General features: G+C 32.6%; 46 protein-coding genes, 2 pseudogenes and 1 other annotated feature (1 of these 49 running past the window's edge). Of the genes and pseudogenes, 43 read left to right on the forward strand and 5 right to left on the reverse strand.

Annotation, left to right across the window (positions count from 1 at the left end):
* Window positions 1–19: 19 nt before the first annotated feature.
* From WY13_RS21395 to WY13_RS15610, 5 genes are all read left to right on the forward strand, one after another.
* Window positions 20–3676: a beta strand repeat-containing protein gene (locus WY13_RS21395; protein WP_204377971.1), complete on the forward strand. Its 3657-nt coding sequence runs from the start codon at window positions 20–22 to the stop codon at window positions 3674–3676.
* Between the two features lie 198 nt (window positions 3677–3874).
* Window positions 3875–4729 carry a molybdate ABC transporter substrate-binding protein gene (modA, locus tag WY13_RS15595; RefSeq protein ID WP_063556520.1) on the forward strand — a complete coding sequence of 285 codons (855 nt, stop codon included), beginning with the start codon at window positions 3875–3877 and terminating at the stop codon, window positions 4727–4729.
* Between the two features lie 237 nt (window positions 4730–4966).
* Window positions 4967–5668 carry a MotA/TolQ/ExbB proton channel family protein gene (locus tag WY13_RS15600; protein WP_063556521.1) on the forward strand — a complete coding sequence of 234 codons (702 nt, stop codon included), beginning with the start codon at window positions 4967–4969 and terminating at the stop codon, window positions 5666–5668.
* Window positions 5643–5936, forward strand: a complete 294-nt coding sequence (locus WY13_RS15605) for a DUF2149 domain-containing protein (RefSeq protein ID WP_082848537.1) — start codon at window positions 5643–5645, stop codon at window positions 5934–5936. Before WY13_RS15600 ends, WY13_RS15605 begins: the two co-directional genes overlap by 26 nt.
* 24 nt (window positions 5937–5960) lie before the next feature.
* Window positions 5961–6275 carry a DUF2149 domain-containing protein gene (locus WY13_RS15610; protein ID WP_063556523.1) on the forward strand — a complete coding sequence of 105 codons (315 nt, stop codon included), beginning with the start codon at window positions 5961–5963 and terminating at the stop codon, window positions 6273–6275.
* Window positions 6276–6599: 324 nt separating this feature from the next.
* On the opposite strand, the gene WY13_RS21180 is transcribed toward WY13_RS15610, so the two are convergent.
* Window positions 6600–6938: a hypothetical protein gene (locus WY13_RS21180; RefSeq protein WP_063556524.1), complete on the reverse strand. Its 339-nt coding sequence runs from the start codon at window positions 6936–6938 to the stop codon at window positions 6600–6602.
* 196 nt (window positions 6939–7134) lie between these two features.
* On the opposite strand from WY13_RS21180, the gene WY13_RS15620 reads away from it, so the two are divergent.
* Window positions 7135–8166 (forward strand): fused DSP-PTPase phosphatase/NAD kinase-like protein, encoded by a 1032-nt coding sequence (locus tag WY13_RS15620; RefSeq protein WP_063556525.1) that lies wholly within the window; start codon window positions 7135–7137, stop codon window positions 8164–8166.
* A 164-nt stretch (window positions 8167–8330) separates the two neighbouring features.
* Here WY13_RS15620 and WY13_RS15625 read toward each other — a convergent pair whose 3' ends face one another.
* Window positions 8331–11372, reverse strand: a complete 3042-nt coding sequence (locus WY13_RS15625; RefSeq protein ID WP_063556526.1) for a vitamin B12-dependent ribonucleotide reductase — start codon at window positions 11370–11372, stop codon at window positions 8331–8333.
* A 316-nt stretch (window positions 11373–11688) separates the two neighbouring features.
* Between WY13_RS15625 and WY13_RS15630 the strand changes: the two genes are divergently transcribed.
* Window positions 11689–12195 (forward strand): gamma carbonic anhydrase family protein, encoded by a 507-nt coding sequence (locus WY13_RS15630; protein WP_063556527.1) that lies wholly within the window; start codon window positions 11689–11691, stop codon window positions 12193–12195.
* A 91-nt stretch (window positions 12196–12286) separates the two neighbouring features.
* A pseudogene (locus WY13_RS20710) lies at window positions 12287–12667 on the forward strand (M14 family zinc carboxypeptidase); the annotation flags it as partial.
* Between the two features lie 4 nt (window positions 12668–12671).
* Here the strand turns inward: WY13_RS20710 and WY13_RS15640 are convergent.
* Complete coding sequence (locus WY13_RS15640) at window positions 12672–13094, reverse strand: YaaR family protein (protein ID WP_063556529.1); 423 nt, start codon at window positions 13092–13094, stop codon at window positions 12672–12674.
* A gap of 270 nt (window positions 13095–13364) precedes the next feature.
* Between WY13_RS15640 and WY13_RS15645 the strand changes: the two are divergent.
* Window positions 13365–15991 (forward strand): annotated as a pseudogene (locus tag WY13_RS15645) (calcium-translocating P-type ATPase, PMCA-type).
* Between the two features lie 358 nt (window positions 15992–16349).
* On the opposite strand, the gene WY13_RS15650 reads toward WY13_RS15645, so the two are convergent.
* Window positions 16350–17222 (reverse strand): CvfB family protein, encoded by an 873-nt coding sequence (locus tag WY13_RS15650; RefSeq protein ID WP_063556530.1) that lies wholly within the window; start codon window positions 17220–17222, stop codon window positions 16350–16352.
* A gap of 300 nt (window positions 17223–17522) precedes the next feature.
* Window positions 17523–18659, reverse strand: a complete 1137-nt coding sequence (locus tag WY13_RS15655) for an acyltransferase (RefSeq protein ID WP_063556531.1) — start codon at window positions 18657–18659, stop codon at window positions 17523–17525.
* A 173-nt stretch (window positions 18660–18832) separates the two neighbouring features.
* Between WY13_RS15655 and WY13_RS15660 the strand changes: the two genes are divergently transcribed.
* The 34 genes from WY13_RS15660 to WY13_RS15830 form a co-directional block, all read left to right on the forward strand.
* Window positions 18833–20752 carry an NAD(+) synthase gene (locus WY13_RS15660; protein ID WP_063556532.1) on the forward strand — a complete coding sequence of 640 codons (1920 nt, stop codon included), beginning with the start codon at window positions 18833–18835 and terminating at the stop codon, window positions 20750–20752.
* A gap of 93 nt (window positions 20753–20845) precedes the next feature.
* Window positions 20846–21271 (forward strand): NfeD family protein, encoded by a 426-nt coding sequence (locus WY13_RS15665; RefSeq protein ID WP_063556533.1) that lies wholly within the window; start codon window positions 20846–20848, stop codon window positions 21269–21271.
* 4 nt (window positions 21272–21275) lie between these two features.
* Complete coding sequence (locus tag WY13_RS15670; RefSeq protein WP_063556534.1) at window positions 21276–22214, forward strand: SPFH domain-containing protein; 939 nt, start codon at window positions 21276–21278, stop codon at window positions 22212–22214.
* A gap of 524 nt (window positions 22215–22738) precedes the next feature.
* Complete coding sequence (locus WY13_RS15675) at window positions 22739–23425, forward strand: response regulator transcription factor (RefSeq protein WP_192845049.1); 687 nt, start codon at window positions 22739–22741, stop codon at window positions 23423–23425.
* Between the two features lies 1 nt (window position 23426).
* A complete protein-coding gene (locus WY13_RS22230; RefSeq protein ID WP_347459444.1) occupies window positions 23427–23630 on the forward strand; it encodes a hypothetical protein in 204 nt (67 codons plus the stop codon).
* 74 nt (window positions 23631–23704) lie between these two features.
* On the forward strand, window positions 23705–24820 hold the full coding sequence (locus WY13_RS15680; RefSeq protein ID WP_347459445.1) for a sensor histidine kinase: 1116 nt from the start codon (window positions 23705–23707) through the stop codon (window positions 24818–24820).
* A 13-nt stretch (window positions 24821–24833) separates the two neighbouring features.
* Window positions 24834–26288, forward strand: coding sequence for a hypothetical protein (locus tag WY13_RS15685; RefSeq protein ID WP_242866530.1), 1455 nt, complete (start codon window positions 24834–24836; stop codon window positions 26286–26288).
* Between the two features lie 21 nt (window positions 26289–26309).
* Complete coding sequence (gene addB, locus WY13_RS15690; RefSeq protein WP_063556537.1) at window positions 26310–29762, forward strand: helicase-exonuclease AddAB subunit AddB; 3453 nt, start codon at window positions 26310–26312, stop codon at window positions 29760–29762.
* A gap of 688 nt (window positions 29763–30450) precedes the next feature.
* A complete protein-coding gene (gene fdhF / locus WY13_RS15705) occupies window positions 30451–32580 on the forward strand; it encodes a formate dehydrogenase subunit alpha (protein ID WP_082848538.1) in 2130 nt (709 codons plus the stop codon).
* An 84-nt stretch (window positions 32581–32664) separates the two neighbouring features.
* A complete protein-coding gene (locus tag WY13_RS15710) occupies window positions 32665–33864 on the forward strand; it encodes a molybdopterin molybdotransferase MoeA (RefSeq protein WP_063556540.1) in 1200 nt (399 codons plus the stop codon).
* Window positions 33842–34411: a molybdopterin-guanine dinucleotide biosynthesis protein B gene (gene mobB, locus WY13_RS15715; RefSeq protein WP_063556541.1), complete on the forward strand. Its 570-nt coding sequence runs from the start codon at window positions 33842–33844 to the stop codon at window positions 34409–34411. The genes WY13_RS15710 and mobB overlap by 23 nt, the downstream gene beginning before the upstream one ends.
* A complete protein-coding gene (gene fdhD, locus WY13_RS15720) occupies window positions 34374–35162 on the forward strand; it encodes a formate dehydrogenase accessory sulfurtransferase FdhD (RefSeq protein WP_063556542.1) in 789 nt (262 codons plus the stop codon). Before mobB ends, fdhD begins: the two co-directional genes overlap by 38 nt.
* Window positions 35163–35457: 295 nt before the next feature.
* A complete protein-coding gene (nuoE, locus tag WY13_RS15725; protein ID WP_013237373.1) occupies window positions 35458–35943 on the forward strand; it encodes an NADH-quinone oxidoreductase subunit NuoE in 486 nt (161 codons plus the stop codon).
* Complete coding sequence (locus tag WY13_RS15730) at window positions 35936–37735, forward strand: NADH-ubiquinone oxidoreductase-F iron-sulfur binding region domain-containing protein (protein WP_063556543.1); 1800 nt, start codon at window positions 35936–35938, stop codon at window positions 37733–37735. The genes nuoE and WY13_RS15730 overlap by 8 nt, the downstream gene beginning before the upstream one ends.
* 16 nt (window positions 37736–37751) lie before the next feature.
* Window positions 37752–38507: a 2Fe-2S iron-sulfur cluster-binding protein gene (locus tag WY13_RS15735; protein ID WP_063556544.1), complete on the forward strand. Its 756-nt coding sequence runs from the start codon at window positions 37752–37754 to the stop codon at window positions 38505–38507.
* A 26-nt stretch (window positions 38508–38533) separates the two neighbouring features.
* Complete coding sequence (locus WY13_RS15740) at window positions 38534–39088, forward strand: 4Fe-4S dicluster domain-containing protein (protein WP_063556545.1); 555 nt, start codon at window positions 38534–38536, stop codon at window positions 39086–39088.
* 42 nt (window positions 39089–39130) lie between these two features.
* Entirely contained in the window at window positions 39131–40519 is a 1389-nt protein-coding gene (locus WY13_RS15745; RefSeq protein WP_082848539.1) for a [FeFe] hydrogenase, group A, read from the forward strand.
* Between the two features lie 4 nt (window positions 40520–40523).
* Window positions 40524–41090 carry a 4Fe-4S dicluster domain-containing protein gene (locus WY13_RS15750; protein ID WP_063556736.1) on the forward strand — a complete coding sequence of 189 codons (567 nt, stop codon included), beginning with the start codon at window positions 40524–40526 and terminating at the stop codon, window positions 41088–41090.
* Window positions 41091–41827: 737 nt separating this feature from the next.
* Window positions 41828–43243: a sigma-54 interaction domain-containing protein gene (locus WY13_RS15755; RefSeq protein WP_156499066.1), complete on the forward strand. Its 1416-nt coding sequence runs from the start codon at window positions 41828–41830 to the stop codon at window positions 43241–43243.
* A gap of 144 nt (window positions 43244–43387) precedes the next feature.
* Entirely contained in the window at window positions 43388–43663 is a 276-nt protein-coding gene (locus WY13_RS15760) for a EutN/CcmL family microcompartment protein (RefSeq protein ID WP_063556546.1), read from the forward strand.
* 470 nt (window positions 43664–44133) lie between these two features.
* Window positions 44134–45174 (forward strand): PocR ligand-binding domain-containing protein, encoded by a 1041-nt coding sequence (locus WY13_RS22135; RefSeq protein WP_063556547.1) that lies wholly within the window; start codon window positions 44134–44136, stop codon window positions 45172–45174.
* A 378-nt stretch (window positions 45175–45552) separates the two neighbouring features.
* Entirely contained in the window at window positions 45553–47394 is a 1842-nt protein-coding gene (locus WY13_RS15770) for an APC family permease (RefSeq protein ID WP_063556548.1), read from the forward strand.
* A gap of 796 nt (window positions 47395–48190) precedes the next feature.
* Window positions 48191–48628, forward strand: a complete 438-nt coding sequence (locus WY13_RS15775) for an ACT domain-containing protein (protein WP_063556549.1) — start codon at window positions 48191–48193, stop codon at window positions 48626–48628.
* Between the two features lie 23 nt (window positions 48629–48651).
* Window positions 48652–48936, forward strand: a binding site (T-box leader).
* Window positions 48937–49038: 102 nt separating this feature from the next.
* A complete protein-coding gene (locus tag WY13_RS15780; protein ID WP_063556550.1) occupies window positions 49039–50283 on the forward strand; it encodes a homoserine dehydrogenase in 1245 nt (414 codons plus the stop codon).
* Between the two features lie 51 nt (window positions 50284–50334).
* A complete protein-coding gene (gene thrB / locus WY13_RS15785) occupies window positions 50335–51234 on the forward strand; it encodes a homoserine kinase (protein ID WP_063556551.1) in 900 nt (299 codons plus the stop codon).
* A gap of 168 nt (window positions 51235–51402) precedes the next feature.
* Window positions 51403–51900 (forward strand): GNAT family N-acetyltransferase, encoded by a 498-nt coding sequence (locus WY13_RS15790; protein ID WP_063556552.1) that lies wholly within the window; start codon window positions 51403–51405, stop codon window positions 51898–51900.
* A 72-nt stretch (window positions 51901–51972) separates the two neighbouring features.
* Window positions 51973–52695, forward strand: coding sequence for a hypothetical protein (locus WY13_RS15795; protein ID WP_063556553.1), 723 nt, complete (start codon window positions 51973–51975; stop codon window positions 52693–52695).
* Window positions 52696–52873: 178 nt separating this feature from the next.
* Window positions 52874–53134: a DUF4321 domain-containing protein gene (locus WY13_RS15800; RefSeq protein WP_063556554.1), complete on the forward strand. Its 261-nt coding sequence runs from the start codon at window positions 52874–52876 to the stop codon at window positions 53132–53134.
* 11 nt (window positions 53135–53145) lie between these two features.
* The gene (locus WY13_RS15805) at window positions 53146–53724 is read left to right on the forward strand and encodes a Maf-like protein (RefSeq protein WP_063556555.1); all 579 of its coding nucleotides are present in this window, start codon (window positions 53146–53148) and stop codon (window positions 53722–53724) included.
* Between the two features lie 14 nt (window positions 53725–53738).
* Window positions 53739–54431 carry a RadC family protein gene (radC, locus tag WY13_RS15810; RefSeq protein ID WP_063556556.1) on the forward strand — a complete coding sequence of 231 codons (693 nt, stop codon included), beginning with the start codon at window positions 53739–53741 and terminating at the stop codon, window positions 54429–54431.
* A 14-nt stretch (window positions 54432–54445) separates the two neighbouring features.
* Complete coding sequence (locus WY13_RS15815; RefSeq protein WP_063556557.1) at window positions 54446–55456, forward strand: rod shape-determining protein; 1011 nt, start codon at window positions 54446–54448, stop codon at window positions 55454–55456.
* A gap of 9 nt (window positions 55457–55465) precedes the next feature.
* A complete protein-coding gene (mreC, locus tag WY13_RS15820; RefSeq protein ID WP_063556558.1) occupies window positions 55466–56329 on the forward strand; it encodes a rod shape-determining protein MreC in 864 nt (287 codons plus the stop codon).
* 12 nt (window positions 56330–56341) lie between these two features.
* Window positions 56342–56833 (forward strand): rod shape-determining protein MreD, encoded by a 492-nt coding sequence (gene mreD / locus WY13_RS15825; RefSeq protein ID WP_063556559.1) that lies wholly within the window; start codon window positions 56342–56344, stop codon window positions 56831–56833.
* Between the two features lie 18 nt (window positions 56834–56851).
* Window positions 56852–57671, forward strand: the start of a protein-coding gene (locus tag WY13_RS15830; protein WP_063556560.1) for a penicillin-binding transpeptidase domain-containing protein. Its footprint extends 1865 nt past the window's final position; the window shows 820 of its 2685 coding nt (coding positions 1–820); the start codon lies at window positions 56852–56854; the stop codon falls past the right edge of the window.

The following is a 57671-nucleotide window of genomic DNA, read 5'->3' on the forward strand; positions in this document are numbered from 1 at the left end:
TACTTTATTTTACGCCAGCGTGGTGTTTGACACGCCTACCGCCAATGTTGGCGGCAACGAACAGCCCACTACGGTCACTGCAAAGATTACGGCACCCACCGATAAGGACGTGTACGGATTTGAAGCAGCGATCATGTATGGTGGCAATGATAACTTTGCATCGGATTTACAATTGGATCCTGACGCGACTAAAGCGGCCAACGCCGGAATTTTGGCGGGAAAGTTGAATGTTCAAAGTATGGCGCCCCAAAATGAACCAAGTTATAGCCAGGATATATGGGTCGAATCGGACGGAGTGACCCCTGTTATTAAAAAGGGTGAGATGCTTGATCTCAAGCTGGTGTTCAAAATACTGCCTTTCAACAGCGAGGGTACGCGTAAGGTCAGCGTCTCACCCTATAATCCAATGGTGTTGTTCACCGACCCGTCTATACGCGCGAACACCACGGGCGATGGCTTGACGTCGATGAACTTTCCTAAATCTAGCATGAAAATGATACCGACTCAGGAAAGCCTCGGGACCATCACTATCGCTGGACCTACGGAAGGAAGTATAACGCTGACGAGAACAATCACCAGCCTTACCATGTCTTCCGTCGATTCTTACGTCTCCATGGGCTGCAAAGTCGGTTCTTACAACTTATACACTCCGGCCGATGTGCTGGCGTTTGCGAACGCGGTCAATACTTTGGGCTATACCGCTATTAACGCTACTATACAAAACGATATTGACATGACAGGAACGACTTTCGCCGGTATCGGCACCAAGGACCATCCGTTTGTAGGAACGATTTCAGGCGCGAATTACCAGAATCACACGATCAAAATCGCCCGCGTGGTAACGGACGGAAGCTCAGACGTCGGCGGTTTGGTCAACTACTTGGGTAGTGGAGGTGTTCTTGCTAATGTATCGGTGGCAGGTACTATTACTGGCGCCTTCGGCGGCGCGAACGTCGGAGGTCTTGTGGGCGTATCCACCGGTAGTTACATCTACCCGACAATCATAAGCAGCGTGTCGATATCCGGCACAGCCTCTGACGGAGCGAATATCGGCGGCATCGTCGGAGTCTCGAACTACGGTAGTAGCCGTTATGGCAAAAAAATATACAATGGCAGTATTTCCGTCACGGCGGCACAAGGCAGTAACGTCAACGTCGGCGGTATCGCGGGCACGTTTGACGGGATGGGTAAGACGACCGACTCGGACCGGATGATGTACTTTTGCTTCAATAATGGCAATATCAGCGGTGGAACCAACACAGGAAGTATCGTCGGTTCGATTAAAAACGGCATTATCAAGCAGAGCGGTAACGGCGTCTACGATGCAGCCCATAAACTATGGAGCGGCGGCGGTGCAGTCAGCGGTGGCGGCAATACCGGCGGCGTTGCCGGGCAAGCTACCGGAACGACATTCAACAATGTATTCAACACCGGCGCGGTCAGCAGTACCGGCGGCAGTACCGGCGGCATCGTCGGTTCCATTTACGGCACTGGCACAAGTGTTTTGCAATCGTACAATAAGGCCGCGGTCACCGGTTCGGATGCTTCTGTCGGCGGAATTGTGGGCAAAAACGACTCCTCCGACTCGAAAATCACAGCTAACTTCAATCTCGGCAACGTCACCGCAACGGACTCCAAGCTGAATGCAGGAGGGATTGTCGGCAAGGCCACAGCGGCTCCGGCGGTTTATACGGGCAACTACTATATTAAGACCGGCTCGATCAATTCGGACATTGGCGACGGGCTAGACAATACGACGTTTACGGATGATAGCGGGAATTCGAACGCAAACAGTGCCTCTAACCCTGATAGCTTCTCTCTTACGCAAATATTTCCAGGGGTTCCCGGTATATACATCTACAATTCGCAGCCGCCTCTTACCGACGCGGACGGGACTTATTTGCTGTCAACGGTGAGCGACATCCTCTGGTTCTACCAGACCGTAAACAATAATGTCGAATCAGGCACGCAAAACAAGATTAACGGCCGGCTTGTGAACAACATTGATATGTCCAAAGTGCCGTTGACGCAATTCTCGGGAATAGGAATAGGAACAATCAGCGGCAGAATTTATGATTGTTATGCTGGCACGTTCGATGGCGCGGGATTTACAGTGACTATCAAAAATTCCCCGCTCTTCGGCGGCTGCGTTGGCGCTACGATTAAAAACCTGACCGTTGATGGCTCGCTTAACTTTATTGAGACTGCCGGCGGCGGAGGTATCGCCAATACGATCACTAACGGCCTCATCGAAAATTGCCACAACAAAGCGGATATTAACTCAACCAACGGCTATATCGGCGGTATTGCGTATAGTGCGATGAACAGTACCATTTCGAACTGCACGAACAGCGGCAATATCACGGGAGGCACAGGTGGTCAAATCGGCGGCATTGTCGGCGATGTCGGCGGATTAGAATTCGCACCGCCGATCAATTCGGTTAGTACTGACACAGTGCCGACGCATTCGGTTATTATTAACTGCGTAAACTCAGGCAATATCACCGGGGAAAAAACAATCGGCGGCATCGCCGGGGTAACCTCAGGCAAGGATTGCACCGCCGACTTTATTAACTGCAGCAACACAGGAAAAGTAATCTCAATAGCTCAGACATCGTCCGATTATGTGGGAGGATTCGACAATCCGGCTTATACCAACGCCGCTGGCGGAATACTCGGTGGTGCAATTGACATCGCCGTGAACGTCAAAGGTTGTCAAAACTCCGGTGACGTTACGGGCACGGCGAATAACCTAGGGGGTATCGTCGGCGTTGCATCCCCAGCATGGGGCACCGAAGGCGACACGAGCATAAAGATTACGGACTCCACCAACTCTGGAAATGTAATCTGCACGGTTGACCCCAATGCCGTGAAGACGACTCCGATTAATCCAGATTATATCTACGTCGGCGGCATTATAGGCAATGCCATAGAGCGCGATCACCTAAAGGGGATTGACATCTCAGGCAACAACAGTTTCGGCAAGGTCGATAAGGGCATCGCCACAAACGGAGACCCAATTATCGCCTCGGGCAGCAAGACCGGTATCGGCGACAACAATACTAATCCACCTGGTGGTAATACTCAACCTGGTGGTAATACTCAACCTGGTGGTAACAATTCAACTGGTGGTAACAATTCAACTGGTGGTAACAATTCAACTGGTGGTAACAATCCAACTGGAAATGATAATCCAACTGGTGGTAACAATCCAACGGGTAATAGCAATCCAACAGGTAATAATAATCCAACGGGTAATAACAATCCAGCGGGTAATAACAATCCAAAGGGCAATAGCAATCCAGCGGGTAATAATAATCCATCTGTTTCTGGTACACCTGGCAGCACCGCACTTGCTGCTCAAGCGACTAAATTAGTAGCATCGAACAGCCCTAATACTACACCGATAACAAACAAATCGGTTACAGCGTCGAAACCAGAACCCGTGCAAACAAACACGGTAAAAAAACCAGGACCTGTAAAAGATGCCAGCAATACCTCGGGCAAATCGACAGCAAAAGCAACGAAACCAGTTTCAAAAAGTGCGAACGTTTATGAGATTGTCCATGATGCAATCCAAAATAATCCGATCATCATTAGAGTATTGCTTCTATTTATTGTTGCCCTAGCGGGTCTAGGAGGATTTAGGCGATACAGAAAAAGCCGCGAGCAGTAAACGCTCCGAAAATTGATAAAAATAAGAGAAAATGTGCTTAACTTAGCTTTCAACGTGCACCGCTGTTAAACGGTACACGTTGAAAAGATATATATTTCTTAGTCCAGATTAGCGCAATGATAGAGTGCCTTAAGCCTTCATAACAAATGCCTTGATTCATGGCACATTTACAAAAAAATTATTAAGGAGTGATAAATAATGAAATCCAATAAACTTTTAAAGTTCATTTCATCCTTTGCGCTGAGCATAGTACTAATGCTGGGCCTCGCGACTCCTTCATTTGCGGCGTCCACCGGCACCAATTCAACAACAACGCTTAATTTAATGGCAGCAGCCAGCACGCGTTATACCCTTGGCGAGAGGCAGAATGGAGTGTATCCCAGCGGCACCCTGCTAAGAACGTTTGAGGACCAGAATCCCAACACAAAGGTTAATGTGACCTATGACAGCTCCGGAAATCTGCTCAATCAGATGGAAGCGGATCCCAATCATACCGCCGATATTTTCATCTCTGCGGACTTGGCGCGAATGAATTCTGCGGTTACTGCAAATATCATACAATCTAGCACTGTATACAATTTGCTTAATAACCAATTGGTGCTTATCGCAAAATCAAACAGTGGTATTACCAACCTTCAATATTCAGGCGTTTTAAATTGGTTGAATGGTGATGCCAACAGGACAATTGCCGTTGGAGACCCAGCTGTTGTACCAGCAGGAACCTACACACAGCAGGTATTCGGCACTCAATGGAATGACATTTTAACTCATGCAACGGAATATAGCAACGTTACCGCTGTGTTGACCGCTGTTGTTAATGGTGTGAACCAACTCGGTTCTGTCTATGCAACTGACGCTAAAACTCAAGGTAGTAATCTTACCGTGTTAGATAGCCAAGATGTTAATATCATCTATCCTATCGGCATCACGAATGCTGCCATGAATGATACTGTCAGAAAACCAGCAGCCCAGGCACTTGTTGATTTGCTAAAAGCAGATATCGTTAACCCAGACGGTGTTTTCCAAACCGCTGGATTTAGCCCTGCGCAGTAATAGTTAAGAATAGTTAAGAATAGTTAAGAAGGCATTTGTTATAAGGCAATAGGGCATTCTATCATTGTGCTAATCAAACGACAGCGTTTGCCTTACAATAATAAACAAACGCTATCGTTCGCTATCGTTCGTGAATTGATAGAAATAAAAGTTTTACATTTAAGAAAAAAAGGATAGTCGGTTAGCTCTCAAATTGAAACTAACCAACTACCTTATCACGAAAATTTGGAGGTTATTATGATAGGAAATTTTTTAAGAAATATTCTTCACACTTTTGGCCAGGGCATTCTCAACCCTTGTATGGTTGTCTTGCTTATTATGATTGTCATCACAATCTGGCAAATTGGGGATCTCCTGATGGAGTACATCATAGAACGTAGAAAAATGAAAGAAGACATTCCGGAACTATTAAAGAAGATCAACCGCATGGGGAAAGAAAGTGCCCTACAAATCATCAAGGACAGCAAACTGCTTAAGCGTCAGAAACAGCTCGCCGTAAAACTAACTGAGGCCGAAAATATGCCAGAAAATTCTCTGGCAGCCTATGCGCAAAAACTAATAAGCATAGAAGACGCTTATTATCGGAAAATTATGGCGCCTACTGATCTGATCGCCAAACTGGGGCCAATGATCGGCCTGATGGGCACCTTGATTCCATTGGGTCCCGGAATCGTAGCCTTGGGGAAGGGCGATATCAAGACTCTTTCCAGCTCTATCGGCGTCGGTTTTGATACGACCATATCCGGAGTATTCGTCGCAGCGATTTGTTTCTCAATTTCCTATTTGAGAGGTCACTGGTATGAAGGTTATATCAGCACCAATGAAGCTATCCTAGAAAGTTTGATGGATAAAATCATTGATGTTCCTGATAAGCTAATCGGCTTAATTGATGAGAAAGGAATGAAAAAAAGCTATGAGAAGAAGATTAATCAAGTCTAGAAGAAAAAATAACCGGCAGGCAATTAACCCGATGGAAAGTGTGGTCAATTTAATTGACATCATGCTGATTTTCGCCTGCGGCTTAATGGTTTCAATTGCTTCTCTCTGGAATATTAAAATGAATCCGAGTGACCAGATTAACAAGACAAAGAGTAATAGTTATCAAGATATGGGACAGGTTTATGAAGATCCGGTGACAAAAAAAATGTATATTATTAAAACCGACGAGAGTAAAAGCAAAGATACTTCTAAAACCGGGGCGAAATAATTTATACAGCAAAAGGAGAAGATTATGTTGAACAGAGGACGACTTCAATCCAAAAGAGCCAGTTACAGGGAAGAGATAAGTCCCATGGAAAGCGTGGTAAATCTGGTTGATGTTATGCTTGTTTTTATCTGCGGACTTTTACTTTCAATTATGATTTTCTGGAATATAAACATGAAAAACTTGGTGGTCATTTTAAACCAAAAACAGCTTATAAAGATCAATAATCCGAAAGAATTAACCACGCAGATGAAAGATAAAAGTTCAAGTGGCAATGTAGGATCTGCCGTTTTGGACCCCAAGACAGGAAAAATTTATATTGTGAAGCCACAGAAAAAATAACATTGTGAAAAAATGAATAGGTTTGGATTCAGAAGTTGAGCCGATAAAAACTATCATATTTAAGTATAAACTCACATGATGATAGTCATTAAAATTGCTCAATTTCTGAAACAAGCTATAGTTATGGAACAGAGTGTGTTTAAAAATACATATCTGTTCTTTTTTTACATAATAAATTTATCAAAATCTTCAAAAAGACTTGATAAATAGTAGAAAAAATGTGGACTACATCATACAAGAGATATTTGCACGACTCACCATGTATAATTTTTGTGAAATAATCACAACACACGTAATCATACAACAGAAAAATATAAAATACAGCTATTCTCCGCCAGTAACGCTTTCAAATAAAATATTTGAAGTTTGTAATCTTGAATTGCTGTCATTTATATAATTGTAAATTAACTCTATACTGTCATTTGATAAACGGTTTATACTAATAATTTTGAATTTAAATCCCTTATAGTTAACTATTTTGTTTAAAATGCTTTTGCCTGATTTGGGAATATCTAATTCTAGGTTAAAATTAGAATTTTTTAGTTTAAAAGTTGCTTTAGTAAACTTTTTATCATTATCTACAATACTTAAAGTATAACTATTAGCTTTTTTTACTTTACCATTGTATTCTGCCCGGTATGAACCTATGTGATTATCTGGCATCAGAGCAAGATTGTCACTAAAGAATGGGCAAATTAAAAAGGCAATGAAGCCTTTTTAATTGATAAATATGCCTTTATACACAGTAGTAAAAAATATTAATTCCATAATAAAATTATAAAATTGGTAGAAATAATTAAGAACAATATGAGTTAATATCATACAATATAATGTGAAAAACTTTTATGGAGAATTATATATGAAACAAAATAAAATAATTTCAAATAACTCCACAAATTACAATTTAGTTGAGGATAGTTTTAAACATAACCATTATGGCTGGTATGCTTATCTGTATAAATATTCGCATCTTTGTTATTATTTACACCGTTGTCCATATAAAGTACCTGCTTATTGGCATCCACTTTTTTATAAATATGGCTTGCATATGAATGATGGAATGATACAAGAACGCTATTATGAACCTCAAAATAATAATATGCACCTTGTTATAAATTCTAATAATACAAAAAAGTTATCTAAACACTTTCGCAAAACTACTGATTTAACTAATTTTAAAGGTAATAAAGTTATAAACTTAAATGGATTAGCTAATTTAAATATATCTGGTAGTTCTCAATTTTCTGAAAATAGTCTTATATTAATTAAACAATCCCTAGGCGATGCTATGCCAATAATTATAGTTGACTTAAGACAAGAATCACATGGATTTATTAACGGTATAGCGATAAGTTGGTCAGGTAACAGAAACAAAGCTAATAAAGGCTTGACTAAAGAAGAAGTTTTATTTGATGAAAATACGAGATTACAACGTATCTTATTAAACAAACCATTACCTATTGGCGATAAAATATTAATACCGAAGAAGGTTGAGGCTGAAGAAAAATTAGTTCAAAGCTATGGTATGTCATATATGCGTATACCAGTAACAGACAAAGAAAAGCCTACTAATGACATGGTTGATTATTTTATAAAATTTGTTAAGTCATTGCCCAAAAATACTTGGCTGCATTTTCATTGTAAAGGTGGAGTAGGAAGAACAGGTACTTTTATGGTGATGTATGATATGATGAAAAACGCTAAAAATGTTAGTCTCCAAAATATAATGAATAGACAGGTCTTACTAGGAGGAAAGAACTTACTTAGAAATGAACTATACCTAATGAACCGCTCCAAACAAAGAGCTAAATTAATAGAAAGATTTTATATATATTGTGTTGAAAATGATGACAACTTTAAAACTACATGGTCACAATGGATTAGAACTTAGATAGACTAGATTTATTATTATATATTGTATAAATGAGTAATCTACTACATTTTTAAGTAATCTTAAACCTATACTTTGGCTAAATTGATGGTATATTCTAAAAACAGGCAGTCCAAATTTAAGATAAAATTAGACTGCCTGCTTGATGATAGACAAAATAAGAATTAGCTGCATCCTGTAGTAGAACCACAGTCAAGACATACCATACAAGTGCCGTTTCTTACCATCCTAGTGCTTGAACAAGTAGGGCATACTGCGCCATAAACTTTTTCGCCATCTATTTTTTTTATTTTTGTTTCATTTACATTAGTTTTTATAGTGTTTAATTCAGGTGAAGAATTGCCTAAAACTAAGCTGTCCTTATCATAATTTTCAGGTTTAACTTGACACCTTGAATAATCTCCCAGCTCTATATCAATTACCTTACTTATAAGGTCTGAAATTGAGGATACATATTTTATGTAGGGATGCTTCTGAACAAATCCATAAGGCTCATATTTTTGTCCCCTGAGCATTCGTGATATATCCTGAGGTGGAACATGGTATTGCAGCATAACGGATATTGCTTTAGATAGGGAATTTAGAAGTCCCATTATTATGGTACCCTCTCTATCTGTAGTTATATATATTTCAGATATTTCATCATTAGAATTTCTGTTTACTGTAGTGTATATCTTGACGTCATCTATTTGAGCAGGGTGTGTAGTTCCTGTGCGAATTCCAATAATTTTATCTCGCTTTGAATATTTTATTCCCTTTTGCAGTTCCTTTACCTTTGATAAAAGTTGGTTATAGGTAAAATCTTCGATATTTATATCATTGGAATCTGACAAAGTGGTATTTAAAGGCTGAGCAGCTTTAGAAGAATCCCTATAAAGGGTAATGCCTTTAACTCCCAGTTTCCAAGAGGTAAGGACAACATCTTTAAAATCTTGTACTGAAGCAGTTTTGGGTAAATTTACAGTTTTAGAAACGGAACCTGATATAAGAGGGGTCAAAGAGGCTACCATCTTTACATGTCCCATAGGATCAATATATCTTTCACCGCTGCCGCATTTATTTGAAGTATCAAATATACTTAGGTGTTCATCTTTTAAATGAGGCGCACCTTCTATTTTGCCATCCAGTATTTTTTCATAAGTATAGTCATTTTCACATACATTTTCCTTTTCGAGTACATAGGACAGTATGTTTTCTATTTGTTCAGAGGTATAACCTAGGTTTTTAAGGGCAATGGTTATTACAGGATTTATAATAGTCATAAATCCTCCTCCAGATAATTTCTTATAAACAATGTGACTGAAAAATGGTTCTATTGAAGTAGCTCCACAGTCCATGGCAAAGGATATGGTTCCTGTAGGGGCTATAACTGAAACTTGGGCATTTCTGTATCCAAATTTGATACCACTTTTAAGCGCATTTATCCAGCAATCTTTTAAAGTCTTTCCTATGTAAGAAAGTCCTTCCTTTTTTAGAACGCTGTGGTTTACTTTTAACGGAACATAATTTAGATCTTCAAATTCATTTGAAAAGTTATTCCCTAGAATTGCTCGGAGAGACTCCATATCTACGGAGGCCGCTCTAGCATGATTCCTCAAAACTCTCATCATATAGGGCTTATTTATTTCAAATTTTTTAAAGGCACCTATCTCTTTTGCCATAAGAGAAGACACATAATAAGACTCACCTGTAAGTATCCCAACAAGTGATGCAGCTAAAGTTCTAGCTTCATCCGAATCGTAAGGATAACCCATAACCATAAATAGCGAAGCTATATTTGATATACCAAGTCCTGTAGTTCTAAAAAGATAAGTTTTTCTGGCTATATCTTCTGTAGGAAATTGTCCCCAGTGTATTGAAGATTCAAGAATAAGCTGAACAAGATCTATTATGTGCAAATAGCCCTCTATGTCAAAAGTGTTATTAGTTATATTGTAGAACTTGTATATATTTATAGAAGCAAGGTTACAGGAAGTATCATCCAAAAAAGCATATTCTCCGCAGGGGTTTGTAGAATTTATCCTGTTATAAGGAGCATTTAGTCTTCCATCTTCACCTGCAGGACAGGTATGCCAGGCGTTAAATGTAGTACTGAACTGAGGTGCAGGATCAGCACATTTCCAGGCAGAATTATTAAAGGCATCCCATATGCTTTTTACTTTTTCTATCTTATTAAGTCTTGGGTCAGTTCTACCAGTAAGCTCAATGGTATCATCTGGATTTTCTTCTAATTTGTTTACTTTATTCATAAATTCATCGGAAAATCTTACTGAATTATTACTGTTTTGGCCAGATACAGTTTCGTAAGCTTCACCATCGATATCTGTATCATAGCCCATTTTACCAAGAGCTCTTACTTTGTCTTCTTCTTTGGATTTCCAGTTTATAAAGTCCATTATTTCTGGATGATTTACATCAAGGCATACCATTTTTGCAGCTCTTCTTGTAGTACCACCAGATTTAATAGCTCCTGCATTTTTATCCAATGCTTTTAAAAAACTCATAAGTCCGGAAGAAGAACCTCCACCAGATAATTTTTCACCTTTTGCTCTTATAGTAGAAAAATTAGTGCCAGTTCCAGAACCTCCCTTAAATAATTTTGTCTCTGTGACAAATTGATTTGATATGGAATGTGATCCTAAAAGTTTATCTTCAATAGAAAGTATAAAGCAAGCAGAAGCCTGGGTTCTTGTATAATTATCTTTAGACTCTACTACTTTATTGAGGTTTTCATCGAAGTAGTAATTTCCCTGTTTAGCACCGCATATGTCATAAGATAGTTTAAGACCTGTATTAAACCATTGAGGAGAATTAGGAGCACACATCTGATTTAAGAGAGCATATGCACATTCATCATAAAAAATAGAAGACTCCTCTTCTGTATTTATAAGTCCTTCATCTTTTAGTGATTCACACCAGAAGTTTACCATCCTGTGAGTTACAGATTTCATACTATTTTCATAACCATTTTCTCCGGGAACTCCAGCTTTTCTAAAGTATTTAGAAGCTATTATATCGCAAGCATTTTGAGAATAATTTTCAGGAAACTCTAGATTTTTCATATCAACTAACACTTTTCCTGTTTTATGATCTTTTAAGAACACGTCAACTTTTTTCCATTTAAATAGATCATATACTGTTTTATTATTGTTGTGTTTAAGAGATTTTGTAAAGTATCTTTTAAACAAATCTTTAATGCAGTCCAATTGGCCTACCTCCTAATAATATTTAAGGATTTTTTTAATTAAAGCCTTATATGAAATTGCTAGTTTTCATAAGTATAATTAAATAAAAATACTATATATAGTATAGTAAAAAAATATGCTGTACTATATATAGTGATTTTATATTCATATTATATGATATATTCTAGAAAAACTCAATTCATAATATATATTATATTTTAGCATATGAAGAAAATAACATAGTTTTTTTCTTCATATGCTTTTATTTTGCAATTATAATGATTTATAATTTAAATATATGTTTTTAAATATTAAATTTTTAAGGAGAGCAAATTATATGATAAGAAAATTTGAACGTTACATACCAGATATAGATAAAAGCTGTTTTGTAGTAGATAATGCAGAAGTTATAGGAAAAGTTAAACTTTGTAAAAATGTAAATATATGGTTTGGGGCTGTGCTTAGAGGTGATGTAAGTAATATATATGTAGGAAAAGGAAGTAATATACAGGATAATTGCACTGTTCATACTGGTGAAAAAAGTCCAGCAGAGATAGGAGAATATGTTACTGTTGGTCATAATGCAGTGATACATGGAGCCAAAATTGGAGATAATTCCTTAATTGGTATGGGCTCTATAATTTTAGATAATGCGGAAATTGGTTCGGAGAGCATCATAGGGGCAGGAAGTTTGGTAACTAAAAATAAAAAAATACCGTCAGGGGTGTTATGCATGGGTTCACCTGCAAAGGTAATTAGAAAACTTACTTTGGAAGAAAAGAAGTCTCTTAGGCGGTCAGCAGAAGACTATATTGAGAGGGCTAAAAATTATAGTGAATATTAAAAAACAGTATATTAATCACATATTTATAAAGCTTGCATAAAAATAATATAGTAATAATATTTAGGGGAATTTATATGCCAATATTTAAACTGGACTCCAGAGGCACTCAGGGCCTTATCCTGAATCAGAACCTGAAACTAGGTCTATGGTAGTATTTATAAATAGTCATAATTTTAGACTAGTTTCGGCATATCACAGTCAGGGTGAGGTTATTTACTGGCAGTACAATGCACTTACACCTCCAGAATCAAGGAGGATAGGAGAATTGTTTGCTAGGGTAAGTGGATATAGATTAGAGCAGACTTCAGGGATAACATCTTATTCAGGATATAAGGATTGGTTCATAAAAAGCCATGGCAGACCTGGGTTTACTATAGAAGTTGGAAAAGGTACTAATCCACTTCCAATAACCCAATTTCCAAAAATATATAATAACAATGAAGAAATTCTTTTGTTAGCCTCAGTTATATAAGTGCTTATTTATATATATCTACTAAAAGACCACTTATATCATCTATAGTAGCTGCTACGCTTAAGTTATCTTTTTGTTCACTCATGAGCATATTAGTTAGCTCCTCCAATTTACTATCTATAGTATCTACAGTTATGAAATATTGAGTTTGCCAGAAGCTTATATCCTTTTTTATGCTATACATGTAACTTAAGACGGATTCAAGGTATTCTTTTATCATTTTTTTATAAGATCTTACATCTGAATAGCATTTTGTTATAGCAAGTCTGTTTCCTTTCTTTTTTATACTATCAAACATATTTTTAAGTTCCTGCTCTGACTTTTTCTCCATTTGTGAATTAAAACTCTGGGAAAAGTCCTTTTTAACAGATATATTTTTATTGCTTGAAGAAGGTTTAGAAGTTACACCAATTCTAGAAATTTCCATAATAGTCCTCCGCATTTTTATTTATAGGGATTCTAGTTTAGTAATTAATTAGAATCTATATAAAAAAATATTATATACTTATTATATATAATATTTTGTGAAAAATATAGTTAATTGCATTTAAAATTAAATTAAAATATATATTTTTTGATTTTAAAAATATATCAACATATATTATCCTGTAGAGTATCATTTTGTAACAACAATAATTATTTAATGTGTATAAGATTGAGGTGAATTCAAAAAATAGAATGAAAGGCAGGGGATTTTATGTGGTACAAAAAAAGTATTGAAGAAATAACAAGAGAATTGGGTACAGATGTGATAAATGGCTTAACATCTGAGGAAGCTTCAGTTAGAATAAAAAAATATGGAGAAAATAAGCTAATTGAAAAAAAGAAGAAATCAATTTTAAAGCTTTTATTTGAACAAATAAATGATGTACTTATATATATATTACTTGCAGCGGCAGTGGTTTCAGCGGCACTTGGTGAAATAAGTGATGCAATCATAATAATGGTTGTAGTTGTATTAAATGCAGTAATAGGCTTAATTCAAGAATCAAAAGCTGAAAAAGCATTGGATTCTCTAAAAAACTTTCAGTGCCTAAAGCATTGGTTAAAAGAAATGGAGAAGTTATAGAGATTTCTTCTGAAAACATAGTCGTGGGAGATATAATCATATTAGATGCGGGTAAGTACGTTCCTTGTGATTTAAGACTGGTTGAAATCGGAAATTTAAAAATAGAGGAATCTGCATTAACGGGGGAATCTGTGCCTTCTGATAAGTATGTAGAAGATATTTTAGAAGATCAAGATATAGCTCTTGGAGATCAAAAAAATATGGCATTTATGTCCACACTAGTTACTTATGGAAGAGGGGTAGGTGTGGCTGTGGCAACCGGGATGAATACTGAAATAGGTAAAATAGCCAAAATGTTAGATAATGATGAAAAAAATTTAACTCCACTTCAGAAAAAATTAAGCCAGCTTGGAAAAATGCTAGGCTTTGTAGTTATTATTATATGCGTACTTATGTTTATAACATCATTGATTCAAAAGAGAGATTTATTTGAGATGTTTTTAACAGCTATAAGTTTAGCTGTGGCTGCTATTCCTGAAGGTCTGCCAGCTATGGTTACTATAGTGCTTGCAGTAGGAGTACAGAGGATGATAGGTAAAAATGCAATAATTAGAAAACTCCCAGCTATAGAAACACTCGGTTCTGTAAATATAATATGTTCAGATAAGACAGGGACTTTGACTCAGAATAAGATGACTGTTACAGAGTTTTATGCAGACAATATTTTAAATAACATTTCAGCTGTTGATTTAAAAAATAATATACATAAAGAACTTGTAGAAAATATGGTACTTTGTAATGATGCTACTTATTCGGAAAGTTCTAAGACTGGAGATCCTACTGAGATTGCACTTTTGGAAATGGGGGCTAAATTCAATGTATTTAAATCTGATGAAAGTAAAGAACATAGTAGGGTAAATGAAATACCTTTTGATTCAGATAGAAAACTTATGACTACTTTAAATAAATATGGGAATAAGTATCGTATAATTACGAAAGGTGCAGTAGATAATTTAATCAAAATTTGTAATCATATATATTTAAAGGGAGAAGTCGTTTCTTTCACAGAAGAATTAAAGTCAAATGTAATTAATGCTGTAAATTCTATGTCAAACGAAGCACTTAGAGTTTTGGCAGTTGCTTTTAAAGCTGTAGATTCACCTAAAATTGAAATTAACTCTATGGAAGGTGACTTGACATTTGTGGGCCTTGTGGGAATGATAGATCCGCCTAGAGAAAATGTAAAAAAATCTATAGACGAGTGTAAAAAATCTGGCATAGGGGTAGTCATGATAACTGGAGACCATAAAAATACCGCTTTTGCCATAGCAAAAGAACTTGGTATAGCAGATCATGAGTCTCAGGCTATATTAGGAGCTGAATTTGATAAATTATCAGAAAAAGATATACATGATAGAATCGATAGCATAAAGGTTTTTGCAAGAGTGTCTCCAGAGCATAAAGTAAATATAGTAAAGGCATTAAAGAAAAAAGGGAATACAGTATCTATGACAGGAGATGGTGTAAATGATGCACCTTCATTAAAAACTGCAGATATAGGCGTAGCTATGGGAATTACCGGAACAGATGTGGCAAAAGGTGCTGCAGATATGGTGCTTACAGATGATAATTTTTCAACTATAGTGGAAGCTGTAAAACAAGGAAGAAATATATATAATAATATAAGAAAATCTATAGTATTTCTTCTTTCATGTAATATAGGAGAAATAATAGCACTGTTTATGGCAATAGTTTTGGGGTGGCCTACAATTTTAAGACCAATTCATCTTCTTTGGGTAAATCTTATAACAGATAGTCTTCCAGCTTTGGCTCTTGGAGTAGATCCTGATGATCCTGATATAATGAAAGAAAAACCTAGAGATCCACGTAAAGGATTATTTTCAGGTAAGAGCGGAGTATTTTTAGTAGTGAATGGTGTTTTAATAGGAGTACTTACCTTAGGTGCTTTTTATATAGGAACTAAGCTGTATCCTAATTCACTTATACATGCGCAGACTATGGCTTTTGTAGTGTTAAGTGTATCACAGCTATTTTATACTTTAAGTATTAGGCATCATGAAAAATCAATGTTTGAAATTGGAATTTTCAGTAATAAGTATTTAATAGGGGCAATAGTTCTCGGTATAATAATGCAAAGTATAGTTATTACGATACCCTTCTTGTCTTCTGTATTTAAAGTGTTTAAACTTACAATAAATGATTGGATATTTGTATTAGCACTTTCTTTGGTACCTCTTTTAGTGAATGAAATTATAAAGCTTGTTTATAGAAAATCAGTAAGGAATATTTCATAGAAAATTTAAAGTTTCTAAGTGAAAAATCAACTTATTCTCCGGATATTTTTACAACTTTCAGCTCATTAAATATTTTGATAAGTCTAAGTAAAAAATTCTAAAAAAGCTAAAAACTTTTGAAAACTCGTACCTCAAACAATTCAAAAGTTCTAAGTTTTTACGAATTTTTTTCTAAGACTTATATACAAAATATTTAAAAGAGCTTCATTATTGTAAAAATACGCCTGCGTATAAGTTGATTTTTAAGTTAGAATACCTATGGAGATTGTAGAGCTAACTATCTATACATGAATGATTCTAATTGAAATTTGTTAGTATATGGCTGGTATAAGTAAACTTTCTATTTAGAAGTTTCATGTTATTTGTTGTTTTTAAGTCTTGTTCCGTTTTCATCTTGTAGGATAAGGTGTCTTTTCATGAGTCCACCTAAAGCATTTTTAAAATAATTTTTACTTTCATGAAAGGTATTTCTTATATCTTCTGGAGAACTTTTGTCATTGTATGGCATGAAACCATTATGATTTTCTAAATAATCTAATATAGACTCTTCTAAGGATAATCTTTCATTTTTAGGTACACTTCTAGGAGTGAGTCCTAGTTTGCCATCTTCGTATATTTTTTTTATTCTTAAATTGAGTTCATCCCCGGGATAAATATCTGTAAAATATTCATTATTCAATATAACCCCTCGGTAAAGATTATCTACGGCAACCATAGCACTGTTATTGGTTTGAAATCCATAAATAATTCCTTTTACTTCACTGCTAAGTTTGTATTTTTCATCTTCTTCATTGTTCTCAACATCTAAGGTAAGCAGATATCTGTCTATATCCGTAGTAGCTGCAATTCTATTGGTTTTATCTACATATAGATAAAATAAATAGGACTTTTCTGGAGTCAGCTTATATTTTTGTTCTGCTAAAGGTACAAGTACATCTCTTTCCAAGCCTATATCTACGAAACTTCCGAAACTAGTATTAGCTACAACTCTTAAATATGCAAGTTCACCTATTTCTGCCTTAGGTTTTTTTAAAGTGGATATTATTCTGTCTTTTGAGTCCTTATATATGAATGCATTGACTTCATCGCCAATGGAAAGGGTATCCTCAGTAATATCGCTTTTAGGAAGAAGTATATCGTCTTTAGTTCTACCTGTTCCTGCATCTAAGTAGTATCCGAAATTTGCTTCTCTTACTATTCTTAGTTTGTTAAATTTCCCTATTAGTATCAACTATATTTTCACTCCCCTGTAATGTTTAAAATACTTCTACTTCAAACATATTATATAATAATATTATAGTTACTGCCAGTTAAGTTAGTATTTAAAGTAGGTTTTATATGATGGCTATCTGAAGAACTTTACCAAAATATATTTATATCCAACTGAAGCTGGCTTTTTGAAATATAGTATTGGATTTTCTCTAGAATATTTTTCCCAAAGTCTTCTTTTTTATTAATATTATTGAATTTGAATTTATTAAAATGTTAGTACATAAAAAGAATAAATAAATTCATGTTAAACAAAAATAATCTACCTGTTAACATTTATTTTTAACTTCTGTACTATTATAGATTTATTTTTAAATTTTGATCTAATACCTATCAGGTACTTGCTTCCAGGAATGTAACTTATTATACAGCAAATAATAGGAGTTATTATTATAGTTACTAAAAGTTTTATTAATGGACTATATAGATAGTGAGTTGAAGGTATCTTTTCTGACCATTTTTGAATAACAATAATATGGAGCATATATGCCGGAAAAGAGTATTTTCCTATAAATGATAGTAAAATACTAATTTTTTTGCTGACAGTGTCTATGTAGAGAGACAGCATATAGAAGAAAATTATTGCTGTAGTTACATATACTATATATAAAGCATGGTCAAATTTTATAAATGGAAGTGGATTACCTATAAAATCTTTTATATCATCATAATAAAAATATGATAAAAGTATAGTGTATCCACCAATAAGTACATATTTGTATTTTTTTACCATAACTTTTAAATTCGTATAATTAAAAATCATATATGCTCCAACTACAAAATAGAAAATCCATAGTAAAGGTGTTATGTTTACAAAACTTTGCTGTAATTTAGAAGGATTTCCAAATAATAATTTCCCAATTGTAGAAGTAACATAATTGTTGTTTTTTAGTATTAAGTAGTATAGTACAAAAGAAAATATAAAAAACGATTTTTTTATAAAAGTGCTTGTACCATTTAATTTCTTTATAAATAGAAAGATTAAGGGTATATATAAATATAACCTGATTATCATGCCCATATACCATAAATGATAAGCAGAATTACCAGTAATTATTTGTCCTATAAAGTTGGTAAAACCATAAGTGCTGTGATTTAAAACTAAATCATTTATAAGGGAACAAAAGATATAAGGTAAAATTAAAAATTTTAGTTTTTTTATATAAAAATTTAATACGTTCATATGATCATAATATACATAAATGAGGCATATGGCAGTTAATGCTACAAATATAGGTACAGCAGTTTTACCTATTGAATAAATAAATTTTGAAATAAGTCTATTTTCTAGAGAAATATCTTTTATAAAAGAATAACCGCCAAAAGTGTGCTGTATTACTACTAAAATAAAAGCAATTCCTCTCATTATGTCTAATTCTGCTAATCTATCTTTAGTCATATTTTCCTCCTCCTAAGTAAAAAATATCCTTGTACAGTTTACACTTATCTGAATAAAAAGGCAATTTCTTAGGATTTAAGATTAAACTCATAAATAGCTTTAAATTTGCTTTATATCACTTATAATATAAAGTATATAATAAAAGTTAAAAGATTATTAGGGAGGAAAATATAATGTCATCAATGGATTTTGTAAGAGTATCTGCAGCATGTCCTTTAACAAATGTAGCAGATATAGAATTTAACTTAAATAATATAAAGCTTTGTATAGATAGAGCTCTAGAGCAAAAATCAAAGCTTGTAGTCTTTCCAGAGCTTTGTATAACCTCATATACTTGTGCAGATCTTTTTGAACAGCAGCTGCTTTTGGAGAAATCTGTAGAAGCTTTAAAAAAGCTGTGTGATTACTCAAAAGACATAGACATACTAATAGCTGTAGGGGCACCTCTTACATATAATTGCTGTCTTTATAATTGTGCATACATAATATTTCGGGGCAGTATTCTAGGTATTGTTCCTAAAAGTTATATTCCAAATTATGAGGAGTTTTACGAAAAAAGATGGTTTACAGAAGGACTAAAGGTTATAGATAAGAAAGTTAACTTTTATTTTCAGGAAGATATTCCATTTGGAACAAACTTGATATTTACCTGTGGTAATTTTAAATTTGGAATTGAAATATGTGAAGATCTATGGACAGTAGTTCCTCCAAGTAGTTATTTATGTCTTATGGGTGCAAACATTATAGGAAACCTCTCTGCATCTAATGAAGTCGTAAGTAAATCCACTTATAGAAGAAATTTAATATCATCTCAAAGTGCCAGATGCATGTGTTCTTATATATATTCATCTTGTGGAGTATTTGAATCTTCTACAGATTTAGTGTTTAGTGGGGATATGTGTATTTCTGAAAATGGAGCAATTCTAAAATCTGGTGAAAGATTTAAAAGAGAAAATCAAGTTATTTCTACAATTGTAGATTTAGGACGATTAGCTGCGCAGCGTTTAAGAAATGTAAGCTTTAGGGACAGCATAAAGTTATTTTTGGAGAAACCTATAGAAGTGAAATTTCAATTTGAAACTATGGACTATGGAAAATTTGATAGAGCTGTTGACAAACATCCTTTTGTACCCTCAGGTAAAGATGAAAGGGAAATTAGATGTAGGGAAATATTTAATATACAAACTTCTGCTCTTGCTAAAAGAGTAAGTCATACTAATTTAAAAAGAGCGGTTATAGGTATATCTGGTGGACTTGATTCTACCTTGGCCTTGCTTGTTACAGTGAAAACCTTTGACATGTTGAATATCTCGAGAGACAATATAATAACTGTTACTATGCCAGGATTTGGTACTACAGATAGAACTTATAATAATGCGGTAGATTTGTGTAAAAGTTTAAGAACAGAACTTAGAGAAATAAACATAGTAGATGCATGTCTCCAACATTTTAAAGATATATCCCACGATAGAGAGATACACGATGTAACTTATGAGAATGTTCAGGCAAGAGAGAGAACACAGATTATAATGGACATAGCAAATAAAGAAGGTGGACTTGTAATTGGAACAGGTGATCTTTCTGAGCTGGCACTTGGATGGTGCACTTACAACGGCGATCATATGTCTATGTATGGTGTGAATTGTTCCATACCTAAAACATTGGTAAGATATTTAGTAAGATATGTAGCAGATAAAGAAGTATCAAAAAATATATCGGATATTTTGATAGACATACTTGATACTCCAGTAAGTCCAGAGCTTTTGCCTAAAGATAAAAATGGAAAGATAGCACAGAAAACAGAAGATATAGTAGGACCATATGAGCTTCATGACTTTTTCTTGTATTATTTTGTTAGACATAGTTATTCGCCTGAGAAGATATTGTTTTTGGCAAAACAAGCTTTTAAAAATGATTATGATAATGATGTTATTTGTAAATGGTTAAAAGTATTTACAAAAAGATTTTTTACTCAGCAATTCAAGAGATCTGCAATTCCAGATGGACCTAAGGTAGGTACTGTAAGTTTATCTCCTAGAGGAGATTGGAGAATGCCTTCAGATGCTAGCTTTAATTTATGGATGCAAAAATAAAATTTTTATAAAATAAGCTTTATTGATCAATAGATATAGTATACTATTTATAATATAAAGATAGAAAAATTTTGATAGGGGGTTGGAATTTACATGTTTAATATTATTCTATGGACTGTAATTGGTTTAGTAGCCCTATTTGTAGACATGGTAACTAGTGCTTTCCTATTTGTATGGTTTACTATAGGAGCAATTGCTGCCATTGTAGCAGGAATATTAAAATATTCCTTTATAGTTCAACTTATAGTATTTTTAGTAGTTAGCATAGTGCTTACAGTTGTTTGTTATCCCATAGTTAAAAAGAATATTAAAAAATCTATAAAACCTACTTTGCTTAGGGAAAAAACTTATGTGGGAAAGAAGGTTATTATAGATAAGGAAATGGCAAAGAATAATGGAATAAGGATTGATGGAGTATACTGGAATATAAAGAACGAAGGATATAATATTAAGGATGGAGATACCGTAAAGATAATTGGAATGGAAGGAAATAAAGTTATTATAAAAAAGGAGATGTAAATATATGATAAGTAAAATTTTTATTTTGATTGTACTTGTAGCCATTATTGCAGTTATAGTTTCTTCTATGAAGGTAGTAAACACTGGTTATGTAACTATTATAGAGAGATTTGGACAATTTCATAGAGTATTGGAACCAGGATGGCATTTTCTAATTCCTTTTGCTGATTTTGCAAGAAGAAAGGTTTCAAATAAACAGCAGATACTGGATATTGAACCTCAAAGTGTCATAACTAAAGATAATGTAAAGATATCTATTGATAATGTTATTTTTTACAAGATATTAAGTGCTAAGGATGCTGTGTATAATATAGAGGATTACAAAGCAGGTATAGTTTTTTCGACTATAACCAATATGAGAAATATTGTAGGAGATATGACTTTAGATGAAGTACTCTCTGGAAGAGATAAAATAAATGCAGAACTTTTAAAAGTAGTAGATGATATAACAGATGCCTACGGCATAAAAATATTATCTGTAGAAATTAAAAACATTATTCCACCAGCTGAGATTCAGCAAGCCATGGAAAAACAGATGAAGGCAGAACGTGATAAAAGGGCTGTTATACTTCAGGCAGAAGGTCAAAAACAGAGTGATATAGCAAGAGCTGAGGGTGAAAAGCAAGCCAAAATACTGCAAGCCGAAGCTGAAAAGGAAGCAAATATAAGAAGGGCTGAAGGATTGAGACAATCTCAAATGCTGGAGGCAGAAGGTAAAGCAAAGGCAATAGAATCTGTAGCAGAAGCACAGTCTAAGGCAATTCACCTTGTTAATAGGGCTATAATTGATTCAGGTACAGATGAAAAGGTAATAGCACTTAAACAAGTAGAAGCATTGAAAGAAATGGCTAAAAATCCAGCAAATAAATTGATATTGCCAAATGAGTCAATTTCTTCTCTTGGCAATATGGCAGCTATAGCAGATATGATTCAGAAGAAATAATCTTTATATAGAATTTCTAAATGAAAAGTCAACTTATACTTAAATCATATAATGACAAATTTCATCACGTTAAAAACTTTAATAAGTCTAAAGTTCAGTATTTTGAAAATCTAAAGGAACTTAGATAAACTCGTGCCTCAAACATATCTAAGCTCCTAAGATTTTCTAAAATACTTCACTAAGACTTATGGAAAAGTTTTTAAATGTTCCTTCAATTTTGTCATTATATGTTATGTATAAGTTTGAATTTTAATTGGAAACCCTATAGGTTATAAAGTTTAAAGTTAAATCTATAATTATTTAAAAGTGCTTATTATAAACCTCAGTTGTATTTATAACTTTAGAATTTAAATCAAACTGGCAATTTGGATAAGCTTATTTGGATAAGTTTAATTGTAGAGTTAACTATCTATATAGGTAGTTGAATTCAAAATTAGTTAGTAACTTTAGTTAAAGGTTAAAAAATTGTAGTTTGAGAGATTATATACTTTTAAATTGATAATTGAAATATGGGGGAAGTTTGTGTGAAAAAGGTTTTAATAGTAGAAGATGAAGCTTCTATAAGGGGATTTTTAAAAATAAATTTTAAAAGAAACAAGTTTATAGTGATAGAAGCAAGTTCGGGAGAAAGAGCTTTAGAAAAGGCAAGAGCTGAAAATCCAATAGTTACAATATTAGATGTAATGCTTCCTGGAATGGATGGATTCAAGACTTGTGAAATACTTAGAAGAGAATTTCCTAAAATGGGTATAGTAATGCTTACAGCAAGAAGTCAGGATATGGACAAGATAATGGGTTTTGGATTTGGAGCAGATGACTATGTAATAAAACCTTTTAATCCCCAAGAGCTAATAGCTAGAGTAAATGCACTTTTGAGGAGAATAGGAATACAAAGTGATAGTAAAAATGAAGTGCTTGTATCGGGTCAATTTAAAATAGACGAAGGAGCTATGAAAGTCTATAGCAATGGACAGGAATTAGAACTTACCCCAAAAGAATATATGTTAATGAAAATATTTATAGAAAATCAAGGAAAAGCTTTAAATAGGAATGAACTTTTAAATCTTGTCTGGGGATATAGTTATCCAGGAGATGCAAAAATAGTTGATGTAAATATTAGAAGGCTTAGAGAGAAGATAGAAGAAAATTCTTCAAAGCCAAAGTATATTGAGACTGTTTGGGGAGTAGGGTATAGATGGAGAAAAGAATAATATGTTAAATGGGATAAAGGAAAGAATGATAGGAAGCTACCTATTTATAATAATTTTTACTGTAGTGATAATTGAATCTTTTTTGATATTCTCCATTAGCAGATACTATTATAAAAATATGGAGAATATGGTTTCTAATCAGATAAAGGTTTCCGTAGATTTTTATAATAGCTATCTAGCTTCTTCCAGTTTGAAAAAAACATAAGTGACAATGCGGATATATTTTGGAAAAATACTTCTGCAGAAGTTCAAGTAATAGATGTTTCAGGAAGAATGCTTATGGATTCTATAGGAAACTTTATACCTGGTAAAGTGAAGGGGGAAGACATAAAAGATGCTTTAAATGGAGAATTAGGTATTTCTATAGAAGCAGATAAAAAAACTAGTGAAAAAGTGTTGTATGTATCTAAAGCCCTAAAATCTAATGGAAAAGTTGAAGGAGTGCTTAGATTTGTTACTTCTCTTTCAGAAGTGGACATCATAATAAAAAAGATATCTTTTATGCTCATATTTATAGGAATTGCAGTAATAATAATGGCAGGAATTATAAGTGTGTTTATTTCAAACAGTATAACAAGACCGGTGAGAGAGGTTACAGCTATGGCAAGAAAAATGGCTAGTGGAAGATTTAATGAGAGAATTGAAAAAAAGAGGAATGATGAGATAGGGGAACTATTTGATGCATTAAATTTTATGGCAGATGAAATATTAAAAAATGAGAAGATAAAGAATGAATTTGTAGCCTCTGTATCCCACGAGCTCAGGACTCCACTTACATCTATAAAGGGATGGGCTTCTACTATGAGAACTGGAGATTTCAGTGATAGGGAAGAATTAGAAAATGGACTTGAGATAATAGAAAACGAAAGTGATAGGCTAACTAAAATGGTAGAAGAACTTTTAGACTTTTCTAAATTTGTATCTGGTAAAATTACACTAAAAAAAGATTATATAGATATAAGAAATACTATAGAATATATAAAAAAACAGTTTTCTCTAAGGGCATGGCGACAAAATATAAACTTTTCTGTAAAAGTTCAGGATAACATGCCTTTGGTTTTACTGGATGAAAATAGAATTAAACAGGTGCTTAACAATTTGCTAGACAATGCTTTTAAATTTACACAAGAAGGTGGAAAGGTAAATTTAAAGGCTTTCATGAGAGATGAAAGCTTAATTATGATAGTAGGTGATACTGGAATCGGGATACCTGAAGATGAACTTCCAAGAGTCACTGAGAAGTTTTTTAAAGGCAAAAGTGACAAGTGCAGCAATGGAATAGGATTATCAATATGTAAAGAAATAGTTTCACTTCATGGAGGAAAAATTGAGATAACAAGTGAACTGGTTAAGGGAACTGAAATAACTTTAACCATTCCATTAGAAGACAGCTAGAATTTTAGAAAAGGTGATATTTTTGAAAAAGCTTACTGTGCTTATTGGTATTTTAGTTGTATGTATAGTATTTGTAGTGTATAAAAATATAAATTCTTCTCTTAATCCCAATATTGTTCCCGTAAAGAATATAAATTTACCTATTGCAGGAACGTGGATTTTAGATAAATATGTATTTACAGGTGACTCTTCTATTTCTGAGGATAAGGCTAAAAGTATGTTAGGTGAAAAGGCTGAATTCAGTGATAAGGGAGTATACTTTGATAATTTGATATGTAAAAATCCTAGTTTTAAAGTAAAAGTTTTGGGTAGTAAGGATTATTTTCAAAGTAATTTTAAAATTGACCCTTCTTCCATAGGAATAAATGAAAAGTATGTAAAAGTGGTTACTGTGTCTTCTGAAGATAATTTTTTTGATGAATTCATTCAGATAAATAGAAATGTAATGTTAAAGTTTACAGATGGAATAATATTTTTTTTCGTTAAGGATGGCACACAAATAAATGATTTTGGATTTAAAAATATAGATAAAAATAATTCTAAGCTTATAATTCCAAAGAGTCAAAAAGAGATGAATTCTAAATCTGGATTGTTCTTAGGACTTAAATGTATTGATGAGTCGGGACTAGGGTATAATTATAGAACTTTGTGGATAAGTTCTTCATATGGGAAGATTATGCCTATTGTGAATATAAAAGATTTAGTAATTCCAAGGAAAAGTGGATTTTGGAAGGTTGGAGTAAAAAAAGTATGGGAAAAAGGTGTGAAAAAGGATATTGTTTGGGGCGAGACCCTTGGAAACAACAAAACTTCAAGAATTAAGTATCGCAGTATTTCTGGGATTAGCAGCGAAATATTATTTGTAGGTGAAGAATATATTTCTATGGATGACAGAAAAGTTTATAATGATGATGATGGTGATCAAAGATTTGAAAGAGGAGATTTTAGTGTACTTCCTCTAGATAATTTTAATGGAAATAAGATGGATTTTTCTAAAGCTTTTGGGGATGATGCAGGAAGTAGGTTAAAATATAGTGCAGATTTATATTTAAAAAAGATGAACTTAAGCAAAAATAAAATAGATGAAAATAAGCTGCAAACTAATTGGTCTGTGGCTAGGAGAAGTGGAAGATGGATGCTAAGAGGAGGAATCCCCTATGGTGATTTTGATGTGATGTATGCAGCGCCTACAATTTTAACTGATTATGATGATTTATATCCATCATTTGATGTAATAAAAAAAGAGATACCAGATGCAGTAGATGCATATACTTCTCCAAATAAGGACTTTATAGTTGTCTTAACTGAAACTAAGTTAAAAATCTATTCTTTAAATAATAAAAAAATAGGCAAACTAGACAGGGAGTTTGACTTAAAAAATGGAGAAACAGCAGTTATGTCTCAGTGGTCATTAGGAAGTTATGTAGATGAATGGAATAAATTAATTAAGAATATGAAGAAAAACTAATATTACAGGTGTGTGATTATTATGAGCATAAGGTTTATATATGGAAGGGCAGGAAGTGGAAAAAGTTATTATTGCCTTCAGAGCATAAAAAAGAGAATAGAAGAAAATGAAAATAGAAATCTCATACTTTTAGTACCTGAACAATTTTCTTTTCAAGCAGAAAAAAATTTATTAAAATCAGTGGGACAAAAGGGGATGTTAAAAGCTCAGGTATTGAGTTTTAAGAGAGCTGCAGAAAGAGTGTTTGGTGAAGTAGGTGGTGGTACAAGAAAACATGTAAATGATTCAGGAAAAGCTATACTTCTCTATGAAATAATAGAGAGGAATAAAAAGAAATTAAAAGTATTTGGGAAATCTACTAAGAAACAAGGCTTTGTAAATATGATTTCAGATATAATAACTGAATTAAAAAAGTATGACATATCACTTAAACTTTTACAAGATAGCTTGGATAGAATAGAAAATATAAATCTGAAAAACAAGTTAGAAGATATAATAATAATTTACTCGGAGTTTCAGGAGAGACTTCATAAGAATTATATAGATTCTGAGGATATACTATCCCTGCTATATGAAAAACTTGATAGATCTAATTTTTTTAACAATGCGGAAGTATGGATTGATGAATTTTATAGTTTTACGCCGCAGGAATATAAAGTGCTGGAAAAGATTATATGTAAATCATATAGGACAAATATAACCTTATGTACAGATATTTTAAGTGAGAATTCCTCTCTTGAAAGTATGGACTTATTTTTACCTACAAAAATCACCGAAAAAAAACTTTTAGAAATAGCTAAAAATAATAATATAGCTTATGACAAACCAATAGCATTAAAATGCAATTCTTACGGTAGATTTAAAGGTAATGCAGAGCTTGGACATCTAGAACGATATATATTTTCTTATCCTTACAAAACTTATAAAAGATCAAATTCAAGCATAAGGATATTTAAAGCCTTAAATAAATATACTGAAGTGGAAAATAGTGCTCGGGACATATTAAGAATGTGCAGGGATGAAGGTTTTAGATTTAGAGATATTTCAGTTGTAACAGGAGATTTAGATGGATATGAAAATATTATAAAAGCTGTGTTTAATCAATATAATATACCTTATTTTATAGATAAAAAAAGAGAAATTGATGATAATCCTATTATAATTTTAATAATTTCAGCTGTAGAAATACTTTCAAAAAATTGGTCTTATGAAGCTGTATTTAGATATTTAAAAACGGGACTTTTGAATTTAGAATTTGATGAAATAGATATGTTAGAAAATTATGTGCTTGCCAATGGAATAAGGGGAAAAAAATGGGTTGATCCAAATCCGTGGAATTATAGAATAAACTATGGAAATTTTGATGAAGAAATATCTGAAGAAGAGACAGAATATTTAAAAAAGGTAAATTGTATAAGGGATAAAGTTAGAGAACCTATTTTAAAGCTTTCACGGGATATAAAAGGTAAGAAAACAGGACAACAGATGTGTGAAGGACTATATAATTTTTTGATCAATTTAGAGGTGCCAGAAAAAGTGGAGGCACTTATAAAGGAATTTAGAAATACTTCTAAATTAGATAAAGCAAATGAGTATAGCCAAATATGGAATATAGTAGTAGATATATTAGATCAAATAGCAGTTGTTATAGGAGATGAATCCATTGGAATGGAGCTATTTAGTGAGGTGCTTGCAAATGGCTTTTCTCAATATAAAATAGGAGTAATTCCTGCATCTTTAGACCAAGTTTTAGTCAGTAGTGTAACCAGGCTAAGAAGTCATGATGTAAGAATACTTTATATTGTTGGGGTTAACGATGGAATATTTCCAGCATCTATATCTGCAGATGGAGTATTTACAGATGAAGACAGGGATGAACTGAGGAAAAGAGGAATGGAACTTGCAAAAGATACTAGAAGCAGGGCTTTTGAAGAACAACTTTTAGTATATGGAATACTTACTAAAGCAGATAAATATTTAACATTAAGCTATTCAATGAGTGATGAAGAAGGAAAAAGTAAAAGACAATCTATTGTCATATCTGTTATAAAAAAATTATTTCCTAAGATTCAAGAAGAAAGTAATTTAAAAGGTATTTTGGGAGAAAAAGCAGGAATAGAGGCCGTAAATGGACCTAAAGATACATTTAATGAATTGATTTCAAATATAAGAAGAAGCATAGAAGATAACAATTCTGTAGATCCACTTTGGATTAACGTATATAGATGGTATAAAAATGATCCTAGTTGGAGTAAGAAGGTTGAAACTGTTTTAAAAGGATTTTCTTATAACAACTATATTGAAATTTTGGATAAAAGTAAAGTTAGAAGACTTTATGGAAGCCACTTGAATATAAGTGTCTCAAGATTAGAGAAATTTTCGCAGTGCCCTTTTGCATATTTTGTACAGTATGGACTTAAAGTCGAAGATAGAAAAATGTATAATTTAAGTTCTCCAGATTTGGGAAGCTTTATGCATGATATACTTAAAAAGTTTTCCATACAGTTAAAAGAAAAAAAGTTAACCTGGAATGATATAGATAGGGATTGGTGTGAGGAAAATGTAAAAGTTGTAGTAGATAGTACTTTAAGTGGTATACCAGGGTCTATATTGAACAGTTCAAAGAAGTATAAACATATTACAGATAATTTAAAAAAAATACTTACAAGGTCAGTATGTCTTATAGCAGAACATATGAAAAGAGGTAAGTTTGTACCAAGAGCTTATGAACTTTCTTTTGGAGATTCTGGAGATATACCTCCTATTTCAATAAAACTTCACTCGGGAGAAGAAGTTAGTCTCATAGGTAGAGTAGATAGAATAGATTTATTAGAGCAGGATTCAGTTGTATATCTTAGAATAATAGACTACAAATCTGGCACAAAAGAATTTAAGCTGTCAGACATATATTATGGTTTTCAAATGCAGCTTTTAATATATTTGGATGCCATACTTGCGGAGCTGGATGAAAAATTTAATAAAGAAGGTATACCGGGAGGAATATTATATTTTAAATTGGATGATCCCATAATAAAAACAGAAGGAAATATAAGTGACTCTGAGATAGAGAAGAGGATACTTAAGAGTCTTAGGATGAATGGATTGCTTCTAAATGATCCTGAGATAATAAGGCAAATGGATAGTGAAATGGAAAAAACCTCAGATATTATATGTGCTTCCATAAAAAAAGATGGCAATCTTTCAAAGGTTCAGTCATCTCTGGCAACTAGAGAGCAATTTGAATTACTAAGGAGATATGTAAGAAGCACAATAGTAGACCTAAGTGAAAAGATACTAAAAGGGGATATAGAGGCAGCTCCATATAAAAATAAAAGCAAGACAGGATGTAGTTATTGTATTTATTCTGCTATTTGTCAATTTGATATATCTATAAAAGGAAATGAATATAAGATAATTAAAGATAAAAAAGATGAAGAAGTTTGGAAGGATATTGAAGGAAGAGTTGGAAAGTAAAATTTCGAAGGACTATGTGGAACTATTTACTAGAATAATAGTACAGATATATATATGATAGTAGTACAGATATGTTCATATTTTACAGTTGCTATATATATTGTAAAAAAATCTATAAAGCATAATTGACAGGTCAAATGACTTATTATATAATAAATTTGTAAAAACGTTATCAAAACATTTTGGATAGTTATGAAAGATCTGAGGTATACGTAAGCTTTAGTTTTGAACCTACGTTATGTAAACGGAAGTTCAATATTTAGATGGGTACATGAAGCCTACTTATAATTGTAATTGGAAGTTTAGGATGATGGAGACATCTGTGAGGACATCCACCTATTTTGGTATAGGTGTCAAAGTAAAGTTAAACGGTATTTTGGATAAAATAAAAGTAATCGTTAAGATTATGATTTCTAAAGAGAGGTTGAGAGATCTCTCTTTTTATGTCCAACGTAATGTACCTGTATATCACTTTAATCTATTTTAAAACCATACTTAAAAAGTATCTAAAGAAATGGAACTATTCTTATAAATTGCAATAAAATCTCAATAAAGTATTTTAAAAAATTAAACAAAAAGTAACCTTAGTAACCTTGACTTTAAATTCTGAATATTTTAAAATGAAATTGTAATCGGTAAAAGTAATTTATAGGTAAATTTAATATATAAAGTTATGGGGGGTTAAACGATGGATAAAAAAGTTTTAACTGTTTGTCCTTACTGCGGTGCTGGTTGTAATTTATACTTGCATGTAAAGGATGGCAAGATAATTAAAGCAGAACCTGCTAATGGTAGGACAAATGAAGGATCATTGTGTTTAAAAGGACACTATGGTTGGGATTTTTTAAATGATCCTAAAATATTGACATCTAGAATTAAACATCCGATGATAAGAAAAAATGGAGAGTTAGAAGAGGTAAGCTGGGATGAAGCTATTAGTTTTACGGCTTCGAGATTGTCACAAATAAAAGAGAAATATGGACCTGATTCTATAATGGGAACAGGATGTGCTAGGGGTTCTGGAAATGAAGCAAACTACGTAATGCAAAAGTTTATGAGGGCGGTTATTGGAACCAATAACGTAGATCACTGTGCCAGAGTTTGACATGCTCCTTCTGTAGCCGGTCTGGCTTACGTTTTAGGAAATGGTGCTATGTCAAATGGTATACATGAAATAGATGATACAGATTTACTGCTTATTTTTGGATATAATGGAGCAGCTTCGCATCCAATAGTTGCTAAGAGAATAGTTAGGGCAAAACAAAAGGGTGCAAAGGTAATAGTTGTAGATCCACGTATAACAGAGTCCGGTAGGATAGCAGATTTATGGCTCCCTATAAAAAATGGAACAAATATGGTTCTTGTAAATACTTTTGCCAATATACTTATAAATAAGCAATTTTATGACAAACAATATGTAGAAGATCATACTGTTGGTTTTGAAGAATATAAATCTATAATTGAGAATTATACGCCTGAATATGCAGAAAAAGTTACTGGTATACCTGCAGAGGATATAGTAGAAGCTATGAAAATGTACTCTGGTGCTAAAAATGCTATGATATTATATGGTATGGGAGTATGCCAGTTTGCTCAAGCTGTAGATGTAGTTAAGGGATTAGCTTCTATAGCATTATTAACTGGTAATTTTGGAAGACCTAATGTAGGCATAGGACCTGTAAGAGGCCAAAACAATGTGCAAGGTGCCTGCGATATGGGAGCACTTCCTAATGTATACCCAGGTTATCAAAGTGTAACTGACGATGGAATTAGGGAAAAATTTGAAAAAGCTTGGGGAGTTAAACTTTCAAACAAAGTTGGTTATCACTTGACACGAGTTCCTGAATTAACGCTTAAAGAGAATAAAATAAAGGCATATTATATAATGGGTGAGGATCCAGCCCAAAGTGATCCTGATTCTAATGAAATGAGAGAAACACTTGATAAAATGGAACTTGTAATAGTTCAGGATATATTTATGAATAAAACTGCACTCCATGCAGATGTAATTTTACCTTCCACGTCTTGGGGAGAACATGAAGGAGTATTTAGTTCTGCAGATAGAGGATTCCAGAGATTTAGAAAGGCTGTAGAACCTAAGGGAGATGTTAAACCGGATTGGGAAATAATTTCAGAAATTGCCTGTGCTATGGGTTATAATATGCATTATAACAATACTGAGGAAATATGGAATGAACTTATAAATTTATGTCCAAATTTCAAAGGAGCGACTTATAAGAGACTGGAAGAATTGGGAGGAATTCAATGGCCTTGTCCATCTGAAGATCATCCTGGGACTTCTTATCTCTACAAAGGAAATAAATTTAATACACCTACTGGAAAGGCAAACTTGTTTGCAGCAGAATGGAGACCTCCTGTAGAGCAGACAGATAAAGAGTATCCACTTGTTCTTTCTACAGTTAGAGAAGTAGGGCATTATTCTGTAAGAACAATGACAGGAAACTGTAGGGCACTTCAGCAGTTAGCCGATGAACCAGGATATGTACAAATTAATCCAGTGGATGCAAAGGCTAAGGGAATAATAGATGGAGAGCTTATGAGGATAAGTTCACGAAGGGGTTCTGTGGTTGCTCGTGCACTTGTTACTGAAAGGGCAAATAAAGGAGCAGTCTATATGACCTATCAATGGTGGGTAGGTGCATGTAATGAACTTACATCTAATAGTCTAGATCCAGTATCAAAAACTCCTGAATTAAAGTATTGTGCAGTAAAAATAGAAGCTATAAAAGATCAGAAAGAAGCTGAAAAGTTTGTAAAAGATCAATATGATCTTTTAAAGGAAAAGATGAATGTTTAATATTTTAATATAAAGATGGCTAAAAAGACCTTGATTAAGAGGTCTTTTAGCCAAAAGCTTTAAATCAATAGGAGTTGATAGACTGTGATAGACGTACATGAAGCATTCAGTATAGTAATGAATAATACAAAACTGCTTAAAGGTGAAGATATGTCCCTGATAAATTCTCTTAACAGAGTATTGGCAGAGGATATAAGCTCAAAAGATAATCTTCCCCCATTTGACAAATCTTGTATGGATGGGTATGCTTTAAAAAGTGAAGATACTAAAGGAAAAATGTCAAAATTTCGGATTAAGGGAAGCATAAAGGCGGGAGATTTTTCTGATATAGTATTGAAAAATGGTGAAGCCATAAAAATAATGACAGGAGCTCCAGTACCAAAAGGTGCAGATGCAGTTATTCAAATAGAAAAAGTAAAAGTAGATGGAAAAGAACTTCATGTATTAGAAAAGGTATCTCCTGGAACCAACATATTTAAAACTGGTGGGGAGATAAAGATTGGTGATGTTGCTTTAAGAAAAGGAAAAATTTTGAGACCTGCAGAAATAGGGTTATTGGCATCACTAGGTTATACTAAAATAAAATGCTATAAAGTCCCTAAAATTATAGTAATAAATACTGGGGATGAACTTATAAATATAGATCAAAACTTAATGCAAGGTAAAATAAGAAATTGTAATGAATACACATTAATTTCCCTTATTAAAAATTTAAATGTAGAAGTTAAATCTTATGGGATAATAAGAGATGATAAGGATAAAATTTTTAATGCTATAAAAACTGCATTTGAAGAGGGAGATATAATCATAACTACTGGAGGAGCATCTGTAGGTGATTACGATTTTATAGAAGATGTTCTTCAAAAAATAGGAACAGATATAAAATTTACTTCGGTAGCTATTAAACCAGGAAAACCAGTTGTTTTTGCAACTTTTAAAGATAAATTATTCTTTGGACTTCCAGGAAATCCGCTTTCAGTGATAAATTCATTTGAAAGTTTTGTAGCACCATCTATTAAAAAAATGATTGGAAGAGATGATGCATTTCCTGAAGAATTTCCTGTAACTTTAAAAGATGATTTTAAATCAGGAAAAGAAAGAGACTGCTATATGTATGTAAACATAAAAAAGGAAGATAACCGCTATTATGCCTATGATGTAGGAAGACAAGATTCCAATGGGCTTTTTACGCTTACTAAGTCAAATGGCGTGGTTATCATGAAAAAGGGAACTAGTATAGCAAAAGCTGGAGATATTTTAAATGGAAAATTTATATTCAAATAAGAGGTCAGTAATTTCTATTATTTCATCTAGTTCAAATTCAGGTAAGACTACCTTGATAGAAGGAATAATAAGAATTTTAAAAAGCAGAGGATATAAGGTTGGTGCAATAAAGAATGATGCTCATAAGTTACAGATAGATTACCCAGGAAAAGATAGCTTTAGATTTACAGAGGCAGGTGCAGACAATGTTGTTATTGCATCGGATAATACAGTGGCTATGATAAAAAAAGTAAGTGGACCAAAAAGTATAGAAGAATTGCTGTCGCTTTTTCAAGATGTAGATATTGTAATAGTTGAAGGTTTCAAGGGCAACGAATTTCCTAAAATAGAAGTATACAGGAAAAATGCGAGTAAATGTTTGCTCTACAAAAATTCTAAATATAATTTTCAAAATTTTGTAGCTATTGTAACCAATGAAAATTTAATGACTGATATTCCTGTATTTGATATAAATGATACAAAAAAAGTAGCTGATTTTATTGAAAGCAACTTTATAGGAGGTAACAAAAATGGAGAAAACTATGGAACTTCATGTAGTCAAATATGACAAAGAATGTAAGAAGACAGTGGAGGAATCAACTATTTGTGAATATCCTTTAAATGTATTTGTAAATGGTGAACATTTGACAGTACTTTTATGTACTCCTGAAAAGCTTAAGGAATTAACAATAGGTTTCTTGGTCTTTAAAGGTATTATAAAATCTCTAGATGAAATAAAATCTCTGGAGATAGATGAAAAAAGTGGAGCGTCCAGGGTAACTTTGAAAAATAGCCAATTTAATAAAGAGTTGTATCCAAAGCAAATACTTCCTACAGCATTTAATGAAAATGAGAAAAGTAAATTCTTTTCATATATTATCGATTCCATGAAAATTAGTCTAATCAACAATGATAATGTTTACATCCATGTCGATAAAATCTATGATCTAATGATAGACAATCTTGGATATTCCAAGACGTTTAAACTCACTGGAGGAGCACATTGTGCAGCTCTTTGTGATGAAGATAAAGTAATATCTATTTGTGAGGATGTAGCCAGGCACAATGCTGTAGACAAGCTTATAGGTGAGGCATTTATAAAAAATATTTATTTAAAAGATAAAATAATATTTGTGAGCAGCAGGGTATCTTTTCAAATGGTATATAAAATTGCTAGGCTGGGGGTACCTATAATAATATCTAAATCTGCACCTACAAATCTTTCTATAGAATTTGCAAAAGCTTTAAATGTTACACTAATTGGATTTGTAAGGGGAGAAAGAATGAATGTATATACAAATCCACAGAGAATAATATAGTAATTTCTGTTAATACATTTTTGAATATGATCTTAAAAAATTAGTCATATAGTTATATAAAAATAATATAATATTTAATGTTCGTAATTATTTCCTAATTAAATAGGACTAAGTTTATATTTTAATTTTTAAATAAGGTAATTAAAATAATTTTAAATTAAATATGTTATATGTTTTAAAATTATTTTTTAAGCATAGAGGCTCAAATCTTTGATTTAGAGCTAATATCTTATTCCTTCTAATATTTTAAGGGGGAAATCAATTATAATATTCAAATGGGAGGGTGAAGTATTTAATGTTAACTAAACAGCAAAATGAGGACCTGTCTGGACAAGATGTAATTGAAAAATATCCTAAAGAGCAGAGATTTACTCTTGCTATACTACAGGATATACAGAGAAAGTACAAATATATACCGAGAGAAGCACTGGAGAATTTAGCTAAGTATTTGGACACGCCTGTAAGTAGACTATATGGTATGGCTACTTTTTATAAGGCATTGAGCCTTACTCCAAAAGGGGAAAATATAATAACTGTATGTGATGGAACCGCTTGCCATGTTGCTGGTTCTATGGTTGTAATGGACGAACTTGAAAAGGCAATAGGAATTAAACCAGGTGAAACTACAGAAGATCTCAAATTTTCAATAAATACAGTTAACTGTATAGGGTGCTGTGCAATAGCTCCTGTCATGATGATAAATGACAAATATTATGGAAATTTAACACCTAAACTGGTTGAAGAAATTCTTAGTGAGTATAGGAGTGAGAGTGATGAGTGATAAAAAAACTGTCAATATATGTTGTGGGACAGGTTGTTTAGCTAAAGGCAGTATGGAAGTATATGAAGAAATGAAGGCACAAATAGCTAAATTAGGGGCAAATGCAGAAGTAAGTGTCAAATTGAAAGCAACAGGTTGTGATGGATTGTGTGAAAAAGGTCCTGTACTTAAAATATATCCAGATGACATTGCATATTTTAAAGTTAAAGTAGAAGATGTAGAAGATGTAGTAAAGAAGACATTGATGAATGGGGAAATAATTGAAAAATTATTATATTTTGAAACTGCTACAAAACAGAGATTAAGAAATCATAAAGAAAGTGAATTTTGTAAAAGACAATACAAAATTGCTCTTAGAAATGTTGGCGAAATAGATCCAATAAGCTTGGAAGATTACGTTGAAAGAGGCGGATATAAAGCTCTTAAAAAAGCAATAAGCAGCATGAAACCTGCAGATGTGCTTGAAGAAATAACAAAATCAGGTCTTAGAGGAAGAGGCGGAGCAGGATTCCCAACAGGACGTAAATGGAAAACTGCTGCAGATATTGATACATCACCTATATATGTAGTATGTAATGGTGATGAGGGAGATCCTGGAGCATTTATGGATAGAAGTATAATGGAAGGAGATCCTAATAGTGTTATAGAAGGTATGACATTGTGTGCTTATGCAGTAGGAGGTACAAATGGATTTGCTTATATAAGAGATGAATATGGACTTGCTGTAGAAAATATGCAGAAAGCTATTAATAAAGCAAAAGAGGAAAATTTATTAGGTAATAATATATTGGGAACTGATTTTTCCTTCGATATACAGATAGTAAGAGGTGGAGGAGCTTTTGTATGTGGTGAGTCTACTGCACTTATGTCATCTATAGAAGGTATGGTAGGAGAACCTAGAGCTAAATATATACACACTACAGAAAAAGGATTGTGGGGACAGCCTACGGTTTTAAATAATGTAGAGACTTGGGCCAATGTACCTATAATAATTGAAAAAGGCGGAGATTGGTATCATGCTATAGGAACTATGGAGAAGAGTAAGGGAACAAAAGTATTCTCATTAGTTGGAAAAGTTAAGAATACTGGACTTGTAGAAGTACCTATGGGAACTACTCTTAGAGAAATAATATATGATATTGGCGGTGGAGTATTAAATGACAGAAAGTTTAAGGCAGTTCAGATAGGTGGACCTTCAGGAGGATGTTTGCCATCTGAATATTTAGACTTGCCAGTAGATTATGATACTTTGGTTAAAGCAGATTCCATGATGGGTTCCGGCGGAATGATCGTAATGGATGATAGAACCTGTATGGTGGATGTAACTAGATATTACTTGAGCTTCTTAGCTGAAGAATCTTGTGGAAAGTGTGTACCTTGTAGAGAAGGCGTAAAGAGAATGCTTGAAATACTCACCGATATATGCAATGGTGATGGAAAAGAAGGAGACATAGAAGAGCTTCTTGAGATATGTTCCATGACAAGCAAGGCATCTCTGTGCAGCCTTGGTAAGAGTGCTCCAAATCCAGTAAAAGCAGCTATAAGATATTTTAGAGATGAATTTGAAGAACATATAAAGAATAAGAGATGTAGAGCAGGAGTTTGTAAGAAGCTTACTACATTTGGTATAGACGAGGATAAATGTAAGGGATGCGATATGTGTAAAAAGAATTGTCCAGCTGATTGTATAACAGGGGAAATTAAGAAACCACATACAATAGATGCTGATAAGTGCTTGAGATGCGGTAACTGCATGAACATCTGTAAGTTTGATGCTGTTAAGGTTCTATAGGGAGGTGAATGTAGATATGAAAATTACAATAGATGGAAAAGCTTGTGAAGCTGAAAAAGGAGAATTCATATTACAAATAGCAAGAAGAAATAATATATATATACCTACATTATGTCACAGCGATGCATTACCTGGGCTTGCTAGCTGTAGACTGTGTATAGTTAAAGTAGTGGATAGGGGACGTGCAAAGATAGTAACTTCCTGTATATTCCCTGTAAGTAAGGAAGTAGAAGTTATAACTAATGACGATGAAATAAAGAGAATGAGAAGAAACATAGTTATGCTTTTAAAAGTAAGATGCCCTGAAAATAAAGAGGTAAATGAATTAGCTAAAGCCTTTGGAGTAGAGGAAAAGAGAGTAAAGAGGTTCAAATTGGATCCAGAACAAAATTGTGTTTTGTGCGGACTTTGTGCAAAAGCTTGCAAGGAATTAGGCACTGGAGCAATTTCAACTGTTAACAGAGGCATGTATAAAGAAGTAGCAACTCCATATCATGAATCTTCACCAGAATGTATAGGATGTGCTTCTTGTGCAAATGTTTGTCCAACTAATGCAATAAAAGTTGTGGATAAAGATGGAGAAAGAGAAATATGGGGCAAAAAATTCAAGATGGTTAAATGTGATTTGTGCGGAGAATATTTTGCTACAGAAGAACACGTAAAATATGCTTACAATAGGCTTGGAAAAGAGCAGCCAGAAAAGCTTATGTGCAGCAGCTGCAAGAAGAAAGTTACAGCTAAAGATGTCAAGAATATTTTTGAGAACGTGTGAAAATTAAAAGAGGGGTGGTAATTTAAATGAAACCAGAGTTTAATTCTTTTGTAATAGCCGATCCTGACAAGTGCATAGGCTGTAGATCTTGTGAGATTGCCTGTGCTGCAAAACATAGAGAAGATACTCAAGGAAAAACTATTGGAACTATGAATAATAAAGTAACTCCAAGGTTATTCTTTGTTAAAAATAAAGGAAATGTAATGCCAGTACAATGCAGACATTGTGAGGATGCACCATGTCTAAATGCATGCCCAGTTAATGCTATAGTTGAAAAAGATGGAAGTATCATTATAAATGAAAGTGCATGTATAGGGTGTCAGACCTGTACAATAGTATGTCCGGTGGGTGCTGTAAGTTTACTACCTAGAACTCAAGGTAAAGTAGTTACAGGAGGAATTCAGGTTAAAGTAAGAGCAGCAGCTTATAAATGTGATTTATGTAAGGAAGAGGGAGGAGAACCTGCCTGCATCAAAGAATGTCCAAAAGAGGCCTTGAGGTTAGTAGATCCTAGAGAAGATAAAAAAGATCGTAGTGTGAAAGCTGCTATGGAACTGTTAAATATAAACGCAAATCTCTAATTTATAAGTTATAAAAATCCGGAAAAGAAAGGAATGTTAAATATGCCAACTAGTACTTCTATGATAAATATAGATGAAGAATTATGTACAGGCTGCAGACGATGTGCGGATGTCTGTCCTGTAGATGCTATAGAAGGTGAACAGGGTAAACCTCAGAAGATAAATACTGAAAAGTGTGTTATGTGCGGACAATGCATTCAAGTTTGTAAAGGCTATCAATCTGTATACGATGATGTTCCTACTCCAGTTAGCAAAAGGTTATTTGATAGAGGATTGTTAAAGGAAGTAGATGAACCATTATTTGCGGCATATAATAAAGGTCAGGCAAAAAGAGTTAAAGAAATTTTACAAAATAAAGATGTATTTAAAATCGTGCAATGTGCACCTGCTGTAAGAGTGGCTATAGGAGAGGATTTTGGAATGCCTCTTGGAACTTTAAGTGAAGGAAAAATGGCAGCTGCACTTAGAAAACTAGGATTTGACAAAGTATATGATACAAACTTTGGTGCAGATCTTACTATAATGGAAGAAGGTAGTGAGCTGCTAAAAAGAGTAGCTGAAGGTGGAGTTTTGCCAATGTTTACTTCTTGTTGTCCAGCATGGGTAAAATATGCAGAACAAACATATCCAGAACTTTTACCTCATCTTTCAAGTTGTAAGTCCCCAAATCAGATGGCTGGAGCTATATTTAAAACTTATGGAGCAGAAATAAATAATGTTAATCCGGCTAGAATTTATAATGTATCTGTTATGCCATGTACATGCAAGGAATTTGAAAGTGAAAGAGAAGAAATGCATGACAGTGGACACAGGGATGTAGATGCAGTTATAACTACAAGGGAATTAGCACAACTGTTCAAAGATGCTGATATAGATTTTAATACTATTGAAGAAGAACAGTTTGATACTCCTCTTGGTATGTATACCGGTGCAGGAACTATATTTGGTGCTACAGGTGGAGTCATGGAAGCAGCACTTAGAACTGGATATGAACTTTATACTAAAAAAGCTATTCCAAGTATAGATCTTACTATGGTAAGAGGTGGAGAAGGTTTTAGAACTGCTGAAGTAGACTTAGGAGATATTAGACTAAAAGTAGGAATAGTTTCTGGCTTAAAAAATGTAAAAGATGTTATGGAATCAGTAAAGGCAGGTAAATGTGATTTACACTTTATAGAGGTTATGACCTGTCCTCAAGGATGTATAAGTGGTGGAGGACAACCTAAGGTTATACTTGATTCAGATAAAGAGGAAGCTTATAATAATAGGAAAAAGGGATTATATAATCATGACGCTAATCTTACTTATAGAAAATCACATGAAAATCCAGAAATAAAGAAAATATATGATGAGTTCTTAGACAAACCATTAGGAGCTAAGTCTCATGAATTATTGCACACTAAATATATCTCAAGAAAAAAGGAGAGTTAATAAAATGAAAAATTGCCTCGTAGTAGCAGATCCTAATAAATGCATAGGATGTAGGACTTGTGAAGCAGCTTGTGGTGTTGCACATTCAGGGGAAGATTTTTTTAATACAAATGTATCAAAAATTAACTTTAATCCTCGCTTAAATGTGATAAAGACTGCAAAAGTAAGTGCTCCTGTCCAATGTAGACAATGTGAAGATGCACCTTGTGCTAAAGCTTGCCCAGTTAATGCTATTTCAAATGAAAATGGTTATGTTAGTGTAGATAAAGATGTATGTGTAGGATGTAAAATCTGCATGTTAGCTTGTCCTTTTGGAGCTATTGAATTAGCTTCTCAATATAAGGATGGAGAAGTTGTAGACCAAAAGGGACTTAAGATGAGTGAGGAAGGTAACCCTACTGTAAATGGAAAAGGAAGAGTGGTAGCAAATAAGTGTGATCTCTGCCAGGATAGGGATGGAGGGCCTGCTTGTATAGAAGTCTGTCCTACAAAATCTCTCAAATTAGTTACTTATGACGACAATAATAATATAGTTGAAAAAAAAGATGACGACGAACGTGAAGCAAGCTAAAAATTATAAATAAAAGTTAGGAGCTTTCATCATAGCATATGATGAAGGCTCTTAGTTTTTTGTTGTATATAACTTAACTCAATTTCTTAATTTTTTATTAAATCAAAATGTCATATGTGTGAAAGTTGAGTAATTTGGATAAGTAAAAATACTCCAGCATAGGGGTCTAACTATGCTGGAGTATTTTTACTTAGATTTTAGGCTTTTAGGTTTAGGGCTATTAAAATGTTTTTTCAAACATATATTCACATTTATATTAAAGCAATTTTTGTGTCAATTGTTGCCCTGTTGAAACAAGACACTTTATATTTATATAATATCATAATGACACAAAAAGTCAATATCATTATGATATTATATAAATATTTATCATAATGATACAATAATCTTTCGTGATTATTCTCAAAATGTGATATACTAAAACTAAATAGAAGATTTATCCGATGACTACCTGCTCTAATACTCTCACGCACACAGCGAAAGCGACTATCGCCAAATCAAAGATTTGGGATATCTGCTTGCACACAGCGAAAGCGACTATCACCAAATCAAAGATTTGGGATATCTGCTTTTCTCCAAGTGTACGTTGTGAGCAGATACGTCTCTGGATAACGATTTTGCCTAAAGGATAACGGCTTCTAAGTGCTGAAGCACTAAGAAGCGTGTTAATAAGCATCAGGTGGAGTTAACTCCATCTGATGCCAAGAACTTTGTTTACGTATTGAGGAGGTTAAAGAATGGAAGATATGAGTTTCCTAGATGATGTAGGTAGTATGTGCAGGATTGATATGGACAGTATATTGGAATATGATATATCATCTTTTATACTTAAAGCTATTTTTGATTGCTGTTACGATGGTCTCATAATTACAGACGAAAACCTTTTAATAAAAAAAGTGAATATAACGACTGTTAAAATACTGGGAGTAAAAGAAGAAACTTTATATTTAACTTATTTAAATGAAATATTAAAGGATGAAATATTAAAAACTGTGGTACTTACTGGAGAAAACAAATGGTCGCAAGATTGCAGTTTTTATATAGATGGAAAAAGGATAAGATGTGTTGTAAATTTGGTACCTGTAAAATTAAGAGGACGAATTATAGGATTGGTACTTGCTATTAGAGATACTAAAAACCTACATAAAATGGTAAATAATTTAGTGGGTTATAAGGCTTCATTTACTTTTGATGATGTTATTACAAAAAATGAAAGGGAGAAAACTGTCATAAAGTTAGCTAAAAGAGCAGCTAAAACAAATTGCAATATACTCATAGAAGGTGAAAGCGGCACAGGAAAAGAAGTATTTGCCCAATCTATTCATAATTACAGCAGCAGAAGTAAGGGGCCTTTTGTAGCTGTAAACTGTGCTGCAATACCTAGAGAATTAGTAGAAAGTGAACTTTTTGGATATGAAAAAGGTGCCTTTACTGGTGCATCAAAAGGAGGAAATCCAGGAAAATTTGAATTAGCAGATGGAGGTACAATATTTTTAGATGAAATAGGAGAACTCCCACTTGATATTCAGTCAAAACTTTTGAGAGTATTAGATAACCTTAAAATAGTTAGGGTTGGAGGAAACTATGAAAAATCTATTGATGTAAGAGTAATTGCGGCAACAAATAGGGTGCTTAAAGATGAAGTTGAAAACAAAAATTTTAGAGGAGATCTTTATTATAGACTTAATGTTATGAATATTCACCTTATTCCACTAAGAGATAGAAAGGAGGATATAGAACTTTTAGCCCAGCATTTTGTGAGTCAGCTTAATATTAAGAATCCATGTGATCCCAAGTATATAGACCCTTCCTACATAGAAAAATTGAAGAGGTATAATTTTGAGGGAAATACAAGAGAACTCAGAAATGTAGTGGAAAGATCTTATTACCTTTGTGAGGATACCATGATAACTTCAAAGTACCTTATTGGTAGGAGTGGAAAAACTGAAGTACAAACAAGTAATGATTTATCAAAAGAAGTTTTACCTTTAGAAGTAGTAGAAGAGCGGTGTATTCGAAATGCACTTCAATATTGTAAAGGAAATGCCATGAAGGCATCTGAATTGCTACAAATAGGCAAGGCAACTATATACAGAAAGATAACTAAGTATGACATAGATTTGAATTTATACAATGATAAATCTGAAAATTGATTTAAGTTTAAAATTGCAGTATAGTTATAATACTAATAAATGTAATAAAAAAACGAAAAATAGCATGTAAATAATTATAAGTAGAAAAATATTTTAATTGTATAATACTAGTGATTAGAAAAACTTAAATAGAGGAGAATATGTATGTTTTTAGGTAAAGTTGTTGGAAAGGTTGTTTCTACCCAAAAAAGTGAAAAGCTTATAGGAAGCAAATTATTAATAGTAAAAAAAATAGATGAAAAAGAAAATTTAATAGGTGATCATTTTGTTGCTGTAGATACTGTAGGTGCAGGTGCTAATGACACTGTAATTGTGGTTACAGGAAGTGGATCAAGAAATTCTAGTGATTCTCAAAATGATATACCAATAGATGCTTCTATCGTAGGCATTGTAGATTCTATTGAATGGGATGAACGCTAATTAATAAAGTGTAATTAATTCTTAACTAGACTTTCGCAGTTTAAAAATTTTGCAAAGCAAAACTTTTTAGAGGACAGAGGACAGAGGACAGAGGACAGAGGACAGAGGACAGAGGACAATGAAGGTGAGTTTTCCTCCTTACGTCAGAAAACTAATTTATTTTTAAGCGATGTTTTGCTAAAGCAGGTATCTAAAATCTATGATTTTCAGATAATTACTTACTAAAAGAGTACCCATGAAAAACAAAAGAACATAAGTTCTTTTTAAATTGAAGATTTTTCGTAGCATAGCGGAGAAAAATCATCCTTAACTGTCCTCTGTCAATTGTCCTCTGTCCTCTCAAAAATATTGCTTCGCAAAATTTTATATGTGGGAAAGTTGAGTTACATTATATAAAGTAAATGGATTATAATTACGATAAGTATATAATAAGTTATGCTTGTATTAATTTAGGAGGGATATATGTAGATATGGATAATAAAACTCAAAAAAAAGATTTTAATGAAATAAAAATAGGGGACATAATCGACTTGAAGTTTTTGCAAGAGCTTCAAGATAATTTTTCTAAAGGTACTGGAACTGCAAGTATTTCTATAGATGATACAGGTTCACCTGTAACTGAAGGAAGTTGTTTTACCGATTTCTGCATGAAACTTACGAGAAAGTGTAAAATTGGAAATGAAAGGTGTCAGAAATGTGATAAAAAAGGTGGAGAAGAATCCTATAGAACAGGTAAACCAGCTGTTTATACTTGTCACGCTGGACTTACAGATTATGCAGCTCCTATAGTATTACAAGGCAAGGTTATTGGCAGCATTATTGGAGGACAAGTTTTGACAGCACCTCCTGATGAAGATAAATTTAGAAAAATAGCCCTAGAAATAGGAGTAGATCCAAATGAATACATAGAGGCACTTAGAAAAGTAAAAGTTGTAGAAAAAGATAGAGTAGAAGCTATAGCAAAGGTATTATATATGATGGCAAATACTTTATCCAAACTTGGATATAATCAATACAAGTTAGAATATATGGGTAAAGGCATAAATGAAAGTTTACAGCAAATATCTCAAGCTATGGAAGGACTAGCATCTTCTGCTGTTACAGTTTCAGAAAATCAACAATCCTTAAATAAGGAGATTCAAAGTATAAAGGAGCTGTCGTCTAAAATATATGAAATTATAGGTTCTATAAAGAGTATCGCAGATCAGACAAAAATGCTTGGATTAAATGCAGCTATTGAAGCTGCTAGAGCTGGAGAATTTGGAAAAGGATTCGGTGTAGTATCGGACGAAATAAGAAAACTTTCGGATAGTTCAAAGGAAACTGCTGCTAGAGTTATAGAACTTACTTCAAATATTCAGACTTCTGTTTCAAAAACTTTGGAGACCTCCGATTATACATCAAAAACTACGGAAAATGAAGCAGCAGCTATCCAGCAAATTAATTCTGGGTTACAGGAAGTATTATCTATGACTACTGAGATGAAAGAACTAACACATGATTTAAAATAAGTACATATTGGAAATTTAATACATTGATGTTAAAATGCAATAATATTGTGCAATTATAGGGTAATTATAAAAACTATATTTATATAACACATATAAATATAGTTTTTACTTGGTTAATTAGAATTATAAATACATTATATGTAAAAAGTAATCAGCATTTTCAATAGTCAATAATTAGTAGTATGCTAAAATCGTATTAAATCGAAGGATTAATGAATAATATAGATAAATAATCTATTTTTAAACTTTAGGCTGGCCAATTTAATTTAAAATAGGCTTTAAATATTCAAAAGAAGGTTATGATAAAAGTTAATTATAATATATAATCATTCCATACTAAACTTAAAAGAAAATTTACTTTTAGAGGAGCAAAAAAAAATGGGATCTAAATTAGGAAAACTTTTAATAGGAAAAAGTTTAAAAACTGAAGAATTAAAAAGTGAAAAATTAAATGTATTTTGGGGACTACCTATATTATCTAGTGATGCTATTTCTTCAGTGGCTTATGCAGGAGAGGAAATACTTTGGGTATTAATACCTGTAATTGGAATAATGTCATATAAATATATGTTTTATGCTACATTGTGTATAGTACTTTTAATGTTTTTAGTTACTATGTCTTATAGACAAACTATAGATGCTTATCCAGGTGGTGGGGGATCATACATTGTAGCCAAAGATAATCTAGGCACAATCCCAGGACTTGTAGCAGGTGCATCACTTACTATAGGATATATACTTACTGTTGCAGTTAGTGCTTGTGCAGGAACGGCAGCAGTAACATCTGCAATTCCATCACTTTTTCCATATAAAGTTGAAATAACTTTATTACTAATACTATTTATGACTATAGGAAATCTTAGAGGACTTAGAGAATCTTCTAAAATGTTTGGTGTACCTACATATTTGTTTATTATATCCATACTAGTTATGATTGCATGGGGTATATGCAAGGTTAAAATTTTTGGATATACTCCAGTAGCTGCTTATAAATTACCTCAGGCTACAGGAGATATAACTCTCTTTTTATTTTTAAGGGCTTTTTCTTCAGGATGTACAGCCTTAACGGGTATTGAAGCAGTAAGTAATGGAATACCTAACTTCAAAGAGCCGTGTCAAAGAAATGCTAAGAAAGTACTAGGACTTCTTTCTTTTACTGTATTTATAGTATTTTTAGGTTTATCTTACCTGGCAACATTGTATCATTCAGTTCCAAATTCTAATGTAACTGTAGTAGCTCAGATAGCAGCTCAAGTATTTGGAAACAATGTTCTATTTTATATAATTCAGGCAACTACTGCAATTATACTTATTATGGCAAGCAATACAGCTTTTGCAGGACTTCCAATGCTTTTAGCATACATAGCTAAGGATGGTTTTGCACCGAGACAATTTGCCAAAAGGGGAAAAAGACTTGGATATTCCAATGGAATTATAACTTTAGGAGTTATATCTTGTTTATTAGTAGTATTATTTAATGGTGAAACCCATTATTTAATGCCTCTTTATGCTGTGGGAGTTTTTATATCTTTTACACTATCCCAATTTGGAATGCTTGTAAGATGGATTAGAACAAAGAAACAAGGATGGGTTCACAAAGCTTTTATAAATGGGATAGGTGCTTCTGTAACCTTATTTACTGCTGTTTTACTTGGAATAACCAAATTTACAAGTGGAGCTTGGATAGTCTTTATACTTATACCAGTTATAGTATATTTCATGGCGACTATAAAAAAACATTATACTAAAGTAGCAGAACAATTAAGACTATCTATTGATGAAAAACCTAAAGAAATAAATTTTGCAGAACAAAAGCGATACGTAATAGTGCCTATAGACACTCTTAATAAATCTTTTTTAAAAGCTTTAAATTATGCAAGAACAATCTCTAAAAATATAATAGTTTTTCATGTTTCTGTAGATGATGAGGCTACAAATAAGCTTTTGAAAAAATGGCATGAATATGACGTGGACATACCTATAATAGTAAAAAAATCACCTTATAGAAGTATTGTGGGTCCTCTTGTTAAATTTATAGAATCTGAAGAGTATTCAGCAGGATCTAAAGATACAGTTACTGTAGTTCTTCCACAATTTGTAGTTACAAAATGGTGGGGAAATATACTTCATAATCAAACGGCATTATTTATTAAAACCATGCTTTTGAGAAGAAGAAATATAGCTATAGTTACAGTACCATATATAATATTTGAAGACTAAAGAAAACATATAGAGTTTCTAAACGAAAAATAAACTTGTGTTCCGAATATTTTTGCAACCACAAGTACAGTTAAATATTTTGATAAGTCTAAGTAGAAAATTTGCAAAAACCTAAGGACTTTTGAAAACTCGTACCTCAGACAATTCAAAAGTCCTAAGTTTTTTTACAAATTTTTCACTAAGACTTATATGCAAAATATTAAAATGTACTTGCTTATTGTAAAATATTTCTACTCACAAGTTTATTTTTTAGTTAAAACTTTATATCTGATTATGCATTTTCAGTTATTAATGCCTCAAGTTTTGCAGTTTAAAAATATTGCGACACAATTTTTTAGATGACAATTGACAGAGGACATAGGACAGTGAAGGTAAGTTTTCTTCCTTATGTCAGAAAACTAATTTATTTTTTTAGGCTTGTTTTGATAATGCAAAATATCGCTTAAGCAGGCATCTAAAATCTATTATTTTAAGATAATTGGTTACTTAGAGAGTATCAAGGAGAAACAAAAAGAACATGAGTTTCTTTAAAATCCTCCTTCACTGTCCTCTATCAATTGTCCTCTGTCCTCTTGAAAATATTGTTTCGCAAAGTTATTATATTAAGCCAAAATTTTATATGTGTTAAAGTTGAGTTAATGCTTAAAAAAATATAATTTATGTGTAAAGGATTACTTGCATTTTGAGATAAAAATTTTCATAAAAACTGTTGAATATTTATTTTTATTATGATATTATAATTCATATACTTCAACAACACACATGTGTATTTGACTCACGGACAAGGCGGGGTTTTATGAATAATAGATTTCTTATAATTGATACTAAAATACTTCCTGATGTGTTTGACAAAGTTGTAAAGGTAAAAGAACTTTTGAGAACTGGTTGTGTAAAAGACATATCAGAAGGTGTAAAGAAAGTAGGTATAAGTAGAAGCAGTTATTATAAATATAAAGATTCAGTGTTTACATTATCTGAAGGTATAACAAGTCACAAGGTAACTATTGGACTTATACTAGCTCATAAGACTGGATCACTATCAAATATACTTGATAAAATAGCGCAAAGAAGTGGCAACATATTGACTTTAAATCAGGATATACCCATAAATAATGCTGCTGCTGTATCTATAACTTTTGATGCTTCTAAATTGGAAGTAGAAATTAATGAACTTGTTGAAGAAATAGGCAAATTAGACAGCGTTATAAGTGTAAACTTGGTAGCAGTGGAATAAATGAAGTTTATTTTAATTATGTGCAAAAAACAATGAAAAGGAAAAGTAGATAATGTATTGCTTTTAGAGAGGGGGATTCATAGGCTGTAATATTCCCTAAGTTAATGTTATTGAAAACCACCTTTGAGTAGTATACTGAAATTTAGTAGTAGGTATTTCCGCAGATCTGCGTTATGGATGTTGAGAGACAGTAATGGCTTTTAAGTAATGGATAAATATCCTAGGCTATATGGGGTTTAGTTATTTTAGTAATAACTAAAAATTGACACTGTTAATTGGGTGGAAACGCGATAAAACTCGTCCCAGTAGGGAAGGGTTTTTTTTAACATTAGAATGTAACTTAATACTTAAATAAATTTATCTGAATTTTAGAATCACTTGATAAGATTAAATAATTAGGGGGAAGTAAAATGGCAAATATAGCAATGCTTGGATATGGAGTAGTAGGAAGCGGAGTAGCTGAACTTATATCTAGAAATAGATATAAATTTAAAGATGAACTAGATGAGGAACTAGTAATATCAAAAATTTTGGTTAGAAATGTAGATAAACACTTAAACAATAAAAACAGGGGGCTTTTAACAGAAAATATAGAGGATATATTCAATGAAAAGGTGGATATCATAGTGGAAGCTATGGGGGGGCTAAATCCATCTTATGAATATATAAAAAGAGCTTTAAATATGAAAAAACATGTAGTTACAGCTAATAAGGATTTGATGGCAGAAAGAGGATATGAGCTTTTGCAATTAGCTAAAAAAAATGGAGTTACCATTCATTTTGAGGCAAGTGTTGGAGGGGGAATACCTATACTGAAATCAATGAATGAATGTCTTGTGGGAAATGAAATAAAGAGTATAAGATCTATACTAAATGGTACTACAAATTTTATATTGTCAAAAATGAGCCATAGCGGCATGAGTTATGAAGAAGCTTTAAAACTTGCTCAGGAACTAGGTTTTGCAGAAGCAAATCCGGAATCAGATGTTAAGGGATATGATGCAGCTAGAAAACTTTCAATTTTATCTACTATTGCATATAACAGAAGAGTGGATTGGAAAGATATAAATATAGAGGGAATTACACAAATTGATAGTGATGATTTCAGATATGCCAAAATGAAAAAGTGCAGCATAAAACTTCTTGGAATTAGTAAGATATCTGAAGATGATATATATGCAGCTGTTATGCCAGTTATGGTAAAACAAGATTCTATGCTCGGGAAAATCGAGAATGAATACAATGCTATTTTAGTAGAAGGAGATGCAGTAGGAGACGTGATGTTTTCAGGAAAAGGAGCAGGGATGTTTCCTACGGCTAGTGCAGTTTTTGCAGATATAGCAGATATAGTTGAAAATAAAAGAGAAAAAACTATTACTTTTAGTAGTGAAAAGGCTAGCATAAATAAGAGTTGGAATTTAAAAAGTAAATGGCTTTTAAGAATTAAAACACAAAATAGAGTAGAAGTTATAGAAAGTATATCTTCAAGTTTTAAAAGTTGCTATATTTTGTCCAATAGTGTTTCTGGAAATAAAGAAGAAGTTGTAGCTTTTGTAAATGCAGATAACGAAGATTTAATAGATGATTATATTGAAAAAGTAAAAAGTGAAAAAAATGCACAGTCTGTAAAGAAGTTATTGGTTTTAGACAAATAATGAAAATAGAATTTTAGCAAAGGTTTTTACAAAATTGGAGGGATATTAGATATGACTAAAGTCAAAGTTAGGGTGCCGGCTACTACAGCGAATATGGGGCCGGGATTTGATACTTTAGGTATGGCACTTAAATTATATAATGAAATTGAAGTTGAAGAAATAAGTGGGAAAACTGAAATATATAATGGTGGATTAAAGTCAGAAGAGGATTTTAGGGAAAATCTTATATACAAAAGTATAGTGAGCGCTATGGATGAACAAGGGTATTCTTATAATGGATTTAAAATAAATGTGATTAAATGTGATATACCTATGTCAAGGGGGCTTGGAAGTAGTTCTGCATGTATAGTTGGTGGTATAATAGCGGCAAATGCAATTATGGAAAACAAAATGGATATGGAAGATATAATTGATTTAGCTACAAAAATAGAGGGACATCCTGATAATGTTGTGCCTGCAGCAATTGGAGGAATGGTAATATCTATAAAAGTGGGTGAGGATATAAAACATTCAAAGGTAAATGTGCCAGATAAATTAAAATTTGTTGCTATGATACCATCATTTAAGGTTAGCACAGCTCTTTCTAGGGAAGTTCTGCCTAAATCTTATTTAAAAGAGGACTGTATATTTAACACTTCTAGGGCTGCTATGCTTATAAGTGCTCTTTATAACAATGAATTTGACAAACTTAGAATGTGTTTTGAAGATAAAATTCATCAACCTTATAGAAAAAGTTTGATAAGAAATTTTGATGATGTTTTTAAAAAATCAAAAGACTTGGGATCTGTAGGAGAATTTATAAGCGGTTCAGGGTCTACACTTATGGCAGTAGTGGATAAAAATGCAGAGAAATTCGTAAGTTCTATGAAAAATTTTTTGAATGAACTAGAAGATACCTGGAAGGTTATTTTACTTGATCCAGATTTACAGGGAGCTAGAGTCTTAAGTTAGTCTACTAATGACAATATGGTTAATTGAAATTAGTGATTTAAGAATTCGGTGTTGTTTTTGTGCCAATTGATTTAATAAATAAAGGAATTTTTAAATTTGTGTAGAATTTTAAAAGTATAACCCTTTAATAGAGTTAAATCAAATCAAATGTACAAAAGAGGTGAAGCAATGCTGGATGTTAAAATAGAATATAAAGATATAAAAATCTCTAATGTGCAAGAAAAAGATCTAGTAGCCATACAAAAATTGATGAAGAAGAAGGATTTTCTAGAGGGAGAAACAAATTTACAAGAACTAAGAGAGAGATTTTTGGAGAGCTATATAAGCCAGTGCGAATTCTTTTTAAAAATAGAAAAGGGCAGTATTTTAATAGGTATATTAAAGGGAAGAATTGAGTTTAAAAATGAAAATGAACTTTGGATATGGTATTTTTATTTATCTGAAGTATATAAAAATACAAGTTTAGGGGGCATTTTAATAAAAGAAATAATAGAGTATTTTTCTAGAGAATATGATGTGACCGAATTTTTTGCTAGAACAATTAAAAATGAAATTGAAAATATGAATATCTGGAAAAGTGCTGGGTATAAAGCTATTAGAATAGTAAAGAATTTCTATGACATAGATGGAAAGCACATGGACATGGTAATTATGAAAAAAATTTAATGATTAGCAGTAATAATTTTTTTATCCCATAATATTAATATATAAAAATAGTATAAAATTAGGGGTGAAAAAATGAAGTACACACGATATGATCTAAAAAGAGAGAAAAGTACTAAGTCTTTTGTATTTTTTACGTGTATAATACTTGCAGCTGCATTTATACTGGGAACTTTTATATTTAAAGTGGTATTTAGAGCATCAGGAAATTTAAATGAAAATGCGGCCAATACTGTATCTCAAAATAAGGTTGAAAATACTTCTGATAAGAGTAGTTCGGCTGTAGATGGCAAATCTACTGAATTTATAGCTGTACAAGGTGGAGTTTACAAAGATAAAAATAACGCAGCAGAGGAAAAAAGTTTGTTAACTAAATACGGATTACCTTTTTCTATACAGGATTCAGATAAGACAAGAGTATTTTTAGGTGTGTTTCAAGAGGATGTTGGAGAGAAAATGATGAAATCTCTTACAGACCAAAAAGTAGATAATTCAAAAATGGCATTTACGATAAAGAGGGATGACCTGTGTAATGTTGAAATAGCGGAAATAATAAATGCAAATTTAGAGATACTAAATAAACTTTCAGAACAGGATGTAAAATCTATACAAACAGATGAATTAAAAAAATGGTGTTCTGCTTTAAAAAGTGAAAAAACGGAAAATGGTAATAATAAATTAGTTTTAAAAGATTTAACGGAATATGTAAGCAAACTTCCTAAAGAAATAACGAAGGATAAAGCTGAAGAAAATTATATTTATATATTTAATATATTGAAAAAAGTAAAATCCAATTAATTCTATATTGTTAAGATAATAGGTTATAATATAAGGGCAAGTACGGGGACATTTACACCAATACTTGTCATTTTTATGTTTAATTAAAAAATTTTTTTGAACAATAATATATCTACTTGTTTATGCTTTTATTAAATGATAAACTATATAAGATATAATATTAAGGTAGGGGATTTTTGTGAGAGGGGCTGAAAAAGGTAAGAGCTTTTTATGGTTTCTTATAATTTTGGGAGCTATATGTGGAAGCCTTGTAGGAGATGCTATTGGAAATAATTTTAGTTTTCTAAACTTTTTTAAAAATTCTTATTCTGTGGGAATGACTGAACCAGTTGTATTAAATCTTAAGGTTGTAGTATTGACTTTAGGAGTAAAGTTTAGTATAAACATCATGACTATAATTGGTATAATTGTGGCTATAATACTATATAGAAGATATTAGGAAGTGATGACATGAAGATTGTATTGGCTTCGGCTTCCAGTAGGCGAAAGGAACTTTTAAAGAGATTAACAGGAAATTTTGAAGTTATGGTAAGTGATTTTGATGAAAATTCTGTTGAATTTGATGGGAATTGTGGTTCTTATGTTATGGAGCTAGCTAAAGGTAAAGCTAAAAATGTGTGTTCAAAGTTGAAAGACAATAGTTCTATAATAATAGGATGTGATACAATAGTATTTTTTAAAGAAAAAATACTTGGAAAACCAGGTAGTATAGAAGAAGGTTTTCATATGCTGAAATCCTTAAGTGGAAATGAGCATAAGGTATATTCAGGTATAGCGATTATAGATAAATCCTCAAATAAAATAATTAAGGACTTTGTATGTACTCGCGTAATATTTTCTAAAATAGACGATAAACGTATAAAGGAGTATTTAAAAACAGGAGAATATAAAGATAAAGCAGGAGCCTATGGCATTCAAGGTCATGGAGGAGTTTTTGTAAGAGAAATCCATGGATGTTATTATAATGTAGTAGGATTACCTTTAAATAAGTTGTATAATATGTTAAGTGAGATGGGGTTAAATCTATAATAAGGAGTTTTTAAATGAATGAATTGGTAAAAATTATGGATTTACCACAAAATGAAAGACCTAGGGAGAGGTTATTCAGATATGGACCAGAAGTTCTTTCTAATTCGGAACTTTTGGCAATAATACTTGGTTCAGGTACGAAAAAAGAAAATATAATATCTTTAAGCAGCAGGATTATAAAAGACAATGGAGGACTAAATGGAATTTTTAATTCTAATTTAGAAGATCTTATGAATATTAAGGGCATTGGAAAGGCAAAATCTGCTAAAATATTTGCTGTGGTGGAATTGGCAAAGAGATTCAAATCCTATAGGGATGGTGATGATTATAAGATATGCGATCCAGGAGATGCAGCAATGCTTGTCATGGAAGAAATGAAAGGATTGAAGCAGGAATATTTTAAAGTTATTATGTTGAATACAAAAAATATAGTTATAGGCATTAGAGATGTATTTATAGGAAGTTTAAATTCTGCACTGGTACATCCCAGGGAAGTATTTTACTATGCTATAAAGAAAAATAGTGCATCTATAATTGTGTGCCATAACCATCCTTCAGGAGATCCATCACCTAGTAATGAGGATATAAATATAACACATAGATTAAAAGAATGCGGTGAACTTTTAGGCATACAGCTATTAGATCATCTTATAATAGGAAACGAAATATATGTTAGTTTAAAACAAAAAGGAATTTGTGGATATTGAAAGGAGTAATATAAATGGGATTTTTTGGAATGTCAAGAGACATGGGAATTGATTTAGGAACAGCTAATACACTTATATATGTTAAAGGAAAGGGAATAGTACTTAGAGAGCCTTCTGTAGTTGCTATAAACAATGATGTAAAGAAGGTAATGGCAATAGGTAATGAAGCAAAAGATATGATAGGAAGAACTCCTGGTAATATTGTGGCTATAAGACCACTTAAAGATGGTGTTATTGCTGATTTCGATGTTACTCATACTATGCTTAGAAAATTTATAGAAAAAGTAAGTCCTAAGTCAGCATTTACTAGCCCTAGGATATTTGTATGTTTTCCATCTGGAGTTACTGAAGTTGAAAAAAGGGCAATAGAAGAGGCAACAAAGCATGCAGGAGCAAGGGACGTGCTTTTAATGGAAGAACCTATGGCAGCTGCTATTGGTGCAGGACTTCCAGTAAATGAACCAACAGGAAGTATGATTGTAGATATAGGTGGAGGTACTACAGAAGTAGCTATAATATCACTTGGAGGAATTGTTACAAGTAAATCTTTAAGAATTGCTGGTGATGAGTTAGATCAGGCTATAATAGGCTACATAAAGAAAGAATACAATTTAATGATAGGTGAAAGAACTGCGGAAAATGTAAAAATTGAATTAGGTTCAGCTTTTGATATAGGTGAAGAAAATTCAATGGAGATAAGAGGAAGAGATTTAATATCAGGGTTACCTAAGGTTATAAATATAACAGAAGGTGAAATAAGAGAAGCTCTTAAGGAACCTGTAGCAGCAATAATTGATGCTATAAAAACTACCCTTGAAAAGACACCACCAGAACTTGCATCAGATATAATGGACAAAGGAATTATGCTTGCAGGTGGTGGAGCGATGCTTAGAGGATTGGACCAGTTGATAAATCAAGAAACACATATGCCCGTTCATATAGCTGAATCACCTCTTGATTGTGTTGCACTAGGCGCTGGAAAAGCCCTTGATACTATTGATAAAATAGTAGCTAGTAGAAAATAGTGACGTATTATGAGATTTTTGAGAAATAAGCTTGTATTAGCTATAATAGTACTTTCAATTATTTTTTTAGCTTTGATTTCTTTTAGTATCAAGGGTAATAGCAACTCAATTGTAAGAAATGGCATAGGTGTTACTTTTAATTCTTTTCAAGGAGGATTATACAAGGTCAATAATAGTATAAAAAATTCTCTGAGTTTTATAATAAACTTTTCTAGGGTAAAAAGTGAAAATGAAGAATTGAAGAAGGAAAATAGTTCATTAAAAAATAAATTAGTAGAATATAATTCACTTAAAAATGATAATTCCCAGCTAAGAAAAGAGCTGAATTTTAAGAGCCAAAAATCGGAATATGATTATATAGGCTGTGATGTAATAGGTAGGAGTAGTGATGGAATCTTAAATGAATTTGCAATAAATAGAGGCAGTAAGGATGGTATAAAAAAGCAGATGGTTGCAGTTACTGCTGATGGATTGGTTGGACAGGTTGTCCATGTGGAAAGCAATTGGTCTATAGTACAGTCTCTGGCTAATGAAAATTTAGCAGTAGGTGGGACTATTGAAGGTACTTCGACAGATACAAATGATGTGACAAATAGTGGTATGGTAAAAGGATACAGTGATAGTAATAATCAATTTTTAGCAAAGTTATATTATCTTCCACAGGACTCTACTATAAAAAAGGGAGATGTTATCTTAACATCAGGAATTAATAATTCATATCCTAGAGGAATAAGAATTGGAACTGTAATAAGTGTAGAGGATGATAAGGGAAAAGTAATGAAAAATGCTTTGATAAAACCTTATGTGAATTTTGATAAGCTTCAGGAGCTACTTATTGTAGTGCCTCAAGACAAAACGGATATAAAATACTAGGGTGGATGTAAAATGAAAAAATTATTAGTATTAGTTCTATTATCAGTTCTGCTATTTATTTTGGATAATTCATTGATGCCTTTTTTTGCGGTGAAAAGTTTTTATCCAGGGTTACTTATAATATTTGTAATTTGCTATTCAATTGTAAATGGAACGTGGGAAGGTATGTGGCTTGGAGTGTTTGCAGGATTACTTCAGGATATATACTTTTCATATGGTTTTGGAATAAACTCGTTCACAAATATGATAGTATGTGTAATTGCAGGTATTATAGGAAATAGTATATTTAGAAAAAGAAGACTTATTCCTGTCATTTCTTGTTTTTTACTTGTTTTATTTAAGGGTTTGTTAATAATGGGCATTCTATATTCATGTGGAGTGTATGTGAATATAAAAAATGTATTTTTTACAGGAATTTATGATATGATTTTGTGTATCTTTATGTATAAGCCAATATATAATCTTTGTAGTAAAGATTATATGGAAGCTAAGTGGAAATTTTAAAGGTGGAGATGATATTTTTTGAAAGAGAAGAAGCATTCTAATATTACAAGATATACTGTACTAGCAGTTATTATGGTAGCTATTTTTGCAACTATTGCAGGAAGACTTCTCTTTCTTCAGGTAGTAAAGGGGCAGGAATATAAAGAGCAGTCCAATAATAAATCTTTGACAGAAATACAGGAAGCGGCGCCAAGAGGAAAAATTTTGGACAAGAATGGTAATATTTTAGCTACTAGTAACCAAAGTTATGTGCTCATATACAATCAAACGGATGAAAATGATAAGACTTTTTTCCCTACTATGAGTAAAGTATTTAAGATACTAGATGAAAGTGGAGAAAGTCAGAAGGATGATTTTGAACTTAAGATAAATCCTTATAGGTTTGAATTTAGAAGTGATGATGAAGAAACTAGAAAAAATCTTGAAATTAAGTTTAAAAGGGATAGAGGATTAAATGATGAAATAGAAAAGAAAATTAAAAGCAAAAATAAAAATATATCTGAAGATGATTTGAAGGTTTTAGTGAATAAAGAATTACTGAAAATAACCCCAGAGGATACTTTCAAAAAACTTATTGCCAAGTACAAAATAAGTAGTGCATATTCTTTAGAAGATCAGAGAAGATATATGATTATTAAGGATACTTTAAAAATGCAGAGTTATTCTGGGTATAAACCTGTAACAGTTGCAAGTAATATAAAGAAGGATACTGCCTTTAAATTTTTACAAATGTCAAATGAACTCCCGGGGATAGATGTGGATACCCAGCCTATAAGATATTATCCTAATAAGGAACTAGGATCTAGTTTTATAGGATATATATCTAAAATATCTTCTG

Origin of the sequence: Clostridium ljungdahlii, assembly GCF_001636845.1 — a bacterium.
In the GTDB taxonomy this organism is placed as follows: Bacteria; Bacillota; Clostridia; order Clostridiales; family Clostridiaceae; genus Clostridium_B; species Clostridium_B ljungdahlii_A.

Excerpts from the sequence above, each read along its gene's own strand:
- modA (WP_063556520.1), top strand. The coding sequence starts at position 3,875 with ATGAAATCCAATAAACTTTTAAAGTTCATTTCATCCTTTGCGCTGAGC.
- WY13_RS15600 (WP_063556521.1), top strand. The coding sequence starts at position 4,967 with ATGATAGGAAATTTTTTAAGAAATATTCTTCACACTTTTGGCCAGGGC.
- WY13_RS15605 (WP_082848537.1), top strand. The coding sequence starts at position 5,643 with ATGAGAAGAAGATTAATCAAGTCTAGAAGAAAAAATAACCGGCAGGCA.
- WY13_RS15610 (WP_063556523.1), top strand. The coding sequence starts at position 5,961 with ATGTTGAACAGAGGACGACTTCAATCCAAAAGAGCCAGTTACAGGGAA.
- WY13_RS21180 (WP_063556524.1), bottom strand. The coding sequence starts at position 6,938 with ATGCCAGATAATCACATAGGTTCATACCGGGCAGAATACAATGGTAAA.
- WY13_RS15620 (WP_063556525.1), top strand. The coding sequence starts at position 7,135 with ATGAAACAAAATAAAATAATTTCAAATAACTCCACAAATTACAATTTA.
- WY13_RS15630 (WP_063556527.1), top strand. The coding sequence starts at position 11,689 with ATGATAAGAAAATTTGAACGTTACATACCAGATATAGATAAAAGCTGT.
- WY13_RS15640 (WP_063556529.1), bottom strand. The coding sequence starts at position 13,094 with ATGGAAATTTCTAGAATTGGTGTAACTTCTAAACCTTCTTCAAGCAAT.
- WY13_RS15655 (WP_063556531.1), bottom strand. The coding sequence starts at position 18,659 with ATGACTAAAGATAGATTAGCAGAATTAGACATAATGAGAGGAATTGCT.
- WY13_RS15660 (WP_063556532.1), top strand. The coding sequence starts at position 18,833 with ATGTCATCAATGGATTTTGTAAGAGTATCTGCAGCATGTCCTTTAACA.
- WY13_RS15665 (WP_063556533.1), top strand. The coding sequence starts at position 20,846 with ATGTTTAATATTATTCTATGGACTGTAATTGGTTTAGTAGCCCTATTT.
- WY13_RS15670 (WP_063556534.1), top strand. The coding sequence starts at position 21,276 with ATGATAAGTAAAATTTTTATTTTGATTGTACTTGTAGCCATTATTGCA.
- WY13_RS22230 (WP_347459444.1), top strand. The coding sequence starts at position 23,427 with ATGTTAAATGGGATAAAGGAAAGAATGATAGGAAGCTACCTATTTATA.
- WY13_RS15680 (WP_347459445.1), top strand. The coding sequence starts at position 23,705 with ATGGATTCTATAGGAAACTTTATACCTGGTAAAGTGAAGGGGGAAGAC.
- addB (WP_063556537.1), top strand. The coding sequence starts at position 26,310 with ATGAGCATAAGGTTTATATATGGAAGGGCAGGAAGTGGAAAAAGTTAT.
- mobB (WP_063556541.1), top strand. The coding sequence starts at position 33,842 with ATGGAAAATTTATATTCAAATAAGAGGTCAGTAATTTCTATTATTTCA.
- fdhD (WP_063556542.1), top strand. The coding sequence starts at position 34,374 with ATGGAGAAAACTATGGAACTTCATGTAGTCAAATATGACAAAGAATGT.
- nuoE (WP_013237373.1), top strand. The coding sequence starts at position 35,458 with ATGTTAACTAAACAGCAAAATGAGGACCTGTCTGGACAAGATGTAATT.
- WY13_RS15730 (WP_063556543.1), top strand. The coding sequence starts at position 35,936 with ATGAGTGATAAAAAAACTGTCAATATATGTTGTGGGACAGGTTGTTTA.
- WY13_RS15735 (WP_063556544.1), top strand. The coding sequence starts at position 37,752 with ATGAAAATTACAATAGATGGAAAAGCTTGTGAAGCTGAAAAAGGAGAA.
- WY13_RS15740 (WP_063556545.1), top strand. The coding sequence starts at position 38,534 with ATGAAACCAGAGTTTAATTCTTTTGTAATAGCCGATCCTGACAAGTGC.
- WY13_RS15745 (WP_082848539.1), top strand. The coding sequence starts at position 39,131 with ATGCCAACTAGTACTTCTATGATAAATATAGATGAAGAATTATGTACA.
- WY13_RS15750 (WP_063556736.1), top strand. The coding sequence starts at position 40,524 with ATGAAAAATTGCCTCGTAGTAGCAGATCCTAATAAATGCATAGGATGT.
- WY13_RS15755 (WP_156499066.1), top strand. The coding sequence starts at position 41,828 with ATGGAAGATATGAGTTTCCTAGATGATGTAGGTAGTATGTGCAGGATT.
- WY13_RS15760 (WP_063556546.1), top strand. The coding sequence starts at position 43,388 with ATGTTTTTAGGTAAAGTTGTTGGAAAGGTTGTTTCTACCCAAAAAAGT.
- WY13_RS22135 (WP_063556547.1), top strand. The coding sequence starts at position 44,134 with ATGGATAATAAAACTCAAAAAAAAGATTTTAATGAAATAAAAATAGGG.
- WY13_RS15770 (WP_063556548.1), top strand. The coding sequence starts at position 45,553 with ATGGGATCTAAATTAGGAAAACTTTTAATAGGAAAAAGTTTAAAAACT.
- WY13_RS15775 (WP_063556549.1), top strand. The coding sequence starts at position 48,191 with ATGAATAATAGATTTCTTATAATTGATACTAAAATACTTCCTGATGTG.
- WY13_RS15780 (WP_063556550.1), top strand. The coding sequence starts at position 49,039 with ATGGCAAATATAGCAATGCTTGGATATGGAGTAGTAGGAAGCGGAGTA.
- thrB (WP_063556551.1), top strand. The coding sequence starts at position 50,335 with ATGACTAAAGTCAAAGTTAGGGTGCCGGCTACTACAGCGAATATGGGG.
- WY13_RS15790 (WP_063556552.1), top strand. The coding sequence starts at position 51,403 with ATGCTGGATGTTAAAATAGAATATAAAGATATAAAAATCTCTAATGTG.
- WY13_RS15795 (WP_063556553.1), top strand. The coding sequence starts at position 51,973 with ATGAAGTACACACGATATGATCTAAAAAGAGAGAAAAGTACTAAGTCT.
- WY13_RS15805 (WP_063556555.1), top strand. The coding sequence starts at position 53,146 with ATGAAGATTGTATTGGCTTCGGCTTCCAGTAGGCGAAAGGAACTTTTA.
- radC (WP_063556556.1), top strand. The coding sequence starts at position 53,739 with ATGAATGAATTGGTAAAAATTATGGATTTACCACAAAATGAAAGACCT.
- WY13_RS15815 (WP_063556557.1), top strand. The coding sequence starts at position 54,446 with ATGGGATTTTTTGGAATGTCAAGAGACATGGGAATTGATTTAGGAACA.
- mreC (WP_063556558.1), top strand. The coding sequence starts at position 55,466 with ATGAGATTTTTGAGAAATAAGCTTGTATTAGCTATAATAGTACTTTCA.
- mreD (WP_063556559.1), top strand. The coding sequence starts at position 56,342 with ATGAAAAAATTATTAGTATTAGTTCTATTATCAGTTCTGCTATTTATT.